The following is a 57,204-nucleotide window of genomic DNA, read 5'->3' on the forward strand; positions in this document are numbered from 1 at the left end:
GTCGCCGAAAATGTCGGCGGCAAGGCGACCGAGGATGTGGATGTCATTCGCACGCTCGCCGCACCGTTGAAGGAAGCGGCCGGTCTGTCGGTGTTCAGCGGCAATTTGTTCGATGGCGCGGTGATGAAGCTCAGTGTCATTTCCGAGGAATTCCGCGCGCGCTATCTGCGCGATCCGCAGGATCCCGAAGCATTCGAGGGACGCGTTGTGGTGTTCGACGGGCCGGAGGATTATCATCACCGGATAGACGATCCCGCGCTCGGCCTCGACGATACCTGTGTGCTGATCATGCGCGGCGCGGGGCCGGTCGGCTATCCCGGCGGCGCCGAAGTGGTGAACATGCGGCCGTCCGCTGCATTGATCCGCGCCGGTGTCCATGCGCTGCCCTGCATCGGCGATGGACGACAATCAGGGACGAGCGGATCGCCGTCGATTCTCAACGCATCGCCCGAGGCGGCTGTCGGCGGTGGTCTCGCGGTCGCGCGGACTGGCGACCGCATCCGGATCGATCTGGCCAAGCGGCGCGTCGATTTGCTCGTGTCGGAAGCGGAAATGCAGCAGCGGCGCACCGCGCTTGCCGCAGAAAAGCAGACGCTCGCTCCACCATCGCAGACGCCGTGGCAGGAAATCCAGCGCGGTCTCGTCGGCCAGTTCGACACTGGCGCGGTGCTCGAGCCTGCGGTCAAATATCAGCGGATTGCGCAACTCGGTCTGCCGCGCGACAGCCACTGATGCCAGCATAAGCGATCTGATGAGATCGCGGATTTCATAGGAGAAGATGATGACACGACGTAACGGTTTTGCCCTGGCGCCGAGTCTGCTGGCAATGATGATGGCCACTCCGGCGCTTGCCGGCGAGGCGAAGAAAGCCACGTTCGGCACCTTGCCCGATGGTCGCCCGGTTCCGGCGGTGACGCTGACCAATGGGCACGGCGTCTCGGCACGGATCATAGCGCTCGGCGCGGCGATCCAGTCGGTGATCCTGCCCGATCGCGCCGGCAAGCCGGTCGATGTGGCGATCGGCTATGACACGCTCGAAGGCTATGTGACCAAGCCCGAATTCTTTGGCGCGACGGTCGGGCGCGTCGCCAATCGCATTGCCGGTGGGCGCTACACCTTCAATGGCAAGGCCTATACGACGCCGGTCAATAACGGGCCCAATTCGCTGCACGGCGGCACCAAGGGCTTCGACAAAGTGCTGTGGGAGGTGGTCGACACCAAGAGCGGTCCGACCGCGTCGGTGACGTTGCGCTATGTCAGCCCCGATGGCGACATGGGCTATCCCGGGACGCTGACGACCTTCGCGATCTATTCGCTCGACGAGCAGAACCAGCTGATGATCGAATATCGCGCGACCACCGACAAGCCGACGCTCGTCAACATTTCGAACCATAGCTATTGGAACCTCGCGGGCGCGGGCTCGCCCGGCGGCGCGATGGGACACCTCGTGACGATCCCGGCGGAGCGCTATACGCCGACCGACGCGACCGCGATCCCGACCGGAAATTTGCCGAGCGTGGCGGGGACGGTGTTCGACTTCCGCACCCCCCATGCCGTCGGCGACCGTGTCCGCGACGGACGCGACCCGCAGATCGCCTATGGCCGCGGCTATGACCATAATTGGGTGATCGGCACCGCCATCACCGCGCAGCCGCATCTGATGGCGAGAGTGACCGAGCCGGTTTCCGGGCGCGGCTTCGAACTGTGGTCGAACCAGCCGGGTCTGCAATTCTATTCGGGCAATTTCTTCGATGGCACCGTGGTCGGCAAGGGCGGCAAGATCTACCGCATGGGCGATGCGATCGTGATGGAGCCTCAGCTGTTTCCCGATGCGCCCAACCAGCCGAAATTCCCCTCGGCGCGGCTCGACCCGGGCCAGACCTATCGCAACGTGATCATCTACAAATTCACCACCGGCGCGACGCGCTAAGGTCCGGGAGACCCTTTATGAATCGATTGAACGCACTACTGCTCGGCACGGCGGCCATCCTGACACTCGCTGCCGCACCGGCCGAGGCGCGCGAGCGCTGGTCGGCCAAGCAGGCCAATGCCTGGTACGAGCATCAGCCGTGGCTGGTCGGTTCGAACTACACCCCGGCTTCGGCCATTAACCAGCTCGAGATGTGGCAAGCGGCCACCTGGGATCCCAAGCGGATCGACTACGAGCTCGGCCTGGCCCAGGGAATCGGCATGAACACGATGCGCGTGTTCCTGCACGATCAATTGTGGGAACAGGATCCCGAAGGCTTAAAGCGCCGCATCAACGAATTCCTGACGATCGCGGCCAAACACAAGATCAAGCCGCTGTTCGTCCTCTTCGACAGCTGCTGGGACCCGAACCCGTTGCTCGGGCCGCAGCATCCGCCGATCCCGGGTGTGCACAATTCCGGGTGGGTCCAATCGCCGGGCCTGCCGGGCCTGCGCGACAAAGCGCGCTATCCCAAATATCGTGCCTACGTCGCTGGTGTGATCGGCGCCTTTGCCAAGGACGACCGCATTCTCGGTTGGGATTTGTGGAACGAGCCCGACAACCCCGCCGACCAGTATAAGGACCAAGACGGCAAGGAGCCCCTGGTCCGCGCACTGCTCGCGCAAGTGTTCGACTGGGCGCGCGCCGCCGATCCGTCGCAGCCGGTGACGAGCGGCGTGTGGTGGCATGATGATTGGTCGCCCAATGCCAAGCTGACCGGCATGGAAAAGCTCCAGCTCGGCCAGTCGGACGTAATTACCTTCCACGATTATAGCTGGCCCGAGCAGTTCGCGGGCCGCGTGAAGCAACTCAAGCTGTACGGTCGCCCAGTACTGTGCACCGAGTTCATGGCGCGCGGAAACGGATCGACTTTTGACGGCTCGCTGCCGATCGGCAAGCGCGAGAATGTCGCGATGATCAATTGGGGGTTCGTCGACGGCAAGACACAGGCGCGCCTGCCATGGGACAGCTGGAAGAAGCCCTACGTGCTCGAAGAGCCAACCTTATGGTTCCACGAGGTTTTCCGCGCTGACGGGACGGCATATCGGTCAGCCGAGACCGCGCTGATAAGGCGTCTGTCCGCTGCACCCAAAATGGTCGTTCCAGCCCAGTAGACACCGGCTCGTGGCGAATTTCGCACAGAATCCGGGACGTCTGCGCCCGTGGTCTGACAAATAAGACTTGTCCTATCGAGATGTCAGCTATAAGCATCGATATCAGTCGAATGAAAAAGTCGGCGAATCTTCCGGAGGGGTGAAAATGGTTTCGAAATTCGCAGTGCTATCGTCGGTGTCCTTGCTCGCCATCCTTGGCGCATCGCCCGCTCTGGCACAGGATCAGCCGTCGGCCCCGGTGCAGGCTTCGGCGCAGGATGATACCGCATCCCCCGACATCGTCGTTACGGGTATCCGCGCTTCGCTCGCCAAGGCGGCCGACATCAAGCGCGATTCTTACAACGTTGTCGACTCAATCGTGGCCGATGATATCGGCAAGCTGCCCGATCGCACCGTCGCCGCCGCGCTCCAGCGCGTTCCCGGAGTGCAGGTCACAGTCGGCGACAATAATGAGATCGTCAATCCAATCATCCGCGGTTTACCCGACATTCTGACCACGCTCGATGGGCGCGAGATCTTCACTGGAACGGGTCGCGGTTTCAGTTATCAGGATCTTCCTGCCGAAGCGCTAGCGGGTGCTGACGTCTACAAGTCGAATTCGGCCGAGCTGATCGAAGGGGGTGTTGCCGGCGTGATCAATTTGCGCTTGCACAAGCCGTTCGACTTCAAAGGCTTCACGCTCGCCGCCAATGCGCGGGCAGTGTATAGCGGAAATGCGCAGGAAGTGAATCCGGTGCTCGGCCTACTCGTTTCCAACCGCTTCGAAACAGGTCTTGGGGAGATGGGCCTGCTGGCCGACATTTCCTATTCGCACAACAAGTTCGATCGGCCGGTCGCGTTCAACTGCGATTTCCGCAGCGGGACGCAAGGCCCTCCGGGCGCTGCCGGGGTCATCGCTCCGACGTGCGTCGGTGGCGTCGAGCAGCAGGGAACTTATGAGCGCAAGCAGGCCAATGTTGCCTACCAGTGGAAGGCGGCGCCGGGGCTAGAAATCTACGCCAACGGCCTGTACACCCGCTACAGCAACAAATCGGCAAGCTATTTTCAGATCGACGACGTGTTTAGCGGCACCTCCTTTAGCAACGTCACCAAGACCGACGAGTGTCAGAACTATGCGGTAAACGGCGCAGGCTTTTATGATCCGGCCGGCACGGTCCAGAATCTATGCACTGCCAGCTCGTTCACTTCAACCGGGCATGGCGGCTTCACCAGTACGCAGGCGCACTACGATCGTACCTCGGTTTACATCCTTTCGGGCGGCGCGAAATATACCGCTGGCAACCTCAGCCTAAGCGGCGACGTTTCGTACCAGCACTCGGAAGTGCGCAACCAGAACTTCATTCTTGATATCTTCAAATCGGGCAACGGCATCACTACCAACGTCGCGACCAACGTTAATGGCGGCACGGTCTACACCGACACAGTCAACGGTTTGGGCGATCCGGCCAATTTCGCGCTGTCGCCGCTCAATCAGGACAATGTTCGCGATCGCGGCAAGGAGTTCGCAGCGAAGCTCGACGGAACCTACAAGATCGGCAGCATCCTCGACAACATCCAGTTCGGCGCGCGCTACGCCGACCACAGCGCGACGCACCAGCAGTCACTCGGCGGTGTCTGCCCCACTGGTGTGTGCGGCACGCTCATTTCCAACGTGCCGTTCCTCGACAACAATTTCCTGGTCCATGCCGGCGGCACGCCCACCATCAACAACGGCTTCGGTGTCATCGTGCCCAACCAGGACGAGTTGCGCGACCCAGCCGTCCAGGACAAATTGCGCGCGCTCTATGGGCTGGGCGCGGGTTTCCCCGCTTTCACGCCGGATCGCTCCTTCTCTGCGAGCGAAAAAACCTATTCGGGCTATATCCAGGCCGCATACAAGGTGCCGATCACAGGGCCGATCACCCTCGACGGTCAGGTTGGTGGCCGCTACACGCGCACGGAGCGCCAGATTTCGGGCGCTTCGTTCGTGACGCCCGCGTCGACCACGGCGGTGCCTAACCCGGCTCCTGTGTTAACCCCGTTCGGTGCGAACACAACCGACAACGACTTTTTGCCAAGCGCCAGCGCACGGCTGAGATTTGGTGGCGGCTTGCAAGCTCGCGCTACCTATTCACGCGCGATCGCACGGCCGAGCTTCGGCGATCTCAACCCCGGCCTCAGCTATCTGATCTCGACTAACAGCCTGATCCTCCCGGCCGGCTCGGGTGGCAACCCCAACCTCAGACCGCAAAAGTCGGACAGCTATGACGCGACGCTCGAATATTATTTCTCGCACAACGGCTTCGTAGCGATCGGCGGATATTATAAGGACATCAAGGATCGCGTGATCAGTCAGAGCCAGGTCGAACTGATCAATGGCTTCAACTACAATATCACACGACCGCGCAATGTCGGCGCTGTATCGCTGAAGGGGATCGAGGTCAGCGCGCAAACTTTCTTTGATTTCCTGCCCGGCGCGCTCAATGGCTTCGGCATGTTCGGCAATTTCACGCTTGCCGACAGCAAGGTGAAGACCGCAGGCGACCCCTTATTCGGCCAAAACATTCAAGGTGTGTCGAAGTATAATTACAATATTGGCGGACTGTACGATAAAAAGGGGCTGACCGGCCGCATCGTCTATACCTACCGATCAAGCTATTACGATGAAAATTATGGTGGAACCAACGTCCGCCCGGTCGGCCAGACGCTTATCCTCAACGAGGTGCGCCCGAATGGTCGCCTCGATGCCAGTATCGGGTTCGAGTTCTGCAAAGGCGTCACGCTTTCGATCGATGGCACCAATCTGACGCGCGCCAAATATCGCAGCTATTACGGGGATTCGAACTTGCCACGCGATTATCGGTTCGATGATTCGTCGTACTCGCTGGGTGTCGCGGTACGCTTCTAATCCCGTTCACGAGATCCCTCTCAACCGGCCGATGTACGTTGGTCGGACGTCTCCCCCCTTGCGGACGCGGTCGAAGCCGCGTCCGCAATTTTTGTGTGACGCCTTCGCCGTTCAGTCGGTGGACGATCGCACGATCAAATCCATCACGTCGTCGATGATGCGCAGCATTGCGGTGCGCGACGCTTCGGGATCGCGCGCTTCGATCGCGAATAGCACCGCTTCATGTGCCGCAAGGTCGGCGGTTCGGCCTTGAATGCGATTGGTGAAGCGGATTGAGGTACGCAAGGCTGTCGATACGACATCGCAAAACTGCGCGAAGAATGGATTAGTCGAGGCGCGTAAGATCGCAACGTGAAACGCGATATCTGCCTCGAGCGTGTCGTCGTCACCGATTTCGGCAACTTGCATTCGGTTGAAACCGGCTCGGATGAGTGCCAGCCCGTTCTTGTCGGCAAAGGTCGCGGCGAGAGCCGCGGCAGCCGGCTCGATTGCGAAGCGCAACTGATTAAACTCTCGCAATAATTTGAGCGAAAATTTGCGGTCGAGCAACCACCGCAGCACGTCCGGATCGAACAGATTCCACGCGCTGTCGGGCTGCACGATCGTGCCTTGGCGCGGGCGGGCACTAAGCAATCCCTTGGTGGTCAGCATTTTGACGGCTTCGCGCGTCACCGACCGGCTGACCCCGTGCTGCTTGGAGAGTTCGGCCTCGGTCGGAAAGGGCCGGTCGATATAGCCGCCGGTGACGATCGTCTTTCCGAGGTGATCGAGCAAGCCGTAGGTGAGGTTCCGTCCGAGCGAGATTCTGATTTCACCGGGATCGGTAGACATTGCTTGCACTCCCTAGGGTCAGGCTGGTACGTCTATAGATCATATAAATAAGCCGGCCGCTATCCCTGCTTAGCGAGCCTGTCTGAGTTGGGGAAGTTTCCGGATGCAGCTTGCCACAATCGACATCATCGTTGTCGCGGTGTATTTCGTCTTCATCTTTGGGCTCGCGCAATACGTCTCGCGCGACAAGGTAGGCGCTGGTCCCAAGAACACCACCGATTACTTCCTGGCGTCGAAGGACTTGCCGTGGTGGGCGATCGGCGCTTCGCTGATCGCGGCGAACATCTCGGCTGAACAGATCGTCGGCATGTCGGGGTCGGGCTATGCGATCGGCCTCGCGATAGCATCGTATGAGTGGATGGCGGCGCTGACCTTGCTGATCGTCGGCAAGTTCTTCCTGCCGATCTTTCTCAAGAACGAGATCTACACAATGCCGCAGTTCCTGGAGCGGCGCTACGGTCCGTCGATCCGCACGCTGATGGCGCTGTTCTGGCTCGCGCTCTATGTGTTCGTGAACCTCACCTCGATCATCTGGCTCGGGTCGATCGCGGTCACCAAGGTGGCGGGCATCAACCAGGATCTGGCGCTGGTGCTGCTCGGCGCGTTCGCCTTGCTCTATCAGATCCGCGGTGGGTTGAAGGCGGTCGCGCTGACCGACATCGTACAGGTGACGCTGCTGGTGCTGGGCGGGCTGATCATTGCTGCGCTGACGCTCGGCAAATTGGGGCAGGGCGCCGGGATGGTTGCCGGCTTCCACCGCCTGACCACCGCTATTCCCGATCACTTCCACATGATCCTGAAGCCGGGCAACGCGCATTATGTGGACTTGCCCGGCCTGTCGGTGCTGATCGGCGGGATGTGGATCGCGAACCTCAGTTATTGGGGCTTCAACCAGTATATCATCCAGCGTGCGCTCGCCGCCAAGAACATCGCCGAGGCGCAGAAGGGCATCATCTTCGCGGCGTTCCTCAAGCTGCTGATGCCGCTCGTCATCGTCTTGCCGGGGATCGCCGCAGTGGTGCTCGCGCCCGATCTGGCCAAACCAGACGAAGCCTATCCCACGATGATGGCATTGTTGCCGAGCGGGTTGCTTGGGCTGGTGTTCGCCGCATTGATCGCCGCGATTGTTGCCTCGACCGCGTCCAAGATCAACTCGATCGCGACGATCTTCACGCTCGATCTCTACGCCAAGCGGAGCGGCGGCAAGGAACCGGGCGAGGGGCGTGAGCGGCACCTCGTGTTCGTCGGTCGCGCGGCGGCGGTCGTCGCCATCCTGCTGGCGATCGTCGCCGCGCGGCCGTTGGTCGGCAGCTCCGAACAGGCGTTCCAGTTCATCCAGGAATTCACCGGCTTCTTCACGCCGGGCATCACGGTGATCTTCCTGCTCGGCCTGTTCTGGAAGCGCGCGAACGAGGCGGGCGCGCTGACCGCGGCGGCGGCGTCGGTGATCCTGTCCTGGGCGTTCAAGGCGCTGTTGCCGGCATTGCCGTTCATGGACCGGATGGGACTGGTGTTCCTAATAGCGCTCGGTTTGGCGGTGGTCGTCTCGCTTGTCACGCGGTCGCGCTCCGATACCGACATGATCGATACCAAGTCGGTCAGCTATGCGACGCATTCCTCGTTCAATGTCGGCGCGATCGGCGTCATCCTGATCCTCATCGCCTTATACGGAACGTGGTGGTGAGCGACCCCGCCTTCATCGCCATCGATTGGGGAACGACCAACCGCCGCGCTTATGCGATCGGCGCGGACGGCGCGGTGATCGAGACGCTGCGCGACGACAAGGGCGTGCTGAGTGTTGCGGTGGACGCGTTTGCGGGCGAGGTTGCGGAGATCCGCGAGCGGCTCGGGGACGTGCCCGTGCTGTGCGCAGGGATGGTCGGGTCGACGCGCGGTTGGGTCGAGGCGCCGTATGCGCCGTGCCCGGCCGGGATCGCCGCGCTGGCAGCCGGGTTGATTTGGGTCGAGCCCGGTCGCACCGCGATCATCCCGGGCGTCGCGCAAACGCACGGCCGTTGCGACGTGATGCGGGGCGAGGAAGTGCAATTGCTCGGCGCGGTGGCGGCCGGCATGGCGGCGCCCGACGCGTTGCTGTGCCAGCCCGGCACGCACTGCAAATGGGCGCGGATGGAGCAGGGCCGGATCGCCGATTTTCGCACGGCGATGACGGGCGAGATCTTCGCTTTGCTGCGCAACCACAGTTTGCTCGGCGACTTCTTGAAGGCCGATGTGGTTGAGGGACCGGCCTTTCAGGAAGGACTGAAGCTGGCTGCGGACAATCACCTGCTGTCGGACCTGTTCGGGGAGCGCGCCGCCGTCGTGCTCGGACAGCGCGACGCGGGTGATGTCGCGTCGCGGGTGAGCGGCATGCTGATCGGCAGCGATGTCCGCGATCAGGCGATCGCGGCCGGTGAAACCGTTCATATCCTGGCCGACGCCGCACTCGGCCGTCTCTATGCGGCGGCGGTGACGGCAGCCGGCGCGCACCCGGTCCTGCTCGACAGCCATACTGCTTTTCTCGCGGGCATCACCGCAATCTGGGATACGATCGATGGACGCTGACACGCTTTTGACCACCGCGCTGACGCGCTGCCCCTTGGTCGCAATCCTGCGCGGCGTGAAACCCTCCGAGGTCGAAGGGATCGTCGAGGCGGTGATCGCCGCCGGGATCCAGATCGTCGAAGTGCCGCTCAACTCGCCCGATCCGTTCGACAGCATCGCCCTGCTGGTAAAGCGTTTCGGCGGCGACGCGCTGATCGGCGCGGGCACCGTGCTGTCGGTCGCCGACGCACGGCGCGTGGCGGAGGTCGGCGCGCAATTGGTGATATCCCCCAATGTCGATGTCGCGGTGATCGCGGAGACGGCGCGGCTCGGGATCATATCGCTGCCCGGTTATTTCACCCCGAGCGAAGCCTTCGCCGCGATCAATGCCGGCGCCAATGGGTTGAAGCTGTTCCCGGCGGAAGCGGCATCGCCGAAGATTCTCAACGCGCAACGCGCGGTGATCCCGCGCAGCGTGCCGATCCTCGCGGTGGGCGGTATTACCCCCTTCACGATGGCCGATTGGCGTGGGTCGTGCGAGGGGTTCGGGCTCGGCTCGGGCTTGTACAAAGCTGGGATGGACGCGGTGCAGGTAGCGAGGAATGCGGCTGGATTCATCGCCGCATTCAGTCGTACGTGACAATGTGGATCGTCGCTCAACGCGGCCCCCCCGGCTCTACGCGAGGTAGCTATTTGGAGTCCTTTGGAAAATACGGGCTGTGAAGGGGTCTCAATCGGCGCCGATCGGAACCCCTTCAAATGTACAGATTCGATGGGCTTTGTTGCATAATTACGCGAGAGCATGACCGACGTTTTACTTGAAGATGTTATTGGATGCGGACGGTCACCGGCGTTCCTATTTCGGAGAACCGATTGAGAATTGCAGCACGGACTTTGAGCTCGGTAATCTGACGATCGAAGGTGCGGGCGACAACGCGCTGGCCCAGGAGTTTGAAGCAGTGCATTTTGGTCTCGACCAGACTGCGGCGATGATAGCCGCTCCACTTTTTCCAGATTGCGCGACCAAGCCGCTTTGTCGCGCGTAGCGCTCCATTGCGTGCATCGACGCCGGGACCGCCTTCTGCCCATGGTTGCCCGTTGCGGCGGACCGGGATGACCGCATCGGCACCGCGCCCGGCAATAGCGGCATGGCAGTCCCTGGTATCATAAGCGCCATCTCCGCCGACGCTGAGTATCCGCTCGTCTCCGGGAATTTGCGCCAGGAGAACGGGCAGCGTCGGTGCGTCACCAATGGCATTCGTCGTGACCTCAATGGCCCGGATATCCAGCGTCCCAGCATCAATCCCGAGATGCACCTTGCGCCACTGGCGACGGTAGGACGGTCCGTGTTTGCGCGTCTTCCACTCGCCTTCTCCCGTCATTTTGATCCCGGTGCTGTCGACCAGCAGGTGCAGTCCGCCCGAGCTGATCCGCCCGCCGAGGTTGACCTTCAACGTCTTCTGCCGTCGGCACAGCGTCGTATAATCCGGCACCGACCAATCCAGCCCCGCCATTTTGATCAGGCTCGAAACCAACCCCGTCACTTGCCGCAAAGGCAGGTTGAACAGCGTCTTCAGCGTCAGGCACAGCTCTATCGCGCTGTCTGAAAACCGCATCGGGCGACCAGGGCGACCACACGGCTTCGAAAGCCAGTGCATCTCCGGATCAAACCATATTTCCAGCGACCCACGCCGCTTCAGCGCCGCATTATACTCAGGCCAGTTCGTCGTACGATACACAGGTGCGGCAGGTTTGGGCATTACGCCTATCTATACCGCTCGATTCCCTGCGTGAATCCCCGCCATCAGTTTTGCAACAAAGCCGATTCGATGCACGATTGATAGCTTGGCAATAGTTTACCGGGGTCCAAAGTTGGTGCGCCGATCCACATGCCGGGACGCTGACAAGTTCAGACATATCGCTGTGATCTGAGAGACTCCACAAGCCGTTCGAGCCCGTGGGAGGCCGGGCGTCCCGCCCTTTCTGTGGACCTCAAGCGAGTTTGAACCCCTCCTTGTTCGCCTGTGCCGTGACCTTGGCGTTGCCGGCCTCACCAAGGGCCGCGTGCAGCGGCGGGAAGATCGTGTCCTCCTCCTCCCGGATGTGCTCCTCGAGTTCCTCACGGAACGTTGCGACCTTCGCGAGGAAGGCGGGCGAGGCGTTGTCCATCTCCTCCAAGTCGTAGAGGTTCTGCTTCACGTAGCCGTGGTCGTGGTTGAGCTTGTCCGCATCGACCGTGTCGCCCCAGACGCGCAGCGCCGGATAGACCACGTTTTCCTCGGTGAAGGCGTGCTTGCCGAGCGCGTGCTTGAGTTGAGCAAGCAGGACGGTACGCTTCCCGGTGTCGTCGGCACCGGTGGCCTGCAGCTTGTCGAACAACGCCAGCGCGAGCTTGTGCTCGACCTTGATCGCATCGAGCCAGTCGCCAGCGAGCGCGCTTGGCGCCTGCACCATCATCTTGCGACCCAGGTTCACGGCGAGCCCTGTCACGAGTCCGGCCGCGACCGCCCCGACGAGCGATGCGGTCCGTCCGGTGGCGGCCGACTTGGCACCGACGACCACGGCGCTGGCGCGCTTTGTTGCCGCCTTCGGTGCAGCCGCGGCCGTCGTCCGGACCGCCGTTGTCCCGCGGGCGGCCGCCTTGGCGACTTTGCACGGGGCCGCTGCCACGGTTTTCACGACAGATCCCGCCGCCTCTGCTACGGGTCTGGTCGCGGCGCCAACGGCTGCGGTAACCTGGGCTTCGACATCGGCCACGGTCCTGGCGACCAAAGCGGACGGGCCTTTCGCGGAGGTGCCCTTTGTCGAGGTGGTGGCTGCCTTGCGCTTGGCGGGTGTCGAACCTGCTGCGCCGCTCGCTACCTTCGGAGATCGTCTTTTCTTTGCAGGCGCAGCCTTCTTCCCAGCTACGACCGCGGCTTCAAGCGCTTCACGGCTGTTCCCGACCCGGTCGATCAGACCTTGCGCTTCCTCGCGACTAAGATCGTGCTTCTTCGCGAAGTAGTCGACCTCGTAGGTCTCGTCGCCCGACACAGTTGCCCGGTCCCGCGCGCCGCTATTACCCTTGTCGTCCGCCATGTCGCTGTTTCCCCGTCAGGTTTATCTCTCAAAGCATCATCGGCCGTAGAGTTCCGCACCAGCGGCTGTCGGCATGGTCTACCCCGCACGCCCGCTGCCGATGCGGAGGGGGCGCTGGGCGACCGCTCAAGTCATCGGACGCCGTCGAGGATCGAGGATAACGGGTTGTCTCCGCCGAACAGTCCACCGAGACCGCCTGCCGAACTACCGGCGCCCCCACCGCCACCGAGCAGGGAGCCAAGCACGCCAGCAATTCCGCCGCCCCCCGATTGCGCGGCGAGGTGCTTTGCGACCATCGCGGCGACGATCGGGAGCATCGCCTTGAGCACCGTGCTCGACACGCCGGACTGGCCCGCCGCGTGGTCTGCCACTTGCCTGCTCACGTCCTTGCTGCCGAAGATATGTCCGAGAACGTCGTTGCCGCTGGCGGTGTCTGGCTGGTCGATGCCGTTGGCCGTGTCCTCGACTGGACCCAGCGTGTCCGCCTGCGCGCGTTGCTGGAAGCCGCCGGCCACCGCTGGCACCAGCGAGCCCATCGCCGATTTCGCCTGCTCCGGGCTAAGGCCGAACCGAGCGGCCAGGCTGCTTATATCCATGCCACTCGATCCGAGGATCTCGTCCAGTCCGTGCATGTGTCGTCTCCCGATGGATTAGCCGACGCGAGGCATCAGCTCGATGTAGTTTTCAAAAGCGATGGGCGGCGGACGAATATTCCCGCCGCCCATTTGAGAGCTAACGCCGATCAGACGTCGCGATCGTTCGTCCGCCCACCTGCCGAGTACGACCGAAAGCGTTGGCCCCCGCGATCAAGTTCGCGCAGACCGTAGATCGAGCCGTCGTCGAATTCGGCGACATCCTCCGTCGGTGCGGCATAGTCCCAGCCGTCGGAACGCCATTCCTGCGAGCGGGGCGTCGAGATCGACCGTGTTCGCCTCCTCCAGCGCCTTGACCGCGGCCGGCGTCTTGTCGTCATCGACGTCGGCTGTCAGCAGGTATCCGCCGCGGCGAATGCCTTCCTCGTAGGTGTGGCGATCCTCGTGCGGCACGAAGACATTCTTTATCGAAGCCCAGAGACCCTTGTCCTTGCTCGTGGAATAGGCGCCGGCGGTCTTATGTGTGTCCTGGTCGTGAACGCTGACGTGGCCGACGTCGATGCCGGCCTGGCGCAGGCGCTCCGCGCCCGCGTCGGCATCGGCCTTGGTATCGAACAGTGCGGTGATGGTGCGTGACATGATGTTTTCCTCTGTAATTTAGGATTAGCGCTTGGTGACGACGAGCTCGGTGCGGCGGTTCTCGGCGCGGCCCGATGCGGTGCCGTTCGTGTCGACCGGATCCTTGTCGCCGCCGGTCGCCGTCTCGATGCGGCTGCCGTCCACGCCCTTGGCGACGAGTGCAGCCTTCACGCTGTCGGCACGGGCCTTGCCGAGCGCGACGTTCGCGGCTTCGGAACCACGCGTGTCGGCATAGCCCGCGATGCGGATGTTAGTGTTCGGATATTTCTGCAGGACGGCCGCAACGTCGTTCACGTCGGCCTGATCCGAGGGACGGATGTCACTCTTGGCGGTCTCGAAGTTCAGCTTCTCGAACGTGAACGTCTGCGGGGTCGGTTGCGAGCCGGCGAGGAAGGCGCCGAGCCCCGAGGTTCCAGCGAGCATGGCCGACTTCTGCGCGTTCGGCGTTTCCGCCACGACGGTGTTGCTGGTGGTCGTGGTGGTCGTGGTCTCCGTCGCCTCACGGTGGTTGCAGCGGCTCAGCGCCAGCAGTGCGGCCAGGACGCCGAGCGCGAGCAGCAGCCAGGCCAGCCAGTTGGTCTTCTTCTTCTCGATGTGGACGTGCGTTGGCGGCGCACCATCGGTGCGCTTGCCGTCATTGTCGGCCATTCTCTCTCTCCTGTTCGGATGCGTAGTCCGTGTCGGAAACGCTCGAGGCCGATTAAGTTGCCGGCAATGAACGCTAATGTCGGCAACGACGGGTGCATCCCCCCTCCGATGGGCCCTCTCAGGCACCCCGGGTGATCCCGCCGGCGAATGGATCGTTGCTCGCCCGCATTGCGTGTCGAGGCAAATAGCCGCGGTAGGTCCACGAAGCTCTCAGGATACTCTCATCCCTGCGCTTAATTGTCTGGGATGCGCTTCGGACTGGAACGGTCCTATCTCAGGTCTGTTCAAGCGACGTCCCGCGCTTAGCGCCGGAAGAACAAATGGATGGCAGCGTGGACGATCAAGGACATGGAGCGGACAGCCCGTGGCAGATGCCGCTCAAGGCGTGGATCGCGATCGCGAAGCGCACGTGGGCGGAGACCAGCACCGACAACATTGGTCTGATCGCCGCGGGTGTCGCGTTCTACGCTTTCCTGGCGCTGGTGCCGCTGCTCGGAGCCATCGTGCTGGTGTACGGGCTGGCGGCGAACCCTGCGACCGTGATGCGCAACATGACGCAGCTCACATCGGTCATGCCGAGCGATGTCGCCAAGCTCGTCGGCGACCAGCTGATGAACGTGGTCAAGACATCCGATGGGAAGAAGGGGCTCGGGTTGCTGCTGGCGCTCGGTCTGGCGGTGTTCGGGGCGCGCAACGGGGCCGGGGCGGTCATCACCGCACTCAACGTTGCCTATGAAGAGGAAGAGAAGCGGGGATTTCTGAAGGTCAATCTCCTTGCGATCGGCATGACGGCGGTTGCCGTGCTCGTCGCGATGATCGCTCTCGTTGCGATCGCCGCGCTCGGCCACTTCCAGACCTTGATCCCAAACGCGCCGGATATCGTGATCGTCGCGGGCAAGATCCTTGCCTATCTGGTGATGACGCTCGCGGGTGCCGGAGCGGCGGCGACGCTCTATCGCTATGGTCCATCGCGTGAGCGGGCGCGCTGGGTGTGGCTGACGCCGGGATCCTTGTTCGCCGCGCTCATGTGGCTGCTCCTGACGATCGGCTTCGGCATCTACGTTGCAGAGTTCGGCAATTACAACGCGACCTACGGCTCGCTGGGCACCGTGGTGGTGACGCTCACCTGGCTATACCTGTCGAGCTACATCCTGCTGTTTGGTGCGGAACTGAATTCAGAGCTCGAGCACCAGACGGCGCGCGACACCACGAAGTCGCCCGCGCCGCTCGGTGGGCGTGGGGCCTGGGTCGCCGACCATGTCGCCGACGACGACGCTCCAAAGAGCGCCGAGGCGAAACCCGCCGTTGGAACTGCCCCGCTATCAGTCGATCTGAGGGAAGACATGGGAGAGTTCGCCAAGAGCCGCGTCGCGGCGCGGGCTGCCAGGATCGCGGGACTTCCGAAGATCGGCTGGGCGCCGTCGGCGGCGGCGACGTTAAGTCTGTCACTGCTGCGGCGGGGCAGGGGAGCGCAAGGAGTCGCGCTGCTCGGCGCGACCGCCGCGGTGACCTGGTTCCTCCGCGAACGGTCCGCCAAGCCCGCGCCTGCGGTCAAAGCTGTATTTTTCGACATCGACGGGACGCTTGTCGACAGTAATGATCTGCATGTCGCCGCGTGGGACGAGGCTTTCCGCGAATACGGATACGCTGTCGAGCCAGCAGCAATCCGGGAACAGATCGGCAAGGGCGGCGACCTGCTGGTGCCCGCTCTTCTCCCCGAGGCGACGGACGATACCATCGAGACACTCAGCGACCGCCAAGGCGAAATCTTCAAGTCGACATATATCGACGGGGTCGAGCCATTCGCCGATGCCGATCGCCTGCTCCGTCACGTGCACGGGCTTGGTCAGAAGGTGGTGCTCGCCTCTTCGGCCGACAAGAAAGAGGTGGCGCACTACATATCGCTGATGAAGATCGGTCGGGTGGTCGACGCGACGACAAGCATCGACGACGTCGAGACGTCCAAGCCTGCAGGGGACATCTTCGGAGTTGCCCTGGACAATGTCGCTCCACTGAGTGCGGATCAGGTGATCGTCGTCGGCGACACACCCTACGACGTCGAAGCAGCGGCGAAGTGCGGCATCCGCGCCATCGCCCTTCGTTCGGGCGGGTTCGACGACGCGGTGCTGATTGGAGCGGGCGCGATCGCGCTTTACGATGACGCCGCAGACCTTCTCGCTCGCTACGCAAACTCGGCCTTGGGGCGGTAGCGCAGCCGCTGCCCGCTTGTCCGGATTTACGTCAGGTCGTTTTTCGCCCACGCCTTGTGGATCGGCGCCCAACGCGAGAACCCCCGCTCTACGCAAGGCAACTATTTACAGTCCTTTGGAAAATACAGACTGCGAAAGGGGTCGCGATCGGGGCCGATCGCGACCCCGGCCTATGTAAAGATTGGATGCACGATCAATAGCTTGGCAACAATTTACCGGGGTCCCGCGTTGGACGCCCATTCACATGAGATGAGGATCCCCGCGTCACGCAGTCGAGCGTTCGGCGCGCTGAATTTCAGGCGTTGAAGGAGCAGAGGCAGCCAAATTTGCCGTTCCACTCAAGCGAAGACTTCTTTCCTTTTGCGGGCGCAAAACCTAACTGCGCCAAATGAATTTATCCGGATCGATCCTCGAAAACGTTCAGAATGCGGTCGTGAGCGCCCGGCGCCTGCGTGGCCATCCTGTGTACAAGGACACGCTAAGCTACTGGACGGAGCTGCTTCAAGAGGCCCGGCGCGCGCGTAAGGATCTGGAAGGCTTCCAAAGTCAGGCGCTTGAAGCCGCAATCCTGAACCTGGAAGGGGAGCTTGCCGACCGCCCCGCGTAATGCAGGAGATTTGTTTCGGTGCCTCAATGATGCACAATCAACTGATTGCACTGTTCGATCAGGCACCCGTCGATTAGTTACCTGCAGGCTGCTGCAAAGGGCTGCGATTGGAAGAGGAATGGGACAGATGGGCGGCTGGCATTCGGACCAAAACAACGCGTTGGACCGCGACCCGCCACCGAAGAACAATGCTCAAGGGTTCCGACGACTGGCCGACGCCGAACGGGCGGCCGCCCTTAAGGAGCTTTTGCCCCAACGCCGCAAGCAACGTGAGCGGTCTGCGATGCGCTGGGACGAGATGGCGAAGGCAGCTGAGGGCCATGCGCTCACAGCGTCGGTCAACGCGCGCGAAAAGCTACTCCGTTCCGGCTAGAGCTATAGCGGGCGACGCAGGTGTCGAGACCGCATCGGAAATCGACTGCGTGAATCACCTGCCCCAGACTGATTCAAATTTCCGGTTGGACGAGAACCGCCCTCACTCGCCATGTTCCCATCATGTTCAATTATCCCACTCAGCTGATCGACCACCGGTGCGAGCTAGAAGCGATGGACGAACGCCGTAATATCGCGCGGGCCTACCAGATCGACGCAACGCGGGATGTGTTTGGCCATGTCATTGTTGCCCTGCGCTGGGGACGCATTGGTAGACGCCTTGCAGGTTTGACTGTTTCCTTTGAAAGTGAGGCGGCGGCATCGCGATTTATAGAGCGCGCACTGGCGAAGCGGGCAAGTGCGCCGCGACGGATTGGCGTTGGCTATTGTCGCGTCGATCGAAACGCCACCTCGCCGAGCCAGCCGCTCGCCGCAAACGATTTCAGGTAGCGGCGCGGGCCAGCAGCCGGTCGATCTCGGCCATGCTAGCGTCCAGATCTGATACCGCGTCGGCAAGCGGGCCTAGAGCGCATGCGCTTGAATATCCGCGCCAGCCCGAGACACGCCAAGCGTGCGGCGTAGCTGGGTCCGCATGCAAGCGCCGAGCGCGGCGACCAGCAGCCACGCGTCGCGTGCCCGGGAATTGCGTGACAAATGGACAAGCGCGCCGGTACCCCGCGATAGTTGTCCGTCCAATCGGCGGAGCGTCATGAATGTCCGCTTGTGCGCCGCACTCGCGCGCTCGATCAAACGCACCTCGATCTTGTCTGCTTCGAGATCGTTACGAAACAGCGCGCGCGATACAAGGCCGGCCGACGGCAGGGTGAGGGACGGCTGAACGCGGGCGGTCAGCAAGGCAAGATTGTGCGCCCAGCCGCCGCCCGGCTCGGCGGCGACGTAGTGGCTCAGCGTGCCGTTTGGGAGCGCATGGCGAACCTCACTACCTTGGCCCTCCACAAAATCAGCATCGCCGCGTAGACCCTCGATCGCGACCGCGAGTGTGGCAAGGGATTGGGCAGGCAGATCCTCGTCGTCCGGATCGTCGATCACCGCGACTTCGCGCGCCGATCCGGCGTCGACGAGCGCGTCGCGCGCACGCGCGAGCAGGTCGAGCTGTCTTGTGCCGAACCGATGTGTGGCGGCGACCATCACTGCGATGGTGGCGGCAGCCTCGGCGATCGGTGGGGCGCCGTGGTCGACGAGCCATAACAGCATTGCATGGCGGCGCGGATCATCGGTGAGCAACAGCTGCGCCGCTGTGTTTTCGTGCGCGGGGCCGACGTCACCAGCGCCGGCGTCGCGATGGAAAATGTCCCAAGCCGCTGACACTGCGGCAAGCGCCGACGCTTTCCGCAGTTCGGTGCCGGCGAATCGCCACGCCGCCTGGGCTCGTCCGAGCGCATGGGCATAGCCGGTGAGGTCGATCGAGAGGTCCATCACCAGTAAGAATATGCTAGCGATTGAGCGATTGCTAGGCACCCCCCTGCCCGTTCCTTATGTACTTGCCATAATCGATGCTTATGGTAAGAACAGAAGCAGGGAAGGGGTTGGAGACGGTGATGTTTACAGCAAGACGCCGACGGCGCGATCGCGTTGCAGTGCGGCCCAATCGCACGGTAGCGAGCTTCTCGGCGGTCGCAGCCTTCCTGCTAGCGATGTTCGCTTTTGCCGCAGTACCGTCCGTGTGGCTGCTTTTGATCACGCAAAAGCTCGGTCACCAGACTGGCGGAGCGCTGTTCCTCACGCGGGCTGGCCTGATAAGCCTCTATGGTCTGCTTGCCCTGATCTACCTCGGCTCTCTCGTCATGAAGGGCTTTGGCAAAGCCCTTTTCCAAGCTCGGTACGTCCATTCAGCGGCGCTTGGCTTGCTTGCCCTAGTGGTGACGCTTGGCGTCGTCACGTTGACGGTGCAGGCCAATGCAGCCGTCAGCGGGCTCCATGCCGGACCGGGCAATAACAATGGCGAAATGTTGGTGGCGTTCGCTATCTGGCTGCTCGCCGTGAACAATGCGGCCTCTTCGATCGGCAACGAAATCGCCGATCGTATCGCCGGCTGGTTTGAGCCGAGGTTCGCTTCATGACCTCGCACCGGGAGGACCTCGATCACGCTCGTCTCGGACGGGCCGAGACAGCGATCGTCGTTCAAAACCTCGACGGTGAGGCTCTACCCCAACGCCGGACGCGCGGTTCGGCCGAGCCGGTCGACGCCCGGTTGCTCCGCGTCATCGTGGCAGCGCTCCCTGGCGACATGCCGCCTGTGAGCGCCCTCGGGGTCGAGACCGCACTCGAGGCAATGGCCGACGCCACCAAGGCCGCGATCGCCGCGGACCTTGACTGCTTCGTTGCTTGGTGCACGAACGAGAGGCGAGCCCCCTTCCCCGCGGACCCGGAGGACCTGGTCCGCTACCTCCGCCACCTCGAGGCACAGGGGAAGAAGCCGGCGACACTTTCGCGCCGCATGGCAACGCTCGCCAGCGCCCATCGCCTCGTCGGGATCGGCGAAAAGGACGGACTGCCGACCGACCATCCGATGGTGCGCAACGCGCTGCGCGCCAATCGGCGGCGCAAGGGCGCGGTCCAGCGCCAGGCGGCGCCGCTGCGGTTTGGCGGCGCGCTCGACGCTCAGGGCGAGGTGAAGGGATTTACGATCACCGCTCTGCTCGAGGCCTGTGGCGGCGACGCACAAGGCCTGCGCGATGCGGCGCTGCTCTCCGTCGGCTATGATGCCGGCCTTCGGGTGAGCGAGCTTACCGCGGCCGCAGTCCAGGATCTCGAACCGCAGCCCGATGGGTCTGGGCTGCTCGCCATTCCGCGGTCCAAGACAGACCAGGAGGGCCAGGGCAGCTGGGCGTGGCTCTCAGCCGAGACGATGCGCCGGGTCCAGGCATGGCTGGTGCAGAGCGGGATTGAGGACGGTCCACTCTTCCGCCGTGTTGGGATCGATCGGCGCCGGGCACGCGCCGCGGTGTCGCCCCAGCCCTATCATTCCATTCCCGGAAACACCCAGCATTGGCAAGAGCGGCTGCGCGGATCACCGGAGGTGCAGGCGATGGTGACCTATACGATCGGCGAGACCCCCCTCACCCGGCAAGGTGTCGGCGGAATCTATCGACGGATCGCACTTGCCGCTGCAGACGCGGGCTTGGTCGAGATGTCCGGTGCGAAGCTGTACGATGCGATCGCCGCGCTTACGACACACTCGCTGCGGGTTGGACTGACGCAGGATCTGTTCGCAGCCGGCGAGGACGGTGCCGGTATTGCGCTCACGCTACGTTGGTCTTCGCCTGCGACGGCGCTGCGCTATGGGCGCAAGCTGGCGGTTAGGAGCAATTCAGCGTCGCGCGTCCTTGGTGCAGTGCGACGGTAATTGGGCGTAATAGCATAGCAGCCTAGGTAGAAGACGTGGCGCCGCTGCCGCTGGGAAGCCAAATTAGTCATTAGCGACCTCCGCGTAAATTCATTTTGACGCTCTTACATATAGGCTCAGCGTGGATCCAAGCAGCGGTACAAACGGAGAGGAATGGCGAGGCGTGGGACAAAGCGGTCACAAAAGTCGTCGGGCGCGAACGGCGGGATCGGATAGAAGCAGACGCTCGTAGGTGGCAGCCTCGGTGCCGCCTTTTAAGGTAGGTGCGCTCGGGCCTATTTTCCGCTTTGCCCGATCGCTCGCAACCACTCGCTTTGAACCACTCACAGGCACCCGTTTGTTGAACGTTCGCCCGGTCTAACTGTATGACATTGCGTTGTTTTGTAGCATCTGAGGGGACGGAAAGCATCTGTTCGGAAAACGTCCGTTTGTTGATCGAAAACGGCGCCAGTCTGCCGTCGTAAGTGCGTGCGGTTGCCTCCTTGCGACGATGGGTCCACACCATCATTCCGCCATGGAATGATCGATATGGATCGCTTTGCGTCATTGCAACTGTTTGTCCGTGTTGTGGAACTCGGCAGTTTCACACGCGCCGGCATGGAACTCGGTCTTGGGCAGCCCGCAGCCAGCAAACAGATCGCGTCGCTTGAGGCCCATCTTGGCTCACAATTGGTCGATCGAACATCCCGTGGCTTACGGCCGGCTGCGGCCGGCCTCGACCTCTATGACTCGGCGGTGCGTCTGCTAGGTGATTTGGAAGAAACGGAAAATCGGGTGCGGGGGGGCGTTCGTGGCCCAGTCGGCGTCGTGCGTGTAGCAACCCCTCCTGCGTTCGGTCGGATGTTCATCATTCCCCAGCTACCCAGCTTTTGCGAGCAATTCCCCGAAGTTGTGGTCGAGTTTTCAGTTGCCCAACGGCGCATCGATCTGATTGAAGACGGGGTGGATGTGGCGCTCCGTGTGGGCACACTCAAAAAATTCCAGCCTCGTTGCTCGCCGTATCGGCAGCATGCAGACGATTACCGTTGCCACACGGCTTTGTTGCATAATTACGCGAGAGCATGACCGACGTTTTACTTGAAGATGTTATTGGATGCGGACGGTCACCGGCGTTCCTATTTCGGAGAACCGATTGAGAATTGCAGCACGGACTTTGAGCTCGGTAATCTGACGATCGAAGGTGCGGGCGACAACGCGCTGGCCCAGGAGTTTGAAGCAGTGCATTTTGGTCTCGACCAGACTGCGGCGATGATAGCCGCTCCACTTTTTCCAGATTGCGCGACCAAGCCGCTTTGTCGCGCGTAGCGCTCCATTGCGTGCATCGACGCCGGGACCGCCTTCTGCCCATGGTTGCCCGTTGCGGCGGACCGGGATGACCGCATCGGCACCGCGCCCGGCAATAGCGGCATGGCAGTCCCTGGTATCATAAGCGCCATCTCCGCCGACGCTGAGTATCCGCTCGTCTCCGGGAATTTGCGCCAGGAGAACGGGCAGCGTCGGTGCGTCACCAATGGCATTCGTCGTGACCTCAATGGCCCGGATATCCAGCGTCCCAGCATCAATCCCGAGATGCACCTTGCGCCACTGGCGACGGTAGGACGGTCCGTGTTTGCGCGTCTTCCACTCGCCTTCTCCCGTCATTTTGATCCCGGTGCTGTCGACCAGCAGGTGCAGTCCGCCCGAGCTGATCCGCCCGCCGAGGTTGACCTTCAACGTCTTCTGCCGTCGGCACAGCGTCGTATAATCCGGCACCGACCAATCCAGCCCCGCCATTTTGATCAGGCTCGAAACCAACCCCGTCACTTGCCGCAAAGGCAGGTTGAACAGCGTCTTCAGCGTCAGGCACAGCTCTATCGCGCTGTCTGAAAACCGCATCGGGCGACCAGGGCGACCACACGGCTTCGAAAGCCAGTGCATCTCCGGATCAAACCATATTTCCAGCGACCCACGCCGCTTCAGCGCCGCATTATACTCAGGCCAGTTCGTCGTACGATACACAGGTGCGGCAGGTTTGGGCATTACGCCTATCTATACCGCTCGATTCCCTGCGTGAATCCCCGCCATCAGTTTTGCAACAAAGCCGTAGCGACGTGCAAAGCATTCTTGACGCGCAGACCGAGTTGTGGGGTATCAAAGTCAGCAATGTCGAAATTCGCACCGTCGAACTATCCGACAACATGGTGCGCGCGATCGCCAAACAAGCTGAGGCAGAGCGCGATCGCCGTGCGAAAGTCATCCATGCCGAAGCTGAATTCCAAGCCTCTCAGACGCTGGTGAACGCGGCGACCATCCTTTCCAGCATACCCGCCGCAATGCAGCTTCGCTATCTCCAGACGCTCACCGAGATCGGTGCCGAACAGAACAGTACCGTCGTGTTCCCGATGCCAATCGACATCGTGAAGCCATTTTTGACATTGCTGGAGACCGCCGCGGACGCAAAGTCCAACGGTGATGCTCGTGACAAAGCGCCACCGGCCGCCGGTGCCCGACGCGCGCCGCGGCATACCGAGCCCGCGTCCGATCGCGCCTGATAATATCAGGCGTCGCGGACGAAAGAGTTTTGTGAGAAATATCAGCCGACTGGCTATCTTCAGAAGGAAATCGCGATGTTTACAGCACAGGAAATCAAGCACGGCATGACGGTACGCGATACCCACGGTCTTCATGTCGGTACCGTGGATCAAGTAAAAGACTACGTCGTCGAGTTGACACGCGAAGGGTTTGCCGACGGCCTCCACCATTTCGTGCCGCTTGCCGCCGTGACGAATATTGACGGCAACACGATGCTCGTTGATCCCGGCCATGTCACGACGATCGAAGCGGTGGAAGGTGCGGTCGGGTATGCGCGCGGGCACGCTTCGATGGCGGATAGAGGCAGCGTCGTGTTCGGGATACCCGGGGATGATAGTGGGATGGGCGGTTGGGGCGCCCGCTGACGCAGTGACTACGCTAGCTGGATGTAGGGATGTAGTTCGGCGTCGAAACAGCAGAACCATGACATCGGGCACAACATCTACGAGCTCGCGCAGATCATCAGTTGATGAGGCCACGACCTACGGAGTTCAATATGTTCACAAAATAGTTTTTAAAGACTTCAAACACCTCCGCCAATATTTCTTATAATTTCACTTATAAGTATGGGCGAAAGGCCGATACGTGATGCAACCCGCCCCGGGCGGGTGAAGCTAAACGCGGAAAGTCGAGCTTTTATCTTCACCAGCGAGTGCCAGTCGCGCAAGCTCCGGCAGTGATCGCGCGTCCATCTTCTTCATAATCGAAGCCCGGTGGTTCTCGACCGTTCGCTGACTAATGCCCAGGTCGACCGCTATATTTTTGCTCGGATGACCGGCAAGAACAAGGCTCATTATCTCGCGCTGGCGCGGGGTAAGCCCCGCCAGGTGCCGCGCTGCCGCTTCCTCAAAGGCATACACTATTGTTACATCATGTGACTCGGAGAGCGCCCTCCTGATGCTCGCCATCAATGTGTCTTTGCCGACGGGTTTCTCGATAAAATCGCATGCGCCGGCCTTCATTGCCGAAATTGCCAGCGTGAGGTCATTGCTGCCTGTCAGCATGATCGTCCGCATTGGACTGCCCATATCCTGCAGCCGCTTCAGCAATTCGAGTCCGCTGATGCCGGGTAGTCTGGCATCGAGCAGCAGACATCCCTCGCGGTCCGATCTGTAGGCGGCGAGATAGGATTCGGCATCCGGAAACTCCTCGACCACATGGCCGTCACCCTCGAGAACATCTCGGATCGACATCCGCACATCTGCATCATCATCGACCACGATGATCACGGCGTCCGACGTGGCGTCATGCTTAAAGTTTGGAAGTATGGTATGTGAATCGCTGCTCCCGAGCAGCGTCTCGATGGCTGCGGTGAGCTCTTGCGCTTTCACCGGCTTGCTCAGAAGCAAGCAGTCGCTGCTAGCGATCTTCGCCTGTGTCGCTTTGGAAATGTCACCCGTCAAAATAATGCCCGGAAGAGTGTAGTCGAGCAACTTGCGCATATGTTCGATGACGTCGAGGCCGTCCATTGTTCCTGGTAAATTGTAATCGACGAGAATGAGATCCGGCCGGATCGCGCCTTTAGCAACCAAGGCTAGCGCGGCCGCTCCGTTAGCGGCCTTTCGGACACGGTGCCCACTCGCTTTCAACAATTGTTCGAGCAGGTCGCGAACGTCTGGATCGTCCTCAACGATGATTATTTTGCCAGTCGTCGTAGCCCGCACTTGGTCTGGTGTCTCGATGGCAATGTTTGCAGCCTCATCGGCTGCCAGCGGAACCTCGATTGTAAACACCGAGCCTTTGCCGAGCTTCGATCGGACACCGATGTCGTGATCGAGCAATGCGCCCAATCGCTGGACGATCGAAAGGCCAAGGCCAAGGCCTTTGCTGCGTTCGCGCGCTGCGTTATCGACCTGGTGGAACTCGTCGAAAATGGCGTGCAGCTCGTCCTTTGCAATTCCGATCCCGGTATCCCAGACTTCGACACGCATCGTGTTGCCCACCCTGCGGCACCCGAGCACGATCCGACCGGTCCGGGTATATTTCATCGCGTTGGCAAGAAGGTTGCGGATCATCTGCTCGAGCAAACGCGGGTCGCTATGAACACGCAGCGCGCATGTTCTTACGCGGAGCTCTAGGTGCTGGGCCTGGGCTTGGTATGTGAACTCGTCGCGCATGCGATCAAAGAGGTCACCGAGCCTGAAATCCGTCGGCTCGGGCTGCACCACTCCAGCCTCGATCTGATTAATGTCGAGCAGCACGTTTAGCATCCCGGCCATCGCATCCAAGGTCTGGCCGAGCCGCGCGACAAGCTTGGCCCCCTTCGGGTCTTCGATCGAATGCGCCAGCAGTGCCTGCACGAGCGAAAGAGATTGCAGTGGTTGGCGCAGGTCATGGCTGGCGGCTGCCAGAAAGCGCGATTTGGCAACATTGGCGAGTTCCGCTTCACGCTTCGTTGCTCGCAGCGCTTTGGCCGAACTCTTGCGCTCGGTAATATCGTTGAAGGTGATGACTACACCCTCGATTTTCCTGTCGTGGGTACGATAAGGCAGAATACGACGCATGAACCAGCTTCCGTCCGGAACTTCGATCTCATGCTCGATCGCCGCTGCACCCTCGAGCACTTTCCTCGCGTCGCCTTCGAGTTGATGGTCGACGGCCAGCGCTCGCAGATCCGCCAGCGGTCGACCGATGTCTCCCGGAATGACGCTGAAGACCGCACGAGTAGCTGGAGTAAAAAAACGGATATTCAGATCCGGATCAAGAAAGAGGGTTGCAACGTCGGTGCTGTACAGAACGTTTTGAAGATCGTCGGATGTCGAGCGCTGGCGTTCCAGCGTCTCCTGCAACTGCCCGTTCAGCGCCGTCAGCTCTTCGTTGAGTGACTGCAGTTCTTCCTTTGATGTGAGCAGTTCTTCATTGGTCGACTGGTATTCCTCATTGACCGAGAGCGCCTCCTCGTTGATCGCTTTCTGTTCCTGGTTTGATGTCTCCAGGCCATCCAGCGCTATGCGCAGCTCGTCGCGCGTGAGGGCAAGTTCGTGTTCGAGATCGCCGACACGGGCATTGGTCGCCGGCGATTTCGTATCACCTCCACCCTGCACGCCGGCAGGATCGTCAATGAAGGCGACGAGCAGAAGCTCCTCGCCTTCGCTGGTTACAGCCTGGACGTCGATCCCGAAGGCGGTCGCACCGATCCGGCTATGCCCGATGAAAACGCGGCGGTTGTCTTTACTCACCCGGCTGATGGCAGCGCGTAACTTGGCGCGTAGCGCGGGCGTCGCCATCTCGAGCAAATCGTGCGACGGATAACCGGAGGCGACCTGCAGATAGCGATCGGTTGGTCCCAACGAATACAGGCATTTCCCCGCGCGATCGATGAGCACGGCGGCCGGCGCGTGGGTCTCCAGCACGAGCCGGCGCGTCAGGTCGGCAAAGCTTGACGCGCGCTTTGGCGGTTGGTCGGCCGCGACACGCCCCTGCGCCGCTTTGTCCGCCGCTGCGCTTACATCGAAATCGGAAAGACCTAGGCGACCTTGCCCGATCTGGCGGTAAATCCGCTCGGCCTTGGCTATCACCTCGAACCGCCCTGCCGCATTTGCGATTGTCTCCGCGCTGCCCAGCAACAGCATGCCGCGCTTGCGCAGCGCGAAATGAAACAAGGCAATGACTTTCGCCTGCGCGCGCGGTGTAAGATAGATCAGCAGGTTACGGCACGAAATCAGGTCGAGCCGCGAAAACGGCGGGTCGGACAATACGTCCTGCACCGTAAACACGATCGTATCGCGCAGATCGGCCGTGACGCGATAGCCCTGCTCATCGTGCACGAAGAATCGCTTGAGCCGCTCCGGTGCGATGTCGACGGCAACGGCATCAGGATAAAGGCCCTCGCGCGCCCTCGCGACAGCATCGGCATCCACATCGGACGCAAACATCTGAAGCTTGATCGGACGCTTGACGGCTGCAATTGCCTCCATGAACAGGATCGCGAGCGAATAGGCCTCTTCCCCGCTACTGCACCCGGCGACCCAAACCCGAAGTGGACGCTCGCCGTCATGGTCTTCGACGAGGTCGGGGATCACCTTGGTCGCCAGAAAGTCGAACGTTTTGGGGTCGCGAAAGAAGGTCGTCACGTTGATCAGCAAGTCAGCAGCGAGCAAATCGCGTTCGCCAGCATCCTTGCGCAGGAGGGCGAGGTACTTCGGCATCGCATCGAGCGCGATTTTGGCGAGCCCCATACGGCGCTCGACACGGCGCTGTAACGTACCAGGCTTGTAGAGCCGAAAATCGTGCGGTGTATCGCTGCGGAGAATGTCGATGATGTCGGCTAGTCCGGGGTTCGTCGGACTGGAGGTGGCCGTTACTGCATTGCTCTTTGCAAACGTAGCAAGCGCCTCCGGCATGTCATCGATACGCAATGTCGCATCGACCAGGCCGGTATCAATCGCGCTAGACGGCATACTTTCATATTCCGCTTCCGCTGGATCCTGGGCGATGACCAACCCGCCCCGGTCGCTGACGCTGGCGACGCCACCACTGCCATCTCCATCCAGTCCTGACAGGACGATCGCTGCAATAGGATGCTCCGTACCGCGCGAAAGGGAGTGCAGCAAGAAATCGAACGGCTTGCGCGAACCCCGCGGTGCGTCAGGTGCCGAAACCTTGAGGACTTCGCCCGACACGGACAGATAGGTGCCTGACGCTATGGTATAAATGTGGTCGACTTGGATCGCGGCACCATCGGTCGCCTCGATCACGGGCATCGTCGTGTGCGGTGCCAGTAAATCAGCCATCAGACTTTTATGGCTCGGGTCGAGATGCTGGATCAGGATGAATGCCATGCCTGGCAATTTTGGCAATGCGTCGATTAACTTGGTTATCGCATCGAGGCCACCGGCTGATGCTCCAACCGCCACAATCGGGAAATTCGTCTTGCCGGACGACATGGCCAGGCGCTCGGCCGAGCGGGTATTTATGCCGCTGGTGTGCTGATCTAGGAGCCGGGCTGACGCGTTCGACTCACTGGTCGATGAAACCATGCTTTTATCGCTATCATACCCCGGCCTATTACCCAGCATGTCATTTACATTATTTTGCGGGTCGACCTCGTAGGTGATTTCCGACCCTGTGCTTGAGATCGGCAGACCGCCACTGCATCCGCATGAATGCTCTCCGAATCCTGGTGGCCGAAGACGACGCGATGATCGCAATGTTTTTGTCCGACCTGCTGGAAATCTTAGGTCATGAAGGGCTTTGTTGCAAAACTGATGGCGGGGATTCACGCAGGGAATCGAGCGGTATAGATAGGCGTAATGCCCAAACCTGCCGCACCTGTGTATCGTACGACGAACTGGCCTGAGTATAATGCGGCGCTGAAGCGGCGTGGGTCGCTGGAAATATGGTTTGATCCGGAGATGCACTGGCTTTCGAAGCCGTGTGGTCGCCCTGGTCGCCCGATGCGGTTTTCAGACAGCGCGATAGAGCTGTGCCTGACGCTGAAGACGCTGTTCAACCTGCCTTTGCGGCAAGTGACGGGGTTGGTTTCGAGCCTGATCAAAATGGCGGGGCTGGATTGGTCGGTGCCGGATTATACGACGCTGTGCCGACGGCAGAAGACGTTGAAGGTCAACCTCGGCGGGCGGATCAGCTCGGGCGGACTGCACCTGCTGGTCGACAGCACCGGGATCAAAATGACGGGAGAAGGCGAGTGGAAGACGCGCAAACACGGACCGTCCTACCGTCGCCAGTGGCGCAAGGTGCATCTCGGGATTGATGCTGGGACGCTGGATATCCGGGCCATTGAGGTCACGACGAATGCCATTGGTGACGCACCGACGCTGCCCGTTCTCCTGGCGCAAATTCCCGGAGACGAGCGGATACTCAGCGTCGGCGGAGATGGCGCTTATGATACCAGGGACTGCCATGCCGCTATTGCCGGGCGCGGTGCCGATGCGGTCATCCCGGTCCGCCGCAACGGGCAACCATGGGCAGAAGGCGGTCCCGGCGTCGATGCACGCAATGGAGCGCTACGCGCGACAAAGCGGCTTGGTCGCGCAATCTGGAAAAAGTGGAGCGGCTATCATCGCCGCAGTCTGGTCGAGACCAAAATGCACTGCTTCAAACTCCTGGGCCAGCGCGTTGTCGCCCGCACCTTCGATCGTCAGATTACCGAGCTCAAAGTCCGTGCTGCAATTCTCAATCGGTTCTCCGAAATAGGAACGCCGGTGACCGTCCGCATCCAATAACATCTTCAAGTAAAACGTCGGTCATGCTCTCGCGTAATTATGCAACAAAGCCGATTTCAGCCAAAATCGTCAGATGGATCAGTTTATAGAAACGGACCCAGTTATACGCTAACGCGGGCTGGTGTTGGAAATATCTCGACTGTGTTATCGTGTTGCCGGCAAAGCGACAGCGTTATCAAACGCGAGTGGCACAGTAGACGCTACAGACCGGCAAGTACAGCGCTCAGGTGCACCTGGCAGGTAGCGGAAATACTGAGAGTCAGCAGCCTAGCTGACTTTGATCTGATGCACGTGCTGCCGGTTATTACTCGCCGTGGCACGTGCTCCAGATTACATTGTAGGGTTATCAACGGCCGGACATCTATTTTCGTCTGCCCGCCACGCGCCTTTACCGCTCAGACCTATAGTTTTCACTCGTGTCCTACTTTCAACTTCGCTTCAGCCGCGCTCGCGACAGACGCCGGTCTTCGAGCGAATAATACAGCCAGATCTCGCCGTCGAAACTGGTGACGGAGGCAGCGAAAGCGATGTCGCTCGCCGTCCGGTCGGGTAGCGGCGGCGGCGTGATCAGCGGCTCGATGCAACGATCCACCACGCGGGTCAATTCGCGGTCGAACGCCACCCAGCCGATCCGCCAGCGCGCATCGTGCGTCGCGCCGTTGTAGAACATCACCGGCGTTTCGGGATCGTCGAGCAGCATCGGGCCGGTCGACAGGTGCCAATTGTCCCACCCGTCCTCGCGCGGCATGAACGGCGTCGGCTGCTCGTCCCATGGACCATCCACCTTGGGCCCGATCGCTAGTCCGACACGGCTCGCCTCGTCGGCGGCATATTCGTAGAACAAGCTCCACCGCCCATCCTTCTCGCGATCGACTGTTGCTTCCTTGGTGTTGCCGAGCGACTTGGTGGAGGCAATCGCGACCCCGCTCTTTACGAGTGTGTCGACGCTCGGTCCGGCGGCATAGAACATCTCGCCATGCGCCATGTCGGCCTCGACCCCGGTGTAATAGACGACGTAGCTGCCGTCCTCCATCTTCACGACGGTGGGATCTTCCACCCCGCCTGAATCCCTTTCGCCCGGGCCGCCCGGCAGGATCGAGGGCTGGTCGAGCATCGCGAAATCGACGCCGTCATCGCTCCAGCCGGCCCAGATGATGCCGGTGTCGGTCATCGGCTCGCCGGGCTGCGTTACTGCGCGCACCATGATGCCGAAGCGGCCGTCCGGCTCTAGCCAGACATACGGGCTCATCAGGTCGCGCGCCATCAGCGGCGGCGGGCCCATCAGGTGGATGTCCTGCACCTCCTGCACGTTGAAATCAACCGAACCGGACGACGGATAGACCAGCACCTTGCGGTCGCCGGTCACGCTGTCGGCGGGCAGGCGCGACCGGACGATCGGCACGCCAGGCGAAATCTCAGACTGATTCGTAGCGCCGACCGCCGACGAGGGCGTCGCAGGCTTAGCCTCGATCATGCGCCGATCGCCTGCATCAGCGACAGACCACCGTCGATCACGATCCGCGCGCCGGTGATGTATGATGCCTTGTCCGAGGCCAGGAACACAGCAAGATCGCCGACCTCCTCGGGCCTTCCCGCCCGATCCATCGGAATGTTCTGTTCCAGCGTCTTGCGATAGACCGGATCCGTGCTTGCGCGCTCATTCATCGGCGTCAGGATCATGCCCGGCTCGATCGCGTTCACGCGAATGCCGTTGGGCGCTTCCTCGATTGCGAGCGTCTCGATCAGATTGGTCAGGCCGCCCTTGGCCGCGCAATAATCCGCGCCGCCGGCTCGGACCGCATAGGCGTGGATTGACGATATGTGGATGATTGCCCCCGGGCTGTTGGCAGGCCGGTCGCGAACGAAGCGGCGCGACGTAAGGAACGCGCCGGTCAGGTCCGTGTCGAGCATGCGCTGCCATTGCGGTAGCGTCATTTGCCGCACCGGCACACCCGCCATGTTGATGCCGGCCGAATTGACCAACACGGTCACGAGCCCGAATTCCTGCTCGGCGACCGCGAACGCCGCCTCAACCGAAGCTTCGTCGCCGACGTTGCATTGCACAGCGATCGCATCGCCGCCCGCCGCCTTCACCTTGGCGACCGTGTCGCTGCCGTCATTATGGGCATCGTGGAATAGCACCACCACCTTATCGCGAAGTGCTCCGAACGCGATCGCGCAAGCCGCCCCGATTCCGCTTTCCGCGCCGCTCACCAACACGCACCGACCGTTCGCCATCGCACTTCCCTTTTCACGTCTGCCTCGGTCGTATCGGCACCAGCTTTGACGCGAAAGCAATTCTCAACTTTGTCATGTCACTCCTGGTGGCCGTCCGGCAGTATCGATGTCATCCTGATCGTCGCGCCGCTTTCGGCTATCTGAAATCGGGAGCAGATTTTGAGAAAGGGAAACCAGCCTGCGACCGTCAGCGCGATCGGCGGGGCCGGTTTGCCGATCCATGTTCGTTTGCGGGAAGGGAGATCTGCCAGCGGCTATGCCGGGCATTGGAGAATGGAAAACCAAGGGGCGGCCACGTCGACCGCCTCATCGGGCTCCCGCGAGAATGACAGGAATCGACCGTTGCTGACGGCGGCCAGGCTTGGTTCTCGCCTTTCCATGATGCTGTTATAGCGTTTCCAGCATACTGCAGGGATCAGAGGTCGGAATGCTTCATTACACGCCTAACCCAATCGAGCGCGCATTTGAGATAGCCAGCGAGGGGTGCTGCCGACGCGTCAGCGAAGTTGTCGAGCAGCTAAAACGAGAAGGTTACGAGAACGTGCAATCACACCTCGGTGGCGTGTCTATAAAACGCCAGTTGACGGCCGCGCTCAAGCATCTGGACCTATAGGGGTTGTGGATAAACAACGCAGCGGACTAACCTTTATTTACGAAGTAACCAATTGCGAAAACTTAATAATTTTAAGATGTTTCGTCATATCAACGACCAATCGAATATTCGTGGGGCCTGCTTGAACGTTTATGTACAACTGACGGAACGGCCGGTTGCCATTAACGCCGCCCCGCCCACTTTGCCCGCATTGGAGATAATGCATGCCGATCGTTAGTTTGTTGCTCGCCGCACGGGCCGCTGATTCTGCCTGTGCTATACATACCTTTTTACCGCTGGATGGAGTGGAGGCCAGCATGACTAGCTTCACCCGTTTGCTTTGCCGAGTACAAAAGGCAAACGGTGTGTGGCGCATCGCTGGTCTGCGCGCTATCTACATTCGCGACCTGCTGGAGCCATGCAACCCCGCCGAAATTCCAAAGATCGATTTGGATAAGTTGAAACTTTACCGGCCGTCTTATCGTCACCTCAGTTATGTCCTTCAAGCAAACGGGCGTCCCATGCGCAGCGATCTTCCCGGCGTTGATCAGCCCGACGTAGTCACCGCATTGCGCGCGGCCGGGCGCGGATGGCTTTATAGAAGCGAAGCGCCTGCTGGAGTCTGAAAGAGATGCGACCGCTCGTATGTGCACGGGGGTAAACGGCATTAGCTTGTTTGTCGAAATCGCCAGAAGGCTGCCCTGATGCAAAATTCACGAATTTTGCATCAGATGAGAAACCGCACGAAACCAAACACTTCCATGATGCATAATTCCGATGCACAATTGGCGCATGATTTATGGCTATGCCCGCGTCTCATCCCACGGCCAGGACCTGGCGCAGCAGCTCGCCCAGCTCGACGCGGCGGGCTGCACGAAGGTCTATCGCGAGAAGATAAGCGGCGCGACCGCCGAGCGACCCAAGCTCAAGCGCGCGATCGGCGCGCTCGATCCCGGCGACGTGCTGATGGTGACATCGACCGATCGTCTCGCCCGCAACACCCGCGACCTGTTGAACATCCTCCATGCAGTGAAGGAAGCCGGTGCCGGCTTCCGCTCGATCGCGGAGCCGATGGTGGATACCACTTCGCATTTCGCCGATGTCATCATCGCCGTGCTGGGGGTTGCCGCCAGCTATGAGCGTCATCGGTTTACCGAACGCACCGCTGCCGGCAGGGTTCAGGCCAAGGCCCGTGGCGTCAAGTTCGGCCGACGTGCCGCCCTCACCCCTCACCAGCAGTCCGAGGCCCTACAACGGCTTGCTGCCGGCGACACGCAGCGCACCGTCGCGGCGCTCCTCGGGGTCGATCAGGCGACGATATCGCGGCTGTCCCGGAGGCAGGGCTGAACGGCGAAATTTGGTGGACAGCGGACCGGCAGCTTTGCGAGAAGCAGGCTTACCGTCGAGCGAGGCTTTGTTGCAAAACTGATGGCGGGGATTCACGCAGGGAATCGAGCGGTATAGATAGGCGTAATGCCCAAACCTGCCGCACCTGTGTATCGTACGACGAACTGGCCTGAGTATAATGCGGCGCTGAAGCGGCGTGGGTCGCTGGAAATATGGTTTGATCCGGAGATGCACTGGCTTTCGAAGCCGTGTGGTCGCCCTGGTCGCCCGATGCGGTTTTCAGACAGCGCGATAGAGCTGTGCCTGACGCTGAAGACGCTGTTCAACCTGCCTTTGCGGCAAGTGACGGGGTTGGTTTCGAGCCTGATCAAAATGGCGGGGCTGGATTGGTCGGTGCCGGATTATACGACGCTGTGCCGACGGCAGAAGACGTTGAAGGTCAACCTCGGCGGGCGGATCAGCTCGGGCGGACTGCACCTGCTGGTCGACAGCACCGGGATCAAAATGACGGGAGAAGGCGAGTGGAAGACGCGCAAACACGGACCGTCCTACCGTCGCCAGTGGCGCAAGGTGCATCTCGGGATTGATGCTGGGACGCTGGATATCCGGGCCATTGAGGTCACGACGAATGCCATTGGTGACGCACCGACGCTGCCCGTTCTCCTGGCGCAAATTCCCGGAGACGAGCGGATACTCAGCGTCGGCGGAGATGGCGCTTATGATACCAGGGACTGCCATGCCGCTATTGCCGGGCGCGGTGCCGATGCGGTCATCCCGGTCCGCCGCAACGGGCAACCATGGGCAGAAGGCGGTCCCGGCGTCGATGCACGCAATGGAGCGCTACGCGCGACAAAGCGGCTTGGTCGCGCAATCTGGAAAAAGTGGAGCGGCTATCATCGCCGCAGTCTGGTCGAGACCAAAATGCACTGCTTCAAACTCCTGGGCCAGCGCGTTGTCGCCCGCACCTTCGATCGTCAGATTACCGAGCTCAAAGTCCGTGCTGCAATTCTCAATCGGTTCTCCGAAATAGGAACGCCGGTGACCGTCCGCATCCAATAACATCTTCAAGTAAAACGTCGGTCATGCTCTCGCGTAATTATGCAACAAAGCCGGTCTGGACGATCAATTCGGATCGGCTGGTTGATGCTCTTCGCACAGCAGTATTTCGTTCCGACCAGGACGAACACGATAGCGCACAGAAGATGTGGAGCTTCATTTCGCTCCGAGCCGAAACGGCAGGTTTGATATCATCAGTGGGTGCGCGCGTGATCTCGCCTACATCGCGAGCACAACTTACTTATTTGCCGCTTTACTGATTCGTATTGGCGGCCGGCCGCCCATGCCCCTGCGTTCTGACCGGCCTCAGGGACGCGATGTCCGCTTGTTCCTTTTTGTAGTTGAAAACGGCCGGACTGCATCCCACCAGGCTCTGACATTCGCGATCGGCAGCGCTTCGGACCTGTACATCACCGCAATGCCGAGCTTGTCGACGTTCCAAGCGCGATGCAAAACGAGTGGGTTTTGCATCAAAGAGCGCGGAAACCGGCGGTCAGTTGCCGGCACGCTTTTGAGCTTGGTCCGACGACAGCTGCCGCGCGCACAACCCTTCCGGATGCCACGCTTGCGTCAGCGTTGTTGGAGGCATGTCCGCATCATGAAGGATGAGGGCAAAGCCTTGCCGGGGAGCTGTGCCGATGGCCATTAGAAGCATCGGTGGTCCAGCCTCGATCATCAGGCTTGTTCCTGGTCCGCGGGCCGTCTGAACGCCAGCCGGCGTTTCGAGGCACGTGTCGCCGCTCACGGCAAAGAACGCCTCTGGCCCGGAATGGACATGCAGCGGTGCCGTGGTGCCGGGCATGAAAATTGATCGAAGGTATTCGGCGGCATAGCGGGTCGCAGGGGCGACCGGCAGGGGCCCTACAGTCGAGACATGCTCACCGCCTTTGGGATGCCATGCTTTTCTCTCAAGCGTGAATAGCCAGGTTGACCCGAACGACTCCACGACCACGCTGGTTTTCGCGGCGGTCGCTTCGGCGGCAGCCATCGACGTGAAACGATCCAAGTGCCAGAAGACTTTGCCGGTCGGTAGCGACGGAAGCTCCGCTCGGGATAACAGGCACGCGGGACCAGGCTGCTCGACGGTACCGCATGGACGTGTTGTCGCCTGAGCGAAGGCCGGAAAAGCCCAAGCGGCAGCCAAGGTCGCGGCCAGACCGACAAACAATGCTCGCATACGCGCACCTCCAAACGAGGAGAATGTCTGGTTTCCGGCGTGCCTGCAACCCGCGCGGACGGCCGCAAGTACGCGTTAGCCGACCTGCTTCGCCCCGCCCGCAATGATGCAAAACTCTTGATTTTGCATCAGGAACGACGTAGCCATCCGGCGGAGGCCGCCTTGCTGATTGTGGGCTGGAGCTAGAGGACGTCCTTACAGTCGCACGTAAGGACGTCGGTTTCGATCATGGCGCAGGTAACGATACTGGCGGGACCGGAGCGTCGCCGTCGCTGGAGCGATGAGCAGCGCGAGCAGATTGTCGCAGAGGCGTTTCAGTCGGGCGCGCGGGTCTGCGACGTGGCGCGGCGCCATGACGTTGCCCGCAGCCAGATCTACGAGTGGCGGCAAGTGATGCGGCGCCAGGCGGACCCGGCCTTCGTGCCGGCGGTGCTGGTGGATGAGCGACCCCAGCAAGTGTGCGAGCCCGTTGTCGCTGCCGTTTTCGATCTGCCCGATGGCGGGCGGCTGAAGATCTTTGCTTCAGCGTCACCGGCTCTGGCGGCGGCGGCCTTGAAGGCGATGCGATGATCCCGTCGGATGCACGGGTGTGGATCGCGATGGGCCACACCGATATGCGCAAGGGGATGCAGGGTCTGGCGCTGCTCGTGCAGCAAGGTCTGGGCCGCGATCCGCATGGCGGCGACCTGTACGTGTTCCGAGGCCGTGCCGGATCGTTGGTGAAGATCATCTGGCACGACGGGATCGGCGCATCGCTCTACTCCAAGCGGATCGAGCGCGGCCGCTTCATCTGGCCCTCGGCGAAGGATGGCGTGGTGTCCTTGACGCGCTCGCAGCTGGCCTGCCTGCTCGACGGGATAGACTGGCGTAATCCGCAGCATAGCTGGCGCCCGGCGAGCGCGGGATAGCGCATTTTGCGGCTTGCATGAGGGCGTGGAGGATGATTCACTCTCCGTCGTGGAAGCCGTCATTTCGCCTCTTCCGGATGATATCGCAGCGCTCAAGGCGCTGCTTGCTGCAACGATCCAGCGCGCCGACGAGGCCGAGGCGCGCCTTGCCACCGCCGCGGCGCGCGAGAGCGCGACCCAGGCGATGATCGCGCACCTCAAGCTGCAGATCGCCAGGCTCAGGCGTGAACAGTACGGCCCAAGCGCCGAGCGCAGCCGCCGTCTGCTCGAGCAGATGGAGCTGCAACTCGAGGACCTTGAAGCGGACGCCGGCACGGACGGCCTCGTCGCCGAAGTCGCCGCCGCCAAGGCGACCAGCGTCGCCTCGTTCGAGCGCAAGCGACCGGCGCGCCAGCCATTCCCCTCCCATCTGCCGCGCGAGCGCGTGGTCATCGCAGCGCCGTGCGCGTGCGCGGCCTGCGGTGGCACGCGCCTGTCGAAGCTCGGCGAAGATGTGACCGAGACGCTCGAGGTGATCCCGCGCGCGTGGAAGGTCATTCAGACCGTGCGCGAGAAGGTCGCCTGTCGGGACTGTGAGAAGATCACCCAACCGCCGGCACCGTTCCATGTCGTGCCGCGCGGGTGGGCCGGACCCAGCTTTCTCGCGATGCTCTTGTTCGAGAAGTACGGGCAGCACCAGCCGCTGAACCGCCAGGCCGAACGGTTCGCCCGCGAAGGCGTGCCGCTCAGCGTCTCCACGCTCGCCGATCAGGTCGGCGCGGCCGCCTTTGCGCTCACGCCGCTTTACAAGAGAGGTGGTTCTAGGAATCTGAACAGCGGGGATAAGTGGATTGCCGATCTGAGAGCGGCCATGCTGGCCGCGAAGAGGAGGCAAGATGAGCAAGCGACCCCGCCGGAACCACAGCCCGGCATTCAAGGCCAAGGTGGCGCTGGCTGCCGTGGGAGGCGAGAAGACGCTGGCCGAACTGGCGCAGGAGTATGAGGTGCACCCGAACCTCATTAATCAGTGGCGGTCCAAGCTGCTGGAGGGGGCGTCAGACGTGTTCGGAGCGGTGCCGGCAGCGAGCGAACCAGCGGTCGATATAACGGTGCTGCACGCAAAGATTGGCGAGCTGACGCTGGCGAACGATTTTTTGGCCGGTGCGCTCGGGAAGGCCGGTCTGTTGCCGAGCGCAAAGCGATGATCGACCGTGACCATGAGCTGCCGCTGGCCCGTCAAGCGCAGCAGCTCAAGATCAGCCGCGGCAGCATCTACTATCTCCCGCGGCCTGTCTCGCCGGCCGACCTGTTGATCATGCGGCGGATCGATGAGCTTCATCTGCTCTATCCGTTCGCCGGCAGCCGGATGCTGCGCGATCTGCTCCGGCAGGAAGGCGTGGTCATCGGGCGACGGCATGTCGCGACGCTGATGAAGCGAATGGGGCTCGAGGCGATCTACCGCCGTCCGAACACGTCGAAACCGGCGACGGGGCACAAGATCTATCCGTACCTGCTGCGCAAGCTGGCAGTGATCCGGCCGAACCAGGTCTGGGCGACGGATATCACGTACATCCCAATGGCTCGCGGTTTCGTCTATCTGGTGGCTATCGTCGATTGGTTCACCCGACGGGTGCTGGCCTGGCGAGTGTCGATTTCGATGGATGTCGCGTTCTGCGTCGCTGCGTTGGAGGAAGCGCTCGCACGGTACGGCAAGCCTTCCATTTTCAATAGCGACCAAGGCTCGCAATTCACCAGTGTGGCCTTCACCGCCGTCCTGCACCGCGAAGAGATAGCAATAAGCATGGATGGCAAAGGGTGCTGGCGGGACAACGTGTTTGTTGAGCGCCTGTGGCGCTCGGTGAAATACGAAGAGGTGTACCTCAATGCCTACGCCTCGGTTCCCGAAGCCCGCGCCGGCATCGGTCGATATCTCGCATTTTATAACGGCGTCCGGCCACATTCAGCCCTTGGCGCCAGAACACCGGACCAGGTATACTTCGACCAGCCGCTTCTCGCAGCGGCATGATCAACCCGCGGTAGTCCACTTATCCAGACCGCGAGCCTGTTCAGACAAGCGGAGCCACCTCTCAAGCGGATCGAGGCGCATGTCCTCGCCGCCGAGCGGCTGCACGGCGACGATACGACCGTGCCGGTCATGGCCAAGGTCAAGACCGATGTCGGTCGATTGTGGGTGTACGTCCGCGATGATCGGCCGTTCGCCGGTGCCGATCCGCCGGCAGCACTGTTCCATTACTCACGCGACCGACGCGGCGAACATCCCCAGGCGCATCTCGCGACCTGGTCCGGGATCCTGCAAGCCGACGCTTATGGTGGCTATGGTGCGCTGTATCGAGACGGGCGCTTGCCCGGTTCAGTGCGCGAGGCTGGTTGCTTCGCGCACGCCCGGCGCAAGTTCTTCGAGCTCGCCGATGTCGCGGGTGCCGCTCGCAAGAAGAGCCGCGGCGAACACGCCGGCATGATCTACCCGATCGCGCTTGAGGCGGTGCGACGGCTCGATACCCTGTTCGACATCGAGCGTGAGATCAACGGCAAGCCTCCCGCCGATCGCCTGGCCGCGCGGCAGCAGCGCAGCGCGCCGGCAATGAACGAGCTTCAGGCCTGGCTCACCGCCCAACACGCGACGTTGTCGCGCAACCACGACCTCGCCAAGGCGATCAACTACATGCTGCGGCGCTGGGGTGCGTTCACCCGGTTCCTCGACGATGGCCGGGTCTGCCTCTCCAACAACGCCGCCGAGCGTACGCTTCGCTGCATCCCGCTCGGCCGCAAAGCGTGGCTGTTCTGCGGTTCCGATCGTGGCGGGCAGCGTGCCGCGATCCTCTACACCCTCATCCAGACCGCGCGGCTCAGCAACGTCGATCCGCAGGCCTGGCTTGCTGACGTCCTCGCCCGTATCGCCGATCATCCCGCCGTCCGGCTCGACGAACTCCTTCCCTGGAACTGGTCACCCTCGAACCAGGTCGCAAAAGCCGCCTGATGGCCACCCCGTCCGTGGTGTTCACCAGTCGCTACGCCGCAAGCCGACTCCGCGTCGATCTCGACCTCATCGAGGACTGGCCGAACAGATGTCACCCGAGGACGGCTGCCTCAGCATCGTCGACAGCCTCGATGAAACAGCCGAGTCCGTCACCGCATTCACTCGTCGGGGCCTCGATCGCCTCACCGAAATGCTCGATGAACGACGCTCGCAGTTTCTGCGAGATAGCTGAGACAACGCGGTCCTCGCCGGATGGATACGTTTCAGGCTGGGTATAAGAGAATGATCTGCCGACCCGCACGGGCGAAATCGAAACGCTCGCTCACCAAGCCAAGAGACGTTGGCCGTCTTTGGTTGTTCTCCACCAGAAACTGTGTCGAATGCCTTCCATTGGCACTGCTTGCGGCGGTGCGCTTCGATTATTGGTATTCCTCTGACCATGACCCGATGTCCCCGTGTGCGTCTGCCCACTCGATACGCCAAAAAGGGACAAGGCGGATCACGCGATCCCGAGCATCCAGAACATCTGCGACTGCATAAATGGTCTAGGCGTGGGTGAATAGGCCATCTGGACGTCGGAGATAAAATGGAGAATTAGCCCGATCCTCGCCCCGCACGCCATCGCGATCCAGTGGAGAAACTTTCGTTAGTTTGCTGCTATCGGCCCCAAACACATTTTTAGTTTCATAGGAACGCTCTGCGCGCCTTTTTGCATGCCGACCGTTTCCGAGATCAAGCCGTGGCCCCGGATAGCCGCGACGCAGGTCAAGACAAGACATGCAAAGCAGCTGATTCGCAACGGCTGTCAGCGGGACGGAAAGGGCAGGCAGGCTCTTTCCACGAAGGAGGCAACTTGGCTTGCGAGGGCGGGCGCTAAGAAACCTATCGATGCCCTCCTAGAATAGTGCCTCCTGCGTTACATCGCCCCCCTCGCGGTCAGAATTTCGTGAATCCAGGCTCCAGCGGCTTCGCATTGACGGTGACGCCTGCGGCGTTTTCAAAACAAGAGGCGTCGTCGAGTAGCGCCCAGCGGCGATCGAACTTGCGCTGCCAGATGTTCGTGCTGGTCACCGGTTGCGTGAAGGCCTTGTCGTCGAAAAGGGTAACATGGACGTGCATCGTATTGTCGGCGACGTGCCTAATCGTCCATTCGAAGTGCAGCCTGTCGCTATGTGGGTCGAAATGGGTCTCCAACGGAGTATCCCCCCGCAGACCGGCCGTGTCGACGTACAGTGTGTCGCCGACCCAGTGGCCGATCGAGTGCCCGTTGTAACTTGGCTTCAGATCCTTCGGGTGAGCGCGGCCGTCGGTCCATATGATAATCGGGAAGGCATTGAAAAAGAACACCATCACCGAACCTGGCGTTTGGACGACCTCGTTCGGATAGTTCTCCGACAGGAGCAGGAAGGGAATCCCGAACGGCAGGCACTTCGAGCCGATATCACCGAGCTGCTTCCCAGTCTTCGCGGCAGCTATTCGCTCTTCTGACATCTTTTGGAAAGGGGGCGTGTAGGGCAGCGGCCAAGGCTCGACAAAGGAGGGCGGACGTCCGTCCGCCGTGCTGCCTGTGTTGGTCGCCGGCCCTTGGCCAGGTACGCCCATGGCGGTTCCCATCCAGAGGCCAGAAATGTCCGGCACCGCGGGATCCCCGTAATATGACACTCCGGCCGGCGGCCAAACGTCCGAAGGATCGCTGGACTGCGCCCAAGACGCGGCGGGCATGGCGGACGCGACAGCTGCGGCCATCGTCAACCCGGCGATACGTCTAGCTCCGACCATGATTCAGCTCCCGGTTTAATGTGTCTCGCGTCGCAGCCTGCCAGCCTGCAGTCCTGCGCCGGCATTTGCCGTCAGGGCTTCAGTCGTTCGCCCAAGAGCTTGCCGTTCGGAAGCTGCACCGCATTCAGGCTTCCGCCCTTCTCGCCGCTGCGCAGCGGCGAGATGTATATCGTGACCTTATCGCCAGGCGACAGCGAGCCCTTGGCGAACCCGATCCGACGCATCGCCCCGGGATTGCCGCCCTCGATCGAATACTTGTCAGGGTTACCGGTCCCGTTCGGGACCACGACGTAAAGCCACGTGTGCGGACTGGTCCACTGCCAATCCTTCACCACGGCGTTTTTCAGGACCACCTCCTTGCTCTTGTCGAAAAGAGCGAACGAGTGGTGCGCCGCCAGCGGCAGTGGCGCAGCCAGGAGGGCAATCGCGGCGGCTCGACGGAACCTGTTGTTCATGGCAGTCATCCTCTGTCCTATTGCATGCCTCGGATAAACCGGAGCGGCCTGGTGGCGCCGGCTTCACCGACGGGCAGTTTTAACTAGCGAACGTATTTCTCAGGGTGAAAATTGGTGATCGGCGTACACAGGAATTCCTGCGGCTCCCAAGCCGGATCATCTAGGAGCCGGTACGTCACCGAGGACGTCAAAGACCGCGTATATGCGGTTGGATCGGTCAGCGTTACGGTAACCCGCAGGGTCTTGGCATCGACGCGGTGGTAGCGCTCAACGATCTTCAGGTCATCGCTATGCGGCACACCGGTAGAATCGATGGGCTGATCCTTGATCCCGATCACTTCCGTCACGAGATCCAAGCCTGCGTAGTGACCGATCGCATTGCCGTTGGAGAAGCTCTCTAGGTCTTTCGCTGCCGGCCGCGCAGCGGCATTGAGCCATATACGGCGGACTGGGATCCCGTCGCGGTATAGCAATACGCGACCCTTGGTCTGGACGATGAGCATGGGTCCATTCGTGCCTGTTATGAACCTCGGCATTCCGGGCGGAAGACAGCCGCGGACGGGATCGTCGGTTCGTTTGCCCGCCTGCGCATCAGCGACGCGCTTCTTCCACATCTCGGCGAAGGTAGCTTTAAGGGGCGGCGCCCAAGGCTGCCAGCCTTCTTTGCTTCCCGAGATCGCTGGCGCATCGACGAGCACCCAGACGCCGCTGATGTCGGGCGCCGTCGCGTCGCCGTGCCAGTTCAACTTTTCTGAGGGGGTGATGATCGACGGCGAGGATGCACCCTGTGTCGGCTCACCGGTCGTGTAGGAGGACGATTGTGGCAGAACACCCGCCGCCGCGAGCGTCGGCATCGCTACGCCAACCAGGAGCAACAGAGCCGCTCGGCCTGTTTCTGGTCGGGTTAAAAGCCGCACTATCATCCTCGCTCCTCTCGCTTCCGTTTCTGACCCGCGGCGATCCGACCAGACCTGAAGGCCTCGATCCGGTTCGCGCGGCGCAAAGCTGCGCGCATGGGTGAACTTGCCGGTTACGATGCTCCATAGGGCTCGCATATCCAAGCTCGAAGATGCGATCACGTGCCGAGCGATACTGTCACGCTATCGGCCATCGGCTTGCACTCGTTGCCGAATTGCGCCGGAAAGGAATCAAAGCCGATGCAACTGAGATATCGTGCCCCGACAACCGATATCTGGCGTGATGCGTTTGCCGAATGCATCTGGTCGCCAACGCTCGGTAGAAGTGGAACAAGGGGGGTGCCTGTCGATGGCCGTCCGATCGATGCAACGGAAATCTTCCGTTTTCGCGTCCGTTTGATCCTCAGCTCCACACAAAACGGGCCGCGCTTGCTGTGTAACCCTGCCGTTACGCATCGATCGACGATCAAGATTGAACGGCAGAGGAGCTTTGAGCGATGATGATCCGTGCCACATGGTTTTTCTCAACTTCGCTTATCGCGGTCGCGACGGCCGCCGCACCCGTCCAGGCTCAAACGGCTGCTCCGGCAACGCCGCCCCAGGCGCCGACCACCATACCGAGCGCTGCCACCGACGCTACCGGCGCGGTCGCCCAGTCTGACCCGACGGCGGACGGGCCTCAGACCTCCTCGTCTGGCCTTGAGGACATTGTCGTCACCGCTACCCGGAGAAGCTCGAACCTCCAGCGTGTGACGGCAACCGTCGAGGCCGTTACGGCGAACACGCTCAAGGCCTACAACATTACCGGCGTGCTGCAGTTGCCTAGTCTCGTTTCAGGGCTGGTGGTGACGCCTGCGGGTGGCAACAACCTTTACTTGCGCGGCATCGGCTCCGCGAGCACGGGCTTCAACGAGGCGCAGACCGCGACGTATATCGATGGCCTCTACCTCGCAAATCCCACGGTCGGCATCACCTCCTTCAACAATGTCGAGCGGATCGAGGTGCTGAAGGGGCCCCAAGGAACGTTGTACGGTCGGAACGTTACGGGCGGTCTGATCTCGGTAACCACCCGCGACCCGGGTGACAAGGTGCGGATCGACGGCTCGGTGGGCTACGCCAACTACAACACCCTCACGGGCAACCTCTACGCCTCGGCGCCGCTTACTGACAATCTAGGGGTGAACATCGCCGTTTTCCATCAGAAGCAGGCGGACGGATGGAGCGTCAACGTTTTCAACGGACACGACGTTCAGAAGTCGGACGAGACCGGACTCGAGGCCAAGATCCAGTGGCGACCTACCTCGGACCTGAAGATCACCGGCAGCTTCATTTACGACTATAACAATCGCGACCTCGGCTACGCCTACCAGGTCTACCCCGGCTCGCTCGGGACGGACGGTACGCCGTATCTCGGCCGGTACAGGATCGCATCGCGCATCGACGCATCGGCACCGACGTCGATCTACATAGGCACACTGAAGATTGAGCAGAGCCTGGGCTTCGCGACACTGACAAGCCTGACCGGCTATCAGACAAGTCAGGCCAACGTGCTGTTCCAGAACGGTCTGCCGATTCTCGGCCAGGTGGCGGCCGGCCAGGGGGCGTCGTATAACCAGTTCTATGAGCGCAACCGCACGTTCAGCCAGGAGCTAACGCTGACCTCAGCGCCGTCCTCCTCGCGGTTCGACTGGGTGGCGGGCGCCTTCTTCTATGACGATCATCTGAAACTTCAGCTCGACACGTATAATACCTGCCTTGGCGCCGTATGCGCGCCGGGCGCGGCGCCCAATCGCATCAACGGTCTGCCCAGCACGTTGTCGGGTTCGGTGTATGGTGACGGCACTTACCGCTTCTTCAAGGCGACGCGCCTTACGGTTGGGTTGCGCTACACGGACGAGACGAAACGTCTGGGTGGCCTCACGACACCGCTGCCAGGCTTACCGAACTCGGTCGCGGCGCTCCCGGCGACGACCATCCTGTATCCTGGGCAACCGTTCGCCGGATATCCTAATGGCATCCCCACCCGGTTGCATTTTAACAAGTTGACCTACCGCTTCGTGCTCGCGCAGGACCTCAATGATAACGTCCACATGTATGCGTCGCACAACCTCGGGTTCAAATCGGGCGCGTTCAACGCGAACTCGTTCACTAACCCGCCGGTGCGCCCCGAGCTCCTGTATGCGACCGAAGCAGGGGTTAAATCGGAGCTGTTTGACCGCAAATTGCGCCTCAACCTGTCGTATTTCCACTACACCTACAAGGACGTGCAGGTCCGATCGCTCGTACCGCCGGCGACCACGTCGGCGATCCTCGAAAACGCCGCCAGCGAGCATCTCGACGGCGTCGACGCCGATTTCAGCGCCGCCCTGTTCAAGGGTTTCGTCATCAACGGCAGCTTTGAGTATTTAGCAGCGCACTACGCTGCCTTTCCGGGTGCCAGCCTTGCCACTACTCGCAAGAGTGCCACCGGCACGCTTCTGCCTGGAGCGACCGTCATCAACAATTACGATCTTGCTGGGTTTGACGTGCCATTTGCTGCCCCGGTCTCGGCGTCCTTACGGGCAACATATACGTTCGACACGACGCGCGGTGACTTCTCGCTAAGCGTCAACGACCATTACAATTCGCCCTATTCCATGACGGTGGATAGTAGCATTCGCCAAGGACGACACAATATTGTCGATCTATCGCTAAACTGGACGGCGCCGAGCAAGCGTTACGATGTCAATCTATTCGTGCGCAATCTGACCAATCAGTATACCTATGCCGCCGCAGTTGTCAGCAGTAACTTCGCTGTGGTCCCCGGCCCTCCCCGCATATTTGGCGGCTCATTCGGTTTCCATTTTTAAGTCATTGGCTGGGCGACGGATTATGGCACTGACCGGAATTTCAAACACTTCGATTGGAAACACTATGCCCGCTCTCGGCGATTCCGCCGTTCAAATATCGAGTGGGTTGACCAGTGCTGGCAATGACACGCGCGGGGGGGCCGATGAATGGAAGGCTTAAAAGAGGTTAGCGACTGGCTGGCGGCAACCGATTTGAGTGTGGCGATCGCCAGCCGGGCATGGACGGTGCCGATGCTGCAGAGCGTGCACATCCTGTCGATCGCGGTCGTTATGTCTTCGGTGGCAGTCCTGGACCTCAGGCTGGCTGGATACCTGGGTCGCGAGCAATCGCTTCGGGAGTACAACCTCCGCCTCTATCCCTGGATCTGGGGCGGTCTGGGCGTGCTGCTGGCGACGGGGTTGCTGCAGATTATGGCGGAACCGGCCCGCGAGCTGCTGAACTGGATCTTCCTCACGAAAATGGTGCTGATCGTTTTCGCCGTGCTGTTCACGGCGCCCGTCCGCCGTCTTCTGGAAGACCGCCGTTTCCGCGACATGCCGGTTCGGAAGCGCTTCATCATCCGCGGTTGCGCGCTGGCGTCCTTGTCGCTGTGGGTCGCGATCGTCGTGTGCGGGCGCTGGATCGCATACGCCGGCGGAAAGGTCTGAGCCATGAGGATATTGGAAGCCTGCGCCTGGTTGGAGGCGTCGCCGCTCGGAACGACGATCACCGAGTCCGAATGGATGTTCCCGACGATCGAGACGATCCACGTCCTCGCGCTCACTCTGGTCGTGGGCACGATCGCGATGGTCGACCTCCGGCTGCTCGGCGTCTCGGCGAAAAGGATCAGCGCAGTTCAGCTCGCGCGCGAAATGCTGCCGTGGACCTGGACCGCGTTCGTGGTGGCCGCCATCAGCGGCTCACTAATGTTCGTGTCCGCAGCGGCGAAATATTACACGAACGTGCCGTTCCGCATAAAGATGGTCCTGATGCTCTTGGCGGGGATCAACATGGCGGTTCTGCATTTCGGCGCATGGCGGGGCGCAAAAACGTGGGAGATGTTGATGCCCACTCCCCTGGCCGCCCGTGTGGCGGCCGGTCTCTCGCTCGTCTTCTGGATCGGCATCGTCGTGTCAGGTCGTTGGATTGGGTTCGTCTGAGACGGTGCGGTGTTGCTCGGATCTTGCCCCCCGATGTCAAAGCCCCGGGGACAGCGCGCCTGCGGCGGACGCGCGAACTGGAAATGATCAAGCCGCCGATATGCTGGCGCGATCACTCGCGACTCTTCCCTATCGGTCGCGGTGGAGAAAGTTCGACTATGTGCGGCAAGGCTTCGGCGGGTTGGTCGGTCGGCTGAGAATTTTGCCTCGGATGCGCGCCTTGCCCAATGCTTGGGATCGATCCCTCAGTTACGGCGCCCGCGGCCGGATCCGGTCGGACGCTATACAATAGATGGAAAGCGGATGATGCCTAGCACTGAACAGTCGGATTTTATCGAGATCCAGCGCGTGATTAACGACTGGGTCGTGCATCGCGACTCCCTTCAGTTCGATCAACTGCTCGCACTGTGGCACGAGGACGGTCGCATGATGACGACCTGGTCGCAGGTCAGCGCGGTCGAGTTCGTGCGTCTGTCGCGCGCAGCCGTCGCGCGAGGCGTGCAGATTCAGCACCTCTTGGGCGGCTCCCACGTCCAGATCGTAGGCGACCGTGCGGTGGCGCAAACCAAGACCACGATCGCTCAGCGAGGATCAATTGACGCAGTGCTGTGCGACGCCACCTGTTACGGCCGGTTCTACGATCTGTTCGAGCGCCGCTCGGGCATTTGGAAGATCGTCTTCCGGCAACCGATCTACGAGCGCGACCGGCTGGACCTCGTCCAGCCGGGCACCGCGCCGATCCTTGACCAAGACCTTCTGGCGAGCTTCCCCCAGGGCTATCGGCACCTTGGCTATCTCCAGACCAAGCTCGGCATGGAGGTGAAGCGGGACATGCCGGGATTGACGGGACCCGAGGTCGAAGCCCTGTACGCGCAGGGAAGCGCGTGGTTGGAAGGCGGAAATGCACGATGACGAACGATAATCTTGGAGTCGATCGGCAACAGCTATCCTCGGCTCGCCATGCGAAGGGCGAGATGTCCGAGACTGAGACCCTCGAGGCCGTCGTCGCGATGCCGGGCTATGACCCGATTGCGCAGTTCTTTCACTGGAGCACCGCCGTGCTCATTCTGCTAGTGCTCATCCCGCTCGGGCTTTACGCGGTGTGGATCGGCGACGGGCCGACCCGCTCCTATCTTCTCGACGGCTGGCACAAGCCGCTCGGGCTGCTGGTCATTGCGCTCACCATCTGCCGCCTCGCTTGGAAGGGCACGCGCCCCGCGGTGGTCGAAGCCAAGGGTTTGCACCACTGGGAGCGTAACACCGCCAAGCTAGTTCACTGGCTACTTTACGGAATCCTGCTTGTCATGCCGCTATCCGGCCTGCTGATGTCGCAGGGCGCCGGCCGGCCGACCAGCTTTTTCGGGCTGTTCAGCATCCCGCAGATGCTGCCGCTCGATCCGGCCCTGAAGCCGCGCGAACAGGTAGCGTACCACATAGGCAAGTTGCTTCATGCGAGCATCCTGCCCTGGGTCATCTACGCAATTGTCGCCCTGCACGTCGCGGGCGCGCTGAAACACCGGTTCATCGATGGCGACAAGAACTATATGCGCCGGATGCTCTCGTTCCGCCGGTCGAACGATCGAGCCTGAACCGAAAGGAGGACCGCTGCGCCCCTTCGATCGGGGGCGCCGGTTTGGAAATCATCTTCCCTGACGCGTCCTGAGCATCGTCAGCAGCTGCGCTGCCGCGGTGGCCACGGTCTCGGTCGGATGGGCGGCGCATCGGTCGTGCATAAAGGTCTTCATGTCGCTCGGCGTTAGGCCGCGACCGATGTCGAAGCCGTCGGTCGAAACATACCAGTTGTACGCAGACATGAACCCCGCAACCCAGAACCGGTTCGCGTAGTAATCGCTCTGGTCGGCCTTGACCTCGGCTGCACTCCATTCGCTGCAAAATTTATGGCCCGCTCCGTACGTTACGGGGCCGGCGGGCGCCGTGGTGGCAACCGGGGAAGAGACCGCGCTCGCAGCGGGAGTGGCGGTCTGCGCGAAGGCCGGAGACATGGGCACGAATAGCAGCATTATGGTGAATCTCATATCAGCGACTCCAAAGAAGGCATCAAAAGGCAAATGGCGCCGAACGATAGAGACTCGATCATCAGGACGTGGCTGCTTCGCTATCCAGAACGGCCATATGGGTGCTCGGATAACGGTCGCCGGCCGCACTACCTCTCGGCACTGCCTGATCGATCGCCTGAAGGTCGAGGTCAGAGAGCCTGACTTTCAGACTTCCCAGTGCCTCGACAAGCTGGTCGCGGCGCCGCGCGCCGATGATTGGAACGATGTCTGCTCCCTGCGCCGTCACCCAGGCGATCGCGACCTGTGCCACGCCGATTCCACGAGCTTCGGCAAAGGTGCGCAGGGCGTCTACGAGCTGCAGGTTCCTGTCGATATTGCCGTCCTGGAAGCGCGGCGTCTTGGTTCGAATGTCTCCAATCGCCGCGTCCTTGCGCCAATGACCGCTGATCAGACCACGCCCTAAGACGCCGTAGGCGGTGATCCCGATGCCGAGTTCGCGTGCGGTTGCCAGTATGCTGTCCTCGATGCCGCGCGACATGACCGAGTATTCTATCTGCAGGTCTGTGATCGGGTGGATGGCGGCGGCCCGCCGCAACGTGGCCCCACCGACTTCGGACAAGCCAATACCGCGGATGTAGCCTGCCCTGACGAGATCGGCCATCGCGCCGACCGTCTCCTCGATGGGGGTGTCGGGATCGAGCCGAGAGGGTCGATAGATGTCGATGTGATCGACGCCCAGACGTTTTAGCGAATATGTGAGGAAGTTTCGGATCGACTTCGGTCGGCTGTCGTCGCCGATCAGCAGACCGTCCGGGCCTCGCAACGAGCCGAACTTCACGCTGAGGTGGTAGGCGTCGCGCGGAACACCCAACAGCGCCTCCGAGATCAATGTCTCGTTGTGGCCCATGCCGTAGAAATCGCCGGTGTCGATGAGCGTGACGCCGTCATCAAGTGCTGCCTGGATCGTGGCGATGCTCTCCCGCCGATCCGTGTGCCCGTACACGCCGGACATGCCCATGCAGCCCAGCCCTAGAGCGGATACAGAAGGTCCAGTCTTGCCTAGTGTTCGCCTATTCACGCTTCTCGCTCCATTGATCAGCAACGCGCGTTCGAATGCGGAACGACCGACTTTCACCGCCGTGCCGCGACCGGCACTCCCCCACCACTCATGACGCGAAGCGACTTTTTTAACGTTCCCATACAACACCTACTCCATGGCGTCGGTCGCGCAGAGAGGCCGAGTGATCGGCACCGATGCCGGATCTGCATCGGGGAGCTGGAGGGCGAAATCGCAGAAAGCCCTTCGAGCGTTGCGCGCGTCGCTCGGCGTCCGTCCGCAATCCGTATCCCGCTCCCGATCGCCGAGCACTGCATCGCTGTAGCGCCGAAACTCGGTCACCACCGCCGCCCATGCCCGCGACTTTGCCGAGCTTAGGTAGCGACACTTCCGTTGATACGCGTGGAAGCTCACAGGATCGGCCAGAAGGCCTCAAGATTCGAAAGGGTCCCTTGAAGACTTTCACTGGTGCGTCGATAAGGTTTCGACGCTTGCGCGGCCGAAACCCGCTTAGCATCGCTCTCGCCGATTTCGCATCTCGACAGCCACCCGGGCGGGCAGTATCCGGCCGGCACGTCCATGCCGGTCCAAACTTCGGTCGCGGCGAAGCGATTCAAATGGATTGCAGAGCGTGATTGCCACCATTGGCCTGATCGCTTCAACAATTTTGTGCAAGGAAATCGCGTGATCAAGCTCCATCCCGATGCGGCGTCCGCGCTGGACGGGCTTCTCCACGATGGCATGACGATCTGTGCCGGAGGCTTCGGTCTTTGCGGGATACCGGAACGATTAATCGATGCCATTCGTGATGCAGGGACCAAAGGACTGACCATCGCCAGCAACAATGCCGGCATCGATGGCGAGGGTCTGGGTAAGCTCCTGCGCACCCGACAGGTCGCCAAGATGATCGCTTCGTATGTCGGCGAAAACAAGGAGTTCGAGCGCCAATACCTGTCAGGTGAGCTCGACGTAGAATTCTGCCCGCAGGGTACCCTGGCTGAACGATGCCGGGCGGGCGGAGCAGGAATACCAGGCTTTTATACGAAGACCGGCGTGGGCACGCTGGTCGCCGAAGGTAAGGAAATAAAGCAGTTCGACGGCGAGGATTACATCCTCGAGCGCGGCATCCGCGCCGATCTCGCGATCATCAAGGGTTGGAAGGCGGATCAAAGCGGCAACCTCATTTTTCGGAAGACCGCGAGAAACTTTAATCACCCGATGGCGACCGCGGGACGCGTCTGCGTCGCGGAGGTGGAGGAAATAGTGCCTATCGGAAGCCTCGATCCAGACCAGATACACCTCCCCGGCATCTACGTGAATCGACTCATCGTCAGTCCACCTTACGAGAAGAAGATCGAGTTCCGCACCACGCGCCCCAGAGCGACGACCGGTGCGGCTTTGGAGCGTGCCCTCTGATGCCATGGACACGTGATCAGATAGCAGCCCGCGCTGCGCAGGAACTCCGCGACGGATTCTACGTGAACCTGGGGATCGGCATCCCGACCCTGGTCGCGAACCATGTCCCATCGACGATGGAAGTCACGCTCCAATCCGAGAACGGCATGCTTGGCATTGGTCCGTTCCCATACGACGATGAAGTGGATCCTGACCTCATCAACGCTGGCAAGCAAACGATCAGCGAGCTGCCACAGACGTCCTACTTCTCGAGCGCGGACAGCTTCGCCATGATCCGCGGAGGCCACATCGACCTCACCGTGCTCGGCGCGATGGAGGTCTCCGAGACCGGTGACATCGCAAACTGGATGATTCCGGGCAAAATGATCAAAGGAATGGGCGGTGCGATGGATCTGGTCGCGGGCGTGAAGAGAATCATCGTCGTGATGGAGCACACCGCAAAGGATGGATCCCCGAAATTCATTCCGGCCTGCACCCTGCCGCTGACTGGACGCAATGTCGTGGACATGGTCATTACGGATCTGGCGGTCTTCCGACGATCGGATCAACATTCGCGCTTCGAACTCATTGAAACCGCACCCGGCGTGACCACCGCTGATATCGCGGCCCGCACCACGGCGCATTTCACAGTCCGGTCTGATGTCGCCAGAAGATAAACTTTTGGCCTGCCGCACGGGGCAAGCCCTCGGTCAACCGTGTCTGACTCCACGTAATCGGGGCTGCCGCGCGTCGCCCCAATAGTAAGACGCGATCTGCGTGGCGGAACCAGCCCCGCCGAAGGTGAGGCGACCGCTATAACGGTCCCGTTTCCGCGATAGGTGGGAGGACGCGCGTGTCCGTGACGATAGTCCCAGGCGCGTGCCTCGTCGGTGCGAGCATTTCTCGGACTCATGGTCTCGCGGACGGACCGGCGGCATGTATCATGGCAAAGACCGCCAACGACCGCTGCTGGGAGCAGGCGGCTTGATCATCTCCACTCCGCGTGCCGGCCGATGCCTATTACACATCGCCCGACGAAAACTCGCGTCTCGCCGTTGGCGGAGTGTCGATCTAACATTGATGAATAGCGATCGGATTAAATGTCAGGAGCGGTCGAGCACGCGCGCGCGAGGCCTTACAAACACCAGGCTAACGGGTTTTCACAAAAGCCGGAGCGGTGATAAAGTATATTCCAGGTCTCGATGGGATCATATCTGAAAATCGAAGGCGAAGAATCAGATGCATAAGTTCTTGATGACGACGGCGATCGCTCTCACAGCGCCTGTAACGTCCTATGCGCAAGTAATGGCGCCGCAGCCTGCGATTTCCAGTGGAAATACGGCGGATGCAGTTGCGGTGGGTGCCGAACCGTCACTTCGATTTCGCGTTCCCGGTACGGTATCGAACGAAGCGGCCAAGGTGCTGGCCGCCGTCTACGCGGTAAGCTCAAAACAGCCGCCACAGACGAAACCAGTTACGCTCGCGGACTGGGATCGAATCAGGGAGGCGACGGACAAGCGCATGATCCTGGCTTCCGACGCCATCGTCGCCGAGCTGGGCGCCAGCGTGCAGGACGATCAAATCGGCGGTGTTCCAGTAGTGCGCATCCTGCCCGCGAACTACAAATCGAACGGCCATACCCTGATCTATCTTCACGGGGGCGGCTACACGCGTTTCTCGGCTCGGTCCCGTCTTGGACCGCCGGCGCTCGTGGCGGCCGCAACCGGGGACGAGGTGATCTCGCTCGACTACACCGTCGCTCCCAGGGGAAACTGGAGGATTGTCACCGATCAGGTGCTTTCCGTCTGGAAAGCACTACTCGCTAAGGGGACGGCGCCTGCTAGCATTGGGATCTTCGGTGACTCGGCGGGCGGCGGCATGGCGGCGGGATCCGTCCTCAAGATGCGCGATCAGGGGCTGCCGCTACCAGGAGCTCTATACCTGATGTCACCGTCCTGTGATGTCACCCAGCAGGGCGACAGCTATCTGACCCTCTCCGGTGTCGACCCTGTGCTCGATCGCGAAAGCTCCGCTTGGGGAGCGGACGCTTACGCGGATCCCAAGGACCAGAAAAATCCCTATGTCTCAGCGGTCTATGGTGACTACTCGAAAGCCTATCCGCCCACACTGATCCAAGGTGGAACCCGCGAAATGCTTCTCAGCAATTTCGTGAGAGAATACCAGGCGATCCGAGGCGGCGGCCATGAGGCGATACTCGACCTCTATGAAGGCATGCCTCACGTATTTCAGGGATCGGTCCCGAACTCGCCAGAATCTCGCACCGCCATAGCCAGGGCAGCCGCGTTTTTTGGGGCGCATCTGCGGTAAGGGTAAAGCACGGGCATGGCATACCGGAAAAGCGTGATATCTGTATGAAGGGCGTGTCTGTCCGCGTCCGTGGCCACTTCCGACAGATGTTTCTCTCTCGGCACCAGCGAGGGTTGGGCGGGCCTGCGCGAGCTGCTGCTCGGGCGGAAGCGGTTCGCGCGTAGGGGGCGGCGCGTGCCGAACCCGCGCCGGAGCCGAGGCGACGCCGTGCTTTGGTGCGGTTGTGTGAGCTGCAGTGTGAACGGTTAGCGTGGACATCGGACCCTGCCAATCTTCCACAGGAGCTTGACGAGTTCCGCTGACAGAAATCCGCAGGCACCGCATAGCCAAAAGCGTTCTGGCAAAGTCGCTAGTGCCCGGCCGTCTTCGAATCTTCGATGCGTGCAGGCATGACATTTGGTGATCGCCCGCCAGATAAGTCGAGAGACAATCTGGCGGGTCGATTAGACGAACTACTACTATGTTTGGCGGCTGCCGCGATCCGCGCGGAATGTGGCTCGGCGCCGAAATTGACTCCAGTAGGTTTTTGCCAAGTTACTGAATTTGCGTCGAGGTTTTCCTAAGCTAGGGGTCCCGATCGGCGCCTATCGTGACCCTTATAACTCGTACTTTCCGAACGAATACAGATAGTTGCCTTGCTAAAAGCAGGGTCCCGTCTTCGGCGCCGATGTGCAGTCATAGCCCTGACTGAGCGCCGGATTTGGCGCACTGATCGGCGGACCGCGTCGAGGAACGCGCGGCTGGCATTCTCCATCAGGTGCCAGCGGTCGGCAACCTGCACCGCGTGGGGAAGCGCCCTGGCAGCCGCACGGGCATAGGCGCCGCCACGGTCTCGCGCGACAACCTCGATCTGTGGATGACCGGCAAGCCATGCTTCGGCTGTCGCGGGTTCCCGGTCAGGCAGCAGGCCAATCGGGCGACTTCGTTCGAGGTCGCAGATGATCGTTCCGTATCGCTGGTTCCGCCGCCATGCCCAGTCGTCGATCCCGATCACGATCGGAGGAATGATCGGTGGACAGCCCCGTCGTCGTACGACCCGCAGCAACGTGCCGTTGCTGACCGGCATCATCAACCGGCTCGCAAGAGTGGCAGCAGGACGCCCGCCCAGCGCAAGGCCAAGATGATGGGGGCGGTCCGCCTTGCCCATGGTGCCAGCGTGGCGGTAGCGAAGGGCTCCGCGAACAGACGCCGTGGACAGCGCACGGCGTCGCACCAAAAGCGACGGACGGTCACAGTGAGGCGAACCGATCGACCGCTCAGCGGGAGATCGGCAACCCTCCGTCGATAGCGACTATGGGCAACGCGGCTGGAAGAGCCACAGATGGGGCAGTTGCTGCCGGCCGTAACGCTGCAAACCGCGATCGTGGTGACCGTAGTATCGGTCGATGCAGCCTGGACCTTGAAGCCGGGTGGAATCAACGCTGACGGACCAAGCGCGCTCTTCATGGCGATCATCCCACTGTGAAACCGTCACTACACAGCGCTCAAATCACATCAAAATTGAGTTAGAGCCGAAATTTGGACCCCCTCATAACTCATACTTTGCGACGGAATACAGATAGTTGCCTTGCTCAAATCAGGGTCCCGTCTTCGGCCCCGATCAACATAAATAAGAGGGCAAAGCACCGGTGCCCGAGCGGGCACCGGTGCTTCGCCTCGTCCCGGCGGCAGAAGCTGCCGGTTAGAACTTATGTGAAAGGCGAGCGCCATACGTGCGCGGTGGCGTCGTATAGGCTGATAGGAGGCCCTGGAATGCAATCGGCGCAGATAGCAGCCGGGTGTTTTCAATGTTGCGAACGAAGCCGGCGAACGACCAGCGCCCGTTCGCTGGCCCGAACGAAACTTGCGCGTTAGTTGTCCAGCTGGCCTTTTGCAGCTGTTCGGTCGCGTAGTCGAAATATGCGAAGCGGCTGGTCTTGTATTGCGTGTCCGCCGTCAGGACGAGCTTATAGTCACCAATCGGCACGGTTTGCTGTGCGGAAAAATTCGCGGACCACGTCGGCGAGTTGTAGGAAGGCAATCCCGAGCAATTGACTGAGAACAGCGGGAAGCGGCCCGCGAACCCCGCCGAGGCCACTGCACAGTTTGTCGAAGGGTAACCAACGACGTTAAATGTGAAGTCGTCATTGCGGGCGTGGAGGTACTGCACGTCTGCCCCGAGCTGTGTGGTGGGCGTAACAAGCACCCGAGCTTCCACCTCGACGCCCTTAATCGTCGAGCTACCGACGTTCTGGGTGTAGCTCCCCGGACGGTTAATCTCATCGACGGTGCCATGCGCAACTTGCTCATTCCGGTACTTCCACAAGAACGCTTCGACGTTGAGCTGAACGCGATTGTTAAGAAATCTGTTCTTGGATCCGAGCGTGTAGGCCGTGATGTACTCGGGCTGGTACACCTGCGAGATCGGCGCGTTTGCGTCGAGCACCACGGCGGTGTTGAAGCCGCCGGAACGGAAGCCGGTCTCCGCGCTAGCGTACAGCAGCGAGGTTGAGGTTAGATCAAACTCAGCCGCAGCGCGCCAGGTAACCCGCCCAACGCTAAGAGAATTATTGAAAAAGTAATCGGTGCGCGAAATGATTGAATTTGGCGTTGGTCCAGGAACGGTCACGGGAGTCAACTGCGACGGGCTTTGGCCCGGAATGGCGAAAGGCAGCAGAGTCTCGTACGGCACTGGCGTGGGCAAAATCGCCGTCGGGCACGTCGCGCCCGCGGCGCAAGTCTCGGCGATCGTGATATTGTGCGAATTGAACTGCTTGTTGTCACGCGTATAACGAATGCCGCCTACAAGCCGCAGTTTCGGGCCAAGGTGCGCGGTCACGCGGGCAAACGGTGCGTACGACTGCGTATTGACGACTGTCGGCTCCGCGAAGCTACCGCTGCTGTTGCTGGTGATGGAACCCTGCCGCAGCCGCGCATTCTCATTGTAATAGAAAAACCCAAGCGTGTAATCGAATAGGCTCACCTTGCCAGCGAAACGTGTCTCAACGCTATACTGGATGTCTTTCTGATCGTTAGCAATAGGAAATCCGCCACTGGGATTAGTGTTCTGTACATGGTCAAACCGCACCGCCGGTATGATGGTGAGAGTCCCATGCCTGGTATTCCACTCGATATCAGCGTTTGAGCCGAAGAAGTTGCTATCTTGGTAATTCGCGGGAAACGGATCACGGTGACGACCCGCTACACCGCTAAATAGAGATGTCCAAAATGCCTGAGATGCGGCAGACGTGTTGCCTTCGGCTCGAGACAGGCCGGTCGGGGTGACGACGCAATGAGGCGATTGCCCCGGTGTGTTCGCAGTCGCTGCCGAGCACGCATAGGTGTCTAGGAAACTCAGGCCTGTGCCCAGGCCTCCCAG

The 57,204-nt window shown here is 61.2% G+C and carries 52 protein-coding genes and 3 pseudogenes (2 of these 55 running past the window's edge); 35 read left to right on the forward strand and 20 right to left on the reverse strand.

Annotated features, from left to right (window positions below; all coding sequences use genetic code 11):
• From ACVWYO_RS23250 to ACVWYO_RS23265, 4 genes are all read left to right on the forward strand, one after another.
• On the forward strand, positions 1-732 hold the final stretch of the coding sequence (locus tag ACVWYO_RS23250) for an IlvD/Edd family dehydratase (protein ID WP_457355578.1). 996 nt of this gene lie to the left of the window's left edge; 732 of the gene's 1,728 nt are visible here — the last part of the coding sequence; its start codon lies off the left edge, out of view; it ends in the stop codon at positions 730-732.
• Between the two features lie 49 nt (positions 733-781).
• Entirely contained in the window at positions 782-1,930 is a 1,149-nt protein-coding gene (locus ACVWYO_RS23255) for an aldose epimerase family protein (RefSeq protein WP_457355265.1), read from the forward strand.
• 17 nt (positions 1,931-1,947) lie between these two features.
• On the forward strand, positions 1,948-3,084 hold the full coding sequence (locus ACVWYO_RS23260; protein ID WP_457355267.1) for a 1,4-beta-xylanase: 1,137 nt from the start codon (positions 1,948-1,950) through the stop codon (positions 3,082-3,084).
• A 145-nt stretch (positions 3,085-3,229) separates the two neighbouring features.
• Complete coding sequence (locus ACVWYO_RS23265) at positions 3,230-5,971, forward strand: TonB-dependent receptor (RefSeq protein ID WP_457355269.1); 2,742 nt, start codon at positions 3,230-3,232, stop codon at positions 5,969-5,971.
• A gap of 111 nt (positions 5,972-6,082) precedes the next feature.
• Here the strand turns inward: ACVWYO_RS23265 and ACVWYO_RS23270 are convergent, their stop codons facing one another.
• Positions 6,083-6,802, reverse strand: a complete 720-nt coding sequence (locus ACVWYO_RS23270) for a FadR/GntR family transcriptional regulator (protein ID WP_457355271.1) — start codon at positions 6,800-6,802, stop codon at positions 6,083-6,085.
• A gap of 103 nt (positions 6,803-6,905) precedes the next feature.
• Here ACVWYO_RS23270 and ACVWYO_RS23275 point away from each other — a divergent pair, with 103 nt between their 5' ends.
• Genes ACVWYO_RS23275 through ACVWYO_RS23285 form a run of 3 tightly spaced genes read left to right on the forward strand, consistent with a single transcriptional unit; the run spans position 6,906 to position 9,983 of the window.
• Complete coding sequence (locus tag ACVWYO_RS23275; protein WP_457355274.1) at positions 6,906-8,486, forward strand: sodium/sugar symporter; 1,581 nt, start codon at positions 6,906-6,908, stop codon at positions 8,484-8,486.
• Positions 8,477-9,364, forward strand: a complete 888-nt coding sequence (locus tag ACVWYO_RS23280) for a 2-dehydro-3-deoxygalactonokinase (RefSeq protein WP_457355276.1) — start codon at positions 8,477-8,479, stop codon at positions 9,362-9,364. The genes ACVWYO_RS23275 and ACVWYO_RS23280 overlap by 10 nt, the downstream gene beginning before the upstream one ends.
• Entirely contained in the window at positions 9,354-9,983 is a 630-nt protein-coding gene (locus ACVWYO_RS23285) for a 2-dehydro-3-deoxy-6-phosphogalactonate aldolase (protein ID WP_457355278.1), read from the forward strand. Before ACVWYO_RS23280 ends, ACVWYO_RS23285 begins: the two co-directional genes overlap by 11 nt.
• A 187-nt stretch (positions 9,984-10,170) precedes the next feature.
• Here the strand turns inward: ACVWYO_RS23285 and ACVWYO_RS23290 are convergent, their stop codons facing one another.
• The 5 genes from ACVWYO_RS23290 to ACVWYO_RS23310 all read right to left on the reverse strand — a co-directional run bounded on the left by ACVWYO_RS23290 (position 10,171) and on the right by ACVWYO_RS23310 (position 14,301).
• Positions 10,171-11,103: an IS5 family transposase gene (locus ACVWYO_RS23290; protein WP_457348219.1), complete on the reverse strand. Its 933-nt coding sequence runs from the start codon at positions 11,101-11,103 to the stop codon at positions 10,171-10,173.
• A 232-nt stretch (positions 11,104-11,335) separates the two neighbouring features.
• Positions 11,336-12,421, reverse strand: a complete 1,086-nt coding sequence (locus tag ACVWYO_RS23295) for a hemerythrin domain-containing protein (protein WP_457355280.1) — start codon at positions 12,419-12,421, stop codon at positions 11,336-11,338.
• Positions 12,422-12,552: 131 nt separating this feature from the next.
• Positions 12,553-13,053 carry a DUF937 domain-containing protein gene (locus ACVWYO_RS23300; RefSeq protein ID WP_457355282.1) on the reverse strand — a complete coding sequence of 167 codons (501 nt, stop codon included), beginning with the start codon at positions 13,051-13,053 and terminating at the stop codon, positions 12,553-12,555.
• A 174-nt stretch (positions 13,054-13,227) separates the two neighbouring features.
• On the reverse strand, positions 13,228-13,653 hold the full coding sequence (locus ACVWYO_RS23305) for a hypothetical protein (protein WP_457355283.1): 426 nt from the start codon (positions 13,651-13,653) through the stop codon (positions 13,228-13,230).
• Positions 13,654-13,677: 24 nt separating this feature from the next.
• Positions 13,678-14,301 carry an OmpA family protein gene (locus ACVWYO_RS23310; protein WP_457355285.1) on the reverse strand — a complete coding sequence of 208 codons (624 nt, stop codon included), beginning with the start codon at positions 14,299-14,301 and terminating at the stop codon, positions 13,678-13,680.
• 332 nt (positions 14,302-14,633) lie between these two features.
• Between ACVWYO_RS23310 and ACVWYO_RS23315 the strand changes: the two genes are divergently transcribed.
• The 4 genes from ACVWYO_RS23315 to ACVWYO_RS23330 all read left to right on the forward strand — a co-directional run bounded on the left by ACVWYO_RS23315 (position 14,634) and on the right by ACVWYO_RS23330 (position 17,940).
• Complete coding sequence (locus ACVWYO_RS23315) at positions 14,634-16,511, forward strand: YhjD/YihY/BrkB family envelope integrity protein (RefSeq protein ID WP_457355287.1); 1,878 nt, start codon at positions 14,634-14,636, stop codon at positions 16,509-16,511.
• A 388-nt stretch (positions 16,512-16,899) separates the two neighbouring features.
• Positions 16,900-17,118, forward strand: a complete 219-nt coding sequence (locus ACVWYO_RS23320; protein WP_457355289.1) for a hypothetical protein — start codon at positions 16,900-16,902, stop codon at positions 17,116-17,118.
• A 127-nt stretch (positions 17,119-17,245) separates the two neighbouring features.
• A complete protein-coding gene (locus ACVWYO_RS23325) occupies positions 17,246-17,491 on the forward strand; it encodes a hypothetical protein (RefSeq protein WP_457355291.1) in 246 nt (81 codons plus the stop codon).
• A 122-nt stretch (positions 17,492-17,613) separates the two neighbouring features.
• Complete coding sequence (locus ACVWYO_RS23330) at positions 17,614-17,940, forward strand: WGR domain-containing protein (protein WP_457355293.1); 327 nt, start codon at positions 17,614-17,616, stop codon at positions 17,938-17,940.
• A gap of 72 nt (positions 17,941-18,012) precedes the next feature.
• On the opposite strand, the gene ACVWYO_RS23335 is transcribed toward ACVWYO_RS23330, so the two are convergent.
• Positions 18,013-18,927, reverse strand: a complete 915-nt coding sequence (locus ACVWYO_RS23335) for a hypothetical protein (RefSeq protein ID WP_457355580.1) — start codon at positions 18,925-18,927, stop codon at positions 18,013-18,015.
• Between the two features lie 83 nt (positions 18,928-19,010).
• On the opposite strand from ACVWYO_RS23335, the gene ACVWYO_RS23340 reads away from it, so the two are divergent.
• The 3 genes from ACVWYO_RS23340 (at position 19,011) to ACVWYO_RS23350 (ending at position 21,922) form a co-directional block, all read left to right on the forward strand.
• Complete coding sequence (locus tag ACVWYO_RS23340; RefSeq protein ID WP_457355295.1) at positions 19,011-19,571, forward strand: hypothetical protein; 561 nt, start codon at positions 19,011-19,013, stop codon at positions 19,569-19,571.
• Positions 19,568-20,857, forward strand: a complete 1,290-nt coding sequence (locus tag ACVWYO_RS23345; protein WP_457355297.1) for a tyrosine-type recombinase/integrase — start codon at positions 19,568-19,570, stop codon at positions 20,855-20,857. The genes ACVWYO_RS23340 and ACVWYO_RS23345 overlap by 4 nt, the downstream gene beginning before the upstream one ends.
• 519 nt (positions 20,858-21,376) lie before the next feature.
• Complete coding sequence (locus ACVWYO_RS23350) at positions 21,377-21,922, forward strand: LysR family transcriptional regulator (RefSeq protein WP_457355299.1); 546 nt, start codon at positions 21,377-21,379, stop codon at positions 21,920-21,922.
• Between the two features lie 21 nt (positions 21,923-21,943).
• Here the strand turns inward: ACVWYO_RS23350 and ACVWYO_RS23355 are convergent, their stop codons facing one another.
• The gene (locus ACVWYO_RS23355) at positions 21,944-22,876 is read right to left on the reverse strand and encodes an IS5 family transposase (protein ID WP_457348219.1); all 933 of its coding nucleotides are present in this window, start codon (positions 22,874-22,876) and stop codon (positions 21,944-21,946) included.
• Positions 22,877-22,947: 71 nt separating this feature from the next.
• Between ACVWYO_RS23355 and ACVWYO_RS23360 the strand changes: the two genes are divergently transcribed.
• Complete coding sequence (locus ACVWYO_RS23360; protein ID WP_457355301.1) at positions 22,948-23,388, forward strand: SPFH domain-containing protein; 441 nt, start codon at positions 22,948-22,950, stop codon at positions 23,386-23,388.
• Between the two features lie 75 nt (positions 23,389-23,463).
• Positions 23,464-23,793: a DUF2171 domain-containing protein gene (locus ACVWYO_RS23365; RefSeq protein ID WP_457354799.1), complete on the forward strand. Its 330-nt coding sequence runs from the start codon at positions 23,464-23,466 to the stop codon at positions 23,791-23,793.
• Positions 23,794-24,042: 249 nt separating this feature from the next.
• Here ACVWYO_RS23365 and ACVWYO_RS23370 read toward each other — a convergent pair whose 3' ends face one another.
• The gene (locus tag ACVWYO_RS23370) at positions 24,043-28,407 is read right to left on the reverse strand and encodes a CheR family methyltransferase (RefSeq protein WP_457355303.1); all 4,365 of its coding nucleotides are present in this window, start codon (positions 28,405-28,407) and stop codon (positions 24,043-24,045) included.
• 143 nt (positions 28,408-28,550) lie between these two features.
• Here ACVWYO_RS23370 and ACVWYO_RS23375 point away from each other — a divergent pair, with 143 nt between their 5' ends.
• Entirely contained in the window at positions 28,551-28,727 is a 177-nt protein-coding gene (locus ACVWYO_RS23375; RefSeq protein ID WP_457355601.1) for a hypothetical protein, read from the forward strand.
• Positions 28,681-29,613, forward strand: coding sequence for an IS5 family transposase (locus ACVWYO_RS23380; protein ID WP_457348219.1), 933 nt, complete (start codon positions 28,681-28,683; stop codon positions 29,611-29,613). The genes ACVWYO_RS23375 and ACVWYO_RS23380 overlap by 47 nt, the downstream gene beginning before the upstream one ends.
• A gap of 427 nt (positions 29,614-30,040) precedes the next feature.
• Here the strand turns inward: ACVWYO_RS23380 and ACVWYO_RS23385 are convergent, their stop codons facing one another.
• A complete protein-coding gene (locus ACVWYO_RS23385; protein WP_457355306.1) occupies positions 30,041-31,087 on the reverse strand; it encodes a glycosidase in 1,047 nt (348 codons plus the stop codon).
• Positions 31,084-31,851, reverse strand: coding sequence for an SDR family NAD(P)-dependent oxidoreductase (locus ACVWYO_RS23390; RefSeq protein WP_457355308.1), 768 nt, complete (start codon positions 31,849-31,851; stop codon positions 31,084-31,086). Before ACVWYO_RS23390 ends, ACVWYO_RS23385 begins: the two co-directional genes overlap by 4 nt.
• A gap of 816 nt (positions 31,852-32,667) precedes the next feature.
• Between ACVWYO_RS23390 and ACVWYO_RS23395 the strand changes: the two genes are divergently transcribed.
• The 3 genes from ACVWYO_RS23395 (at position 32,668) to ACVWYO_RS23405 (ending at position 34,849) form a co-directional block, all read left to right on the forward strand.
• Positions 32,668-33,069, forward strand: a complete 402-nt coding sequence (locus ACVWYO_RS23395) for a hypothetical protein (protein ID WP_457355310.1) — start codon at positions 32,668-32,670, stop codon at positions 33,067-33,069.
• A 166-nt stretch (positions 33,070-33,235) separates the two neighbouring features.
• A complete protein-coding gene (locus tag ACVWYO_RS23400; RefSeq protein ID WP_457355312.1) occupies positions 33,236-33,790 on the forward strand; it encodes a recombinase family protein in 555 nt (184 codons plus the stop codon).
• A gap of 126 nt (positions 33,791-33,916) precedes the next feature.
• The gene (locus ACVWYO_RS23405) at positions 33,917-34,849 is read left to right on the forward strand and encodes an IS5 family transposase (protein ID WP_457348219.1); all 933 of its coding nucleotides are present in this window, start codon (positions 33,917-33,919) and stop codon (positions 34,847-34,849) included.
• Positions 34,850-35,339: 490 nt separating this feature from the next.
• Here the strand turns inward: ACVWYO_RS23405 and ACVWYO_RS23410 are convergent, their stop codons facing one another.
• Entirely contained in the window at positions 35,340-35,834 is a 495-nt protein-coding gene (locus ACVWYO_RS23410; RefSeq protein ID WP_457355314.1) for a hypothetical protein, read from the reverse strand.
• Between the two features lie 417 nt (positions 35,835-36,251).
• Here ACVWYO_RS23410 and tnpA point away from each other — a divergent pair, with 417 nt between their 5' ends.
• The 5 genes and pseudogenes from tnpA to tnpC form a co-directional block, all read left to right on the forward strand.
• The gene (tnpA, locus tag ACVWYO_RS23415; RefSeq protein WP_457349021.1) at positions 36,252-36,593 is read left to right on the forward strand and encodes an IS66-like element accessory protein TnpA; all 342 of its coding nucleotides are present in this window, start codon (positions 36,252-36,254) and stop codon (positions 36,591-36,593) included.
• Positions 36,590-36,931 (forward strand): IS66 family insertion sequence element accessory protein TnpB, encoded by a 342-nt coding sequence (tnpB, locus tag ACVWYO_RS23420; RefSeq protein ID WP_457349022.1) that lies wholly within the window; start codon positions 36,590-36,592, stop codon positions 36,929-36,931. Before tnpA ends, tnpB begins: the two co-directional genes overlap by 4 nt.
• 49 nt (positions 36,932-36,980) lie before the next feature.
• Positions 36,981-37,826, forward strand: a pseudogene (locus ACVWYO_RS23425) (transposase); the annotation flags it as partial.
• A protein-coding gene (locus tag ACVWYO_RS23430) for an IS3 family transposase (protein WP_457349017.1) occupies positions 37,807-38,936 on the forward strand; the annotation gives its coding sequence in 2 pieces (ribosomal slippage) (positions 37,807-38,068 and positions 38,068-38,936; 1,131 coding nt in all). The pseudogene ACVWYO_RS23425 and the gene ACVWYO_RS23430, both read left to right, overlap by 20 nt.
• 24 nt (positions 38,937-38,960) lie before the next feature.
• Positions 38,961-39,908, forward strand: a pseudogene (tnpC, locus tag ACVWYO_RS23435) (IS66 family transposase); the annotation flags it as partial.
• A gap of 936 nt (positions 39,909-40,844) precedes the next feature.
• Here the strand turns inward: tnpC and ACVWYO_RS23440 are convergent.
• The 3 genes from ACVWYO_RS23440 to ACVWYO_RS23450 all read right to left on the reverse strand — a co-directional run bounded on the left by ACVWYO_RS23440 (position 40,845) and on the right by ACVWYO_RS23450 (position 42,996).
• Entirely contained in the window at positions 40,845-41,546 is a 702-nt protein-coding gene (locus ACVWYO_RS23440) for a hypothetical protein (protein ID WP_457355316.1), read from the reverse strand.
• Between the two features lie 212 nt (positions 41,547-41,758).
• Positions 41,759-42,142 (reverse strand): DUF6152 family protein, encoded by a 384-nt coding sequence (locus ACVWYO_RS23445; RefSeq protein WP_457355318.1) that lies wholly within the window; start codon positions 42,140-42,142, stop codon positions 41,759-41,761.
• Between the two features lie 83 nt (positions 42,143-42,225).
• Positions 42,226-42,996, reverse strand: a complete 771-nt coding sequence (locus ACVWYO_RS23450; RefSeq protein ID WP_457355320.1) for a hypothetical protein — start codon at positions 42,994-42,996, stop codon at positions 42,226-42,228.
• Between the two features lie 560 nt (positions 42,997-43,556).
• On the opposite strand from ACVWYO_RS23450, the gene ACVWYO_RS23455 reads away from it, so the two are divergent.
• From ACVWYO_RS23455 to ACVWYO_RS23475, 5 genes are all read left to right on the forward strand, one after another.
• A complete protein-coding gene (locus ACVWYO_RS23455) occupies positions 43,557-45,908 on the forward strand; it encodes a TonB-dependent receptor (RefSeq protein ID WP_457355322.1) in 2,352 nt (783 codons plus the stop codon).
• Between the two features lie 147 nt (positions 45,909-46,055).
• A complete protein-coding gene (locus ACVWYO_RS23460) occupies positions 46,056-46,556 on the forward strand; it encodes a DUF6644 family protein (RefSeq protein ID WP_457355324.1) in 501 nt (166 codons plus the stop codon).
• A 3-nt stretch (positions 46,557-46,559) separates the two neighbouring features.
• Positions 46,560-47,048, forward strand: a complete 489-nt coding sequence (locus ACVWYO_RS23465; protein ID WP_457355326.1) for a DUF6644 family protein — start codon at positions 46,560-46,562, stop codon at positions 47,046-47,048.
• A 306-nt stretch (positions 47,049-47,354) separates the two neighbouring features.
• A complete protein-coding gene (locus tag ACVWYO_RS23470; protein WP_457355328.1) occupies positions 47,355-47,960 on the forward strand; it encodes a nuclear transport factor 2 family protein in 606 nt (201 codons plus the stop codon).
• Positions 47,957-48,637, forward strand: coding sequence for a cytochrome b (locus ACVWYO_RS23475; protein ID WP_457355330.1), 681 nt, complete (start codon positions 47,957-47,959; stop codon positions 48,635-48,637). The genes ACVWYO_RS23470 and ACVWYO_RS23475 overlap by 4 nt, the downstream gene beginning before the upstream one ends.
• Positions 48,638-48,688: 51 nt before the next feature.
• Here ACVWYO_RS23475 and ACVWYO_RS23480 read toward each other — a convergent pair whose 3' ends face one another.
• Both ACVWYO_RS23480 and ACVWYO_RS23485 read right to left on the reverse strand, forming a co-directional pair.
• Entirely contained in the window at positions 48,689-49,069 is a 381-nt protein-coding gene (locus ACVWYO_RS23480) for a hypothetical protein (protein ID WP_457355332.1), read from the reverse strand.
• A gap of 76 nt (positions 49,070-49,145) precedes the next feature.
• On the reverse strand, positions 49,146-50,201 hold the full coding sequence (locus ACVWYO_RS23485; protein ID WP_457355582.1) for an aldo/keto reductase: 1,056 nt from the start codon (positions 50,199-50,201) through the stop codon (positions 49,146-49,148).
• Between the two features lie 606 nt (positions 50,202-50,807).
• Between ACVWYO_RS23485 and ACVWYO_RS23490 the strand changes: the two genes are divergently transcribed.
• From ACVWYO_RS23490 to ACVWYO_RS23500, 3 genes are all read left to right on the forward strand, one after another.
• The gene (locus ACVWYO_RS23490) at positions 50,808-51,539 is read left to right on the forward strand and encodes a CoA transferase subunit A (RefSeq protein WP_457355334.1); all 732 of its coding nucleotides are present in this window, start codon (positions 50,808-50,810) and stop codon (positions 51,537-51,539) included.
• Complete coding sequence (locus ACVWYO_RS23495; protein ID WP_457355336.1) at positions 51,539-52,195, forward strand: CoA transferase subunit B; 657 nt, start codon at positions 51,539-51,541, stop codon at positions 52,193-52,195. Before ACVWYO_RS23490 ends, ACVWYO_RS23495 begins: the two co-directional genes overlap by 1 nt.
• A gap of 562 nt (positions 52,196-52,757) precedes the next feature.
• A complete protein-coding gene (locus tag ACVWYO_RS23500) occupies positions 52,758-53,846 on the forward strand; it encodes an alpha/beta hydrolase fold domain-containing protein (protein WP_457355338.1) in 1,089 nt (362 codons plus the stop codon).
• Positions 53,847-54,426: 580 nt separating this feature from the next.
• Here ACVWYO_RS23500 and ACVWYO_RS23505 read toward each other — a convergent pair.
• Positions 54,427-54,885, reverse strand: a pseudogene (locus ACVWYO_RS23505) (transposase); the annotation flags it as partial.
• 29 nt (positions 54,886-54,914) lie between these two features.
• Positions 54,915-55,208, reverse strand: coding sequence for a transposase family protein (locus ACVWYO_RS23510; RefSeq protein ID WP_457355583.1), 294 nt, complete (start codon positions 55,206-55,208; stop codon positions 54,915-54,917).
• Between ACVWYO_RS23510 and ACVWYO_RS23515 the strand changes: the two genes are divergently transcribed.
• Positions 55,168-55,311 (forward strand): hypothetical protein, encoded by a 144-nt coding sequence (locus ACVWYO_RS23515; protein ID WP_457355603.1) that lies wholly within the window; start codon positions 55,168-55,170, stop codon positions 55,309-55,311. The genes ACVWYO_RS23510 and ACVWYO_RS23515 overlap by 41 nt on opposite strands.
• Positions 55,312-55,527: 216 nt before the next feature.
• Here ACVWYO_RS23515 and ACVWYO_RS23520 read toward each other — a convergent pair whose 3' ends face one another.
• Positions 55,528-57,204: the 3' portion of a TonB-dependent receptor gene (locus tag ACVWYO_RS23520; protein ID WP_457355340.1), read on the reverse strand. Its footprint extends 669 nt past the window's final position; only the last 1,677 of its 2,346 coding nucleotides appear in the window; its start codon lies beyond the right edge, outside the window; it ends in the stop codon at positions 55,528-55,530.

The organism is Sphingomonas sp. UYP23 (assembly GCF_054059235.1).

Coding starts and splice junctions, on each gene's coding strand:
- ACVWYO_RS23255 (WP_457355265.1), top strand. CDS start 782: ATGACACGACGTAACGGTTTTGCCCTGGCGCCGAGTCTGCTGGCAATG.
- ACVWYO_RS23260 (WP_457355267.1), top strand. CDS start 1,948: ATGAATCGATTGAACGCACTACTGCTCGGCACGGCGGCCATCCTGACA.
- ACVWYO_RS23265 (WP_457355269.1), top strand. CDS start 3,230: ATGGTTTCGAAATTCGCAGTGCTATCGTCGGTGTCCTTGCTCGCCATC.
- ACVWYO_RS23270 (WP_457355271.1), bottom strand. CDS start 6,802: ATGTCTACCGATCCCGGTGAAATCAGAATCTCGCTCGGACGGAACCTC.
- ACVWYO_RS23275 (WP_457355274.1), top strand. CDS start 6,906: ATGCAGCTTGCCACAATCGACATCATCGTTGTCGCGGTGTATTTCGTC.
- ACVWYO_RS23285 (WP_457355278.1), top strand. CDS start 9,354: ATGGACGCTGACACGCTTTTGACCACCGCGCTGACGCGCTGCCCCTTG.
- ACVWYO_RS23290 (WP_457348219.1), bottom strand. CDS start 11,103: ATGCCCAAACCTGCCGCACCTGTGTATCGTACGACGAACTGGCCTGAG.
- ACVWYO_RS23295 (WP_457355280.1), bottom strand. CDS start 12,421: ATGGCGGACGACAAGGGTAATAGCGGCGCGCGGGACCGGGCAACTGTG.
- ACVWYO_RS23300 (WP_457355282.1), bottom strand. CDS start 13,053: ATGCACGGACTGGACGAGATCCTCGGATCGAGTGGCATGGATATAAGC.
- ACVWYO_RS23305 (WP_457355283.1), bottom strand. CDS start 13,653: ATGTCACGCACCATCACCGCACTGTTCGATACCAAGGCCGATGCCGAC.
- ACVWYO_RS23310 (WP_457355285.1), bottom strand. CDS start 14,301: ATGGCCGACAATGACGGCAAGCGCACCGATGGTGCGCCGCCAACGCAC.
- ACVWYO_RS23320 (WP_457355289.1), top strand. CDS start 16,900: ATGAATTTATCCGGATCGATCCTCGAAAACGTTCAGAATGCGGTCGTG.
- ACVWYO_RS23325 (WP_457355291.1), top strand. CDS start 17,246: ATGGGCGGCTGGCATTCGGACCAAAACAACGCGTTGGACCGCGACCCG.
- ACVWYO_RS23330 (WP_457355293.1), top strand. CDS start 17,614: ATGTTCAATTATCCCACTCAGCTGATCGACCACCGGTGCGAGCTAGAA.
- ACVWYO_RS23335 (WP_457355580.1), bottom strand. CDS start 18,927: ATGGACCTCTCGATCGACCTCACCGGCTATGCCCATGCGCTCGGACGA.
- ACVWYO_RS23340 (WP_457355295.1), top strand. CDS start 19,011: ATGGTAAGAACAGAAGCAGGGAAGGGGTTGGAGACGGTGATGTTTACA.
- ACVWYO_RS23345 (WP_457355297.1), top strand. CDS start 19,568: ATGACCTCGCACCGGGAGGACCTCGATCACGCTCGTCTCGGACGGGCC.
- ACVWYO_RS23350 (WP_457355299.1), top strand. CDS start 21,377: ATGATCGATATGGATCGCTTTGCGTCATTGCAACTGTTTGTCCGTGTT.
- ACVWYO_RS23355 (WP_457348219.1), bottom strand. CDS start 22,876: ATGCCCAAACCTGCCGCACCTGTGTATCGTACGACGAACTGGCCTGAG.
- ACVWYO_RS23365 (WP_457354799.1), top strand. CDS start 23,464: ATGTTTACAGCACAGGAAATCAAGCACGGCATGACGGTACGCGATACC.
- ACVWYO_RS23370 (WP_457355303.1), bottom strand. CDS start 28,407: ATGGTTTCATCGACCAGTGAGTCGAACGCGTCAGCCCGGCTCCTAGAT.
- ACVWYO_RS23380 (WP_457348219.1), top strand. CDS start 28,681: ATGCCCAAACCTGCCGCACCTGTGTATCGTACGACGAACTGGCCTGAG.
- ACVWYO_RS23385 (WP_457355306.1), bottom strand. CDS start 31,087: ATGATCGAGGCTAAGCCTGCGACGCCCTCGTCGGCGGTCGGCGCTACG.
- ACVWYO_RS23390 (WP_457355308.1), bottom strand. CDS start 31,851: ATGGCGAACGGTCGGTGCGTGTTGGTGAGCGGCGCGGAAAGCGGAATC.
- ACVWYO_RS23395 (WP_457355310.1), top strand. CDS start 32,668: ATGCCGATCGTTAGTTTGTTGCTCGCCGCACGGGCCGCTGATTCTGCC.
- ACVWYO_RS23400 (WP_457355312.1), top strand. CDS start 33,236: ATGATTTATGGCTATGCCCGCGTCTCATCCCACGGCCAGGACCTGGCG.
- ACVWYO_RS23405 (WP_457348219.1), top strand. CDS start 33,917: ATGCCCAAACCTGCCGCACCTGTGTATCGTACGACGAACTGGCCTGAG.
- ACVWYO_RS23410 (WP_457355314.1), bottom strand. CDS start 35,834: ATGGCTGCCGCCGAAGCGACCGCCGCGAAAACCAGCGTGGTCGTGGAG.
- tnpA (WP_457349021.1), top strand. CDS start 36,252: ATGGCGCAGGTAACGATACTGGCGGGACCGGAGCGTCGCCGTCGCTGG.
- tnpB (WP_457349022.1), top strand. CDS start 36,590: ATGATCCCGTCGGATGCACGGGTGTGGATCGCGATGGGCCACACCGAT.
- ACVWYO_RS23445 (WP_457355318.1), bottom strand. CDS start 42,142: ATGAACAACAGGTTCCGTCGAGCCGCCGCGATTGCCCTCCTGGCTGCG.
- ACVWYO_RS23450 (WP_457355320.1), bottom strand. CDS start 42,996: ATGCCGACGCTCGCGGCGGCGGGTGTTCTGCCACAATCGTCCTCCTAC.
- ACVWYO_RS23455 (WP_457355322.1), top strand. CDS start 43,557: ATGATGATCCGTGCCACATGGTTTTTCTCAACTTCGCTTATCGCGGTC.
- ACVWYO_RS23460 (WP_457355324.1), top strand. CDS start 46,056: ATGGAAGGCTTAAAAGAGGTTAGCGACTGGCTGGCGGCAACCGATTTG.
- ACVWYO_RS23465 (WP_457355326.1), top strand. CDS start 46,560: ATGAGGATATTGGAAGCCTGCGCCTGGTTGGAGGCGTCGCCGCTCGGA.
- ACVWYO_RS23470 (WP_457355328.1), top strand. CDS start 47,355: ATGCCTAGCACTGAACAGTCGGATTTTATCGAGATCCAGCGCGTGATT.
- ACVWYO_RS23475 (WP_457355330.1), top strand. CDS start 47,957: ATGACGAACGATAATCTTGGAGTCGATCGGCAACAGCTATCCTCGGCT.
- ACVWYO_RS23480 (WP_457355332.1), bottom strand. CDS start 49,069: ATGCTGCTATTCGTGCCCATGTCTCCGGCCTTCGCGCAGACCGCCACT.
- ACVWYO_RS23495 (WP_457355336.1), top strand. CDS start 51,539: ATGCCATGGACACGTGATCAGATAGCAGCCCGCGCTGCGCAGGAACTC.
- ACVWYO_RS23500 (WP_457355338.1), top strand. CDS start 52,758: ATGCATAAGTTCTTGATGACGACGGCGATCGCTCTCACAGCGCCTGTA.
- ACVWYO_RS23515 (WP_457355603.1), top strand. CDS start 55,168: ATGGGGCAGTTGCTGCCGGCCGTAACGCTGCAAACCGCGATCGTGGTG.